Origin of the sequence: Corynebacterium ihumii, from assembly GCF_028609825.1 — a bacterium.
Lineage (GTDB): Bacteria > Actinomycetota > Actinomycetes > Mycobacteriales > Mycobacteriaceae > Corynebacterium > Corynebacterium afermentans.
Window position 1 is genome coordinate 1,008,110 of sequence record NZ_CP063190.1, and the last position, 57,671, is coordinate 1,065,780.

Sequence of the window (57,671 nt, forward strand, 5' to 3'; positions counted from 1 at the left end):
AGGTGATCCTGCCCGGCGGGCCGGAGAACGACACTCCGCGGCCCACGTTTTACCTGCTGATGGGGGCGGACGGTGCCGCCAACGGCTGGTCCTGGCGCAACTCGTCCGATTATCAGGGGTTTTTCCAGGACAAACTGGTCAATGTGGTCACTCCGATCGGCTCAGTCTCTTCAATGCAGGCTGATTGGTACAGCGAGGACGATGCGACGGGGCGCAACAAGTGGCTCACGTACTTCACCAAAGAGCTGCCTCCGCTTATGGACGAGCAGTTCCACGGCACCGGCACCGATGCCATCGCAGGCATTTCCATGTCCGGCGGTCCCGCCCTGAACATTGCGGCGTTGGAACCGGAGCGGTTCGCCGCGGCGGCGTCGTACTCCGGTTGCCCGGCTACCTCCGGTGTCCTCGGCGACACATACGTGCGCCAGGCATTGAAGCTCAACGGGGCGGATCCCCACAAGATGTGGGGCATGTCCTCCAACCCGGCGTGGATGGCGCATTCGCCCGTGCTGCACTTGGACGCGCTGGAAAACACGAAGGTGTTCATCTCCGCCGCGCAGGGAGTGCCCGGCGCTATCGACGACACGAATACGTCCTCCGAGCGCGTTGGCCCGCCCGTGGCGATCGAGGCGGCGTCGTATGCGTGCTCTGAGTACTTCGTGGATAGGGCGCAGCGCGCAGGCCTCGACGTGCAGTGGTACCCGCAGGTGGAGGGCACGCACAGTTGGGGTCTGTTTGAGAAGTCCATGCGCAAAAGCTGGTCGGTGATCGGGCCGGCGCTCGACGTGCAACCCTTCGAGCGGGAGAGCCCGGTGACCAAGGCGCCGGTTCCGGAGGAGACGCCGCAACCCGTCGGTGGGTCCGCAGGGTCGAGTGGGTGATGCGTGTTCGGCTACAGTTTTGGCTGTGAAACAACATTGCCGTCTTGGCGTCGCCCTGTGTGCCGCAGCCACCACACTCAGCCTGTTAGTTGCCCCGCCCGCGCAGGCGGTGGAAAATGGGGACGACCTTGGGCTCGTCGATAGGCAGCATGATGCCCCTGCGCTTAGTTCGGCAATTGCCACGGTCTTCGGCGCCGGCGGGCTCGGATCCTCGCTCGCGGACGGGTTCGGGCAGCTGCGGCCAGGCACCCCGCCACTGGCGGTGCCGATCATCCTGCTCGGCGCGATGATGAGCGGGGCGTTGGGCGACCTCCTGTTCGGCCGGTACCTCTTCGGCAGCAGCTCCGTGGCCGCAGACGCGCTCGGTTCCAGCACCGTAGTTGAGCGAACCTTCCCGGACCCGGGCGCGCCGCCCGCACAATTCCGCAATTTAGAGCACCTGCAGGACAATGTGTGGTTGCTTACTGTGTACTCGCCGTCCATGGGCCGCGAGATTGAAAACGAGCTGATCCTGCCCGCCGGCGGACCAGAAAACATGGCTCCGCGGCCGACGTTCTACCTCCTTGGCGGCGCGGGCGGCGGCGAGAAAACTCCGTGGTGGAAGGACGGCGGCGCCTCCGAGTTCTTCGCGGACAAGCACATCAACGTGGTCACCCCGCGCGGCTCCATCGGCTCGCAACAGGCCGACTGGGCGGAGGAGGACGCCAAGCTCGGTGTGTACAAGTGGACCACGTATCTGACCAAGGAGCTGCCTCCGCTTATCGACGAGCACTTCCACGGCACCGGCCGCGACGCCATCGCGGGGCTATCCATGTCCGGCGGGCCGGCGCTGCACATCGCGGCGATGGAGGACCGTTACGTCGCCGCCGGCACCTACTCATCCTGCCCGTCCACCACGGGACTGGTGGGGCAGGCCTTCGCGTACGGCACCGTCAAACAGTTCAAAGGCGACCCGTCGAAGATGTGGGGGCGAGCATGGGACCGCGCCTGGGCGGCACATTCGCCCGTGCTCAACGTCGAGGCCCTCGAGGGCAAGAACCTGTTTTTGACCGCCTCGCGCGGACTGCCGTCAAAGTGGGACGTGCCGGTGGAAGACTCGCCGGAGCCGCTGCTCATGCCGGATGAGCAGCTGGCCTACACCTGCACGCTGCACTTCCTCTCCGAGGCGCGGCGCAAGGGGCTCAATCCGGACTGGTACGAGTTCGAAGAGGGCACCCACAACTACGGATTGTTCCGGCGGGAACTGGTTGCAAGCTGGGCTACCTTGGGCCCGGCGCTTGGCGTGGAATAAAACAATTTCATCGGCGAGCGGGCACGCAAATCTGGTGTTAAGGTGAGCCAGGTTTTTACCTTGCATAAAGGAGTCGCTCATGAAATTCACAAAGAAGTCCCTTTCAGTTGTTGCAGCAGCAGGCGTTGCAATGCTCGCTCTTGCGGGTTGCTCTGAACCCTCCGAGAACGCTGGCTCCAACACCGCGACGTCCGGTGCAGAAGATGGCGCGACGGACTCTGCCGCCGGTTCTCTGACTCTCTACACCTCGGAGCCGGAGGAGAAGGTCGACGAAATTATCGCAGCGTTTAATGAGGAGCACCCGGATGTAGACGTGCAGGTTTATCGTGCAGGCACCGGTGACCTCAAAGCGCGTATCGAGGCAGAAAAGGCATCTGGCTCCGTGGAGGCCGACCTGATCTGGGCGGCGGACGCACCAACTTTTGAGGCATTCAAGTCCGAAGACCTGCTCGCACAGTTGAATGATGTGGAAACTGGTGAGGTTATCGATGGCGCCGTGGACCCGGAAGGGTACTACGTTGGCACCCGCATCATCTCTACCGTTCTTGCGTACAACACCTCAGTGATCGACGAAGCTGATGCACCACAGTCTTGGACTGATCTGACCGACGCACGGTTCCGCGACAAGATCGTCATGCCGGACCCGGCAGTTTCCGGCGCAGCCGCATACAACGCCACGGTGTGGATGAACAACGACGAGCTCGGTGAGGACTGGCTCACCGCGCTGGGTGAGAACGCACCGATGATTGCTGCATCCAACGGCCCGACCTCGCAGGAGATTGCGGGTGGTGGCCACCCGGTCGGCGTAGTGGTGGACTACCTTGTGCGCGATCTGGCGGCACAGGGATCCCCGGTTAAGGAGGTCTACGCCACCGAAGGCTCGCCGTACATCACCGAGCCGATCGCAGTATTCGCGGATTCGAAGAGCCAGTCTGCGGCGGAGTTGTTTATTAACTTTGTGCTGTCGAAGAAGGGCCAAGAACTAGCAGTCGAGCAGAACTACTTGCCGATCATCGACGGCGTCGGTACGCCGGGTGAAGCCCCGGAGCTTGATGATATTGCGTTGATGGATGCTGATCTGCAGACATTGACGGACGATCGCGCACGTTCCGTAGAGTTCTTCCAGAGCGCGATGAACTAGGTGGCAATGCAACGCGTTTCTTCGCCGGGGCTCAACCTCGCTCGCCTAGGGGTGTGGTTGGTTGCCGCGGCGATTTTTATTGTCCCGCTCGCGCTGGTGGTCTCACTCGCGCTCGGGGGAAATCAGTTTCCGGTACTTGTGGAACAAGGCCTGGCGCGTGCCACTTGGAATTCCGTGATTACCACCGTGCTGTCTTCCATAGGCGCGGTACTCATCGGAGGCACGATTGCGATTGTTTTGGAGCGCACCGATGTTGGTGGAGCAACGGGATTACGCTTATTTCTGCTCTCGCCGCTGTTAGTCCCACCGTTCGTCGGTGCCATTTCCTGGCTGCAGCTGTTTGGCCGAAACCAGGGGCTCAATGCGCTGTTCGACCGGCCGCTGTGGGACCTGTATGGAGCCGACGGCATCGTCTTTCTGATGACGTTGCACTCGTACCCGGTTGTGTACGTCATTGTGGCCGCAGCGTTACGCCAGATCCCGTCTGATCTCGAACTGGCTGCGCGCGTTAGTGGCGCGGGCAGTGGCACGGTGCTGCGCACTGTGACCATCCCGCTGTTGGGGCCAGCATTCTTGAGCGCCTTCACCCTGACGGCAGTGTCGAACCTCGCCGACTTCGGTATTCCATCGATTCTGGGGTCGCCGGTGCGGTTCGAGACGCTGGCGACAATGTGTTACCGGTTTATGGAATCAGGCACGGTAAGCAACCCGCTGCAGGTCGTGTCCACAGTTGGAGCAGTGCTGATGCTACTGGGCATTTTCGCCGTAGTGGCAGATTACGCGGTGTCGCGCCGAACCTCCTCGCAAGTCAGTGGTGCCAGCACGATGAAACTTTCACTCGGTGTGGCGAGAATTCCTGTCACCGTGGTGTCCTGGGTCTTGGCACTCGCGATTACCCTCGGTCCGATCTTGGGGCTCGCTCACCGTGCGCTGCTTCCGGCCCCGGGTGTGCCGTTTACGTTGGAGACCATCTCGCTGTCGAATTTTCAGCGCACCCTGAGCAACCCGCGGGTGGTTGACGGTTTCACTAACTCGGTCGCTCTCGCAGGCGGTGCCGCGCTACTGTGCGGTCTGCTGGGTTGGGCGATCGGCATCTTGGCCACCCGCACCCGCGCGCGTACTAACACGCCGCTATCTCTGGCTACATTGCTTCCGGCCGCACTCCCCGGGCTGATCATTGGCGTCGGATGGCTCATTGTGGGCAGGTACACGGGGCTCTACAACACCCGTTGGGTGATCCTGTTGGCATACGTCTGCGCCTTCACAGCCTTGGTGCTGCAGTCTGTGCGCGCACCGATGAGCAAGATTCCGGTTGCAGTGGAAGAAGCGGCACGAGTCTCTGGCGCGGGTAGGGTGCGCTCAATCGTGGATACTTCGGGGCGAATGGCTGTACCAGCGGCGTTCTCCGGGGCAGTTCTCGTTGCAGTCACCGCGGTGCGTGAGCTCACGGTGTCAATTCTGCTCGTTGCTCCGGGCACCACAACAATTGGTGTGCAACTGTTCAACCTCCAACAGTCCGGAAACTACAACCAAGCTTCAGCGCTTGCATTGATGTTTGCAGTAGTCGGTATTGCCGCCCTGGCACTGACCGTGCGCAACCCTGACAAGGAGTCCTGATGAGTGACATTGCGATTGACGGCCTCAGCGTCGTATTCCCAGACGGTGCCGTTGGGTTGGACGACATCAACCTACGCGTTGGTAGCGGTGAGTTCGTAGCGCTAGTCGGCCCGTCCGGCTCGGGCAAAACCACGCTGCTGCGCGCCCTCGCCGGGTTTGTGCAGCCCTCCACGGGCACGGTCTGCCTCGACGGCACAAACGTGACTCGCACACCGCCAGAAAAGCGGCGGATGGGCATGGTGTTTCAGCAGCACGCAGTCTGGCCACACATGAGTGTTGCAGATAATGTCGCCTACCCGCTCAAACGTGCAGGTACGAGCAAGAAGCAACAACAACAGCTCGTCGAATCGACATTGCGCACCGTTGGGTTGGATAGCTACGGAGACCGGAAACCTTCAACGTTGTCTGGCGGTCAGCGGCAGCGAGTAGCACTCGCGCGCGCGATTGTGGCGAAGCCACAAGTGCTGCTTCTCGACGAAGCTTTGTCGGCCCTCGACGAACCACTGCGAGACAGTCTTCGCCGAGAGCTTGTTGCACTGACTAAGCGGTCTTCCCTAACTACAGTGCACGTGACTCACGACCGCAAGGAAGCGATTGCCATCGCCGATCGCATCGCATTGCTGCGAGACGGCAAGCTCGAGCAGTTTGCCTCGCCGAGGGATATCGTCGCTCAACCAGCTTCGCCGTGGGTGGCCTCCTTTATCGCTGACGCGACGCTGTTAGAGGGACAAATTATCGACGGCCGCGTGGTCGTCACAACGCCTGCCATGGAATGGCCGACTGAGCATGTGGAGATGGTTGGCGCATCAGGCCATAGAGGTGATGTCACCGTTGCGGTGTTGCCTGAGGCGGTAGAAGTGGCAGCGCCAGGGGAGCGGAACGTACTAAACGGCCGGGTCACCTCCTCGCTTTATGAGGTATCCGGCTACTCGCTCACCATCGATGTGGACGGTGTGGAGTTTCGCGCACGCACTTCGGCCCGCACCACCCCAGAAGTTGGCGAAACGGTCGGCGTCAACGTCCACGCCCCGCTGGTCTACACCTCTTAAAAAACGACTCTAACCTGCCGATTTGTTGGTGCGCAATAGTGTCCTTTATTGTTAACAAGTCGCAAGCAAGCGAGCGCGCCCCGTTCGTCTAGCGGCCTAGGACGTCGCCCTCTCACGGCGGTAACACGGGTTCAAATCCCGTACGGGGTACAAAGGAAAACTCCCGATCCGGACTCCGGGTCGGGAGTTTTCGCATTGGTAGCCTTGGCCGGGTGACTTCCCTGGACTTCTTTGAAATCGACGTCTTTGCCGCCGGCGCGTTCACCGGCAACCCGCTCGCCGTCATTTGCGGCGCGGATGATTTAGGCGACGAGAAGATGCAGCGAATTGCGTCGTGGACAAATTTCTCCGAGACAACGTTCCTCATCGAGCCCACCAACCCCGAGGCGGACTACCGCGTACGCATCTTCACGCCGGTGGAGGAGTACGCCTTCGCCGGGCACCCCACCCTCGGTACGGCGCGTGCGTGGCTGGAACTCGGCAACAGGCCGCGCAACCAGGGCCGGGTGATTCAGGAATGCGGCGTTGGCAATGTTGAGGTCCGCATCGAAGGTGACTCGCTTGCGTTTGCCACCCCGCCACTCAGGCGTGACGATCAGCTCTCGCCGGAAGAAAAGGATGAGGTGTGCGAGACCTTTGGCGTCGAAAAGCAATTGCTTGTCGACGCTGCCTTCGGCGACAACGGTCCCGGCTGGAAGCTGGCGTTGCTGGATGGCCTGGAGGCGTTACGGGCGCTGGAAAAGCCGGCAGATTGCGGTCTGAAGGTGGCGTTTGCGGCGCTGACTGGTGGGAAGGATCCGGCCTACGAGCTGCGCGCTTTCACACCGACGTTCGAGGACCCCGTGACCGGCAGTGCGAACGGTGCGATGGCGCAGTGGCTGCGCGGGCGGGGAGACGTGCCGGAGCGCTACACCGTCTCGCAGGGAACCGCGCTGGGGCGCGATGGGCGAGTGGAGATCACCGACGACGGAAGCGACATCTGGGTCGGCGGTCGCGCGCAGGTGCGGGTTCGGGGGACGCTGGACGTTGATTAGTATCGGCGCGCGGCGCATAAGCTGGGGTGCATGGTTAATTCGGCGATGAAAGTAGCGATTATCGGTGCCGGGCCGCGCGGTCTGTGGGCATCGGAAGAGCTGATGGAGCGGGCGCAGGAGCGCGGTGTGGCAATCGACGTGACGGTGTTCGATGCCAAGCCGCTGGAGGAGTCCTCCGCGCCCGGGGCGTTTCGAGATGCGGTGCCGGAGGAATTCATCCTCAACGCACCGAAGTCGATCGTGGAGACGAAGCTCGGGCCGCTCGACCCGAACGATGAGCTTCCGGGCGATTTTCCCAGCCGAAAGCATGTCGGGGAGCACCTGGATAAGTCGTGGCGCGCGCTCGAGGAGAACCTGCCGCCGCGCTGCAGCCTCACCCACCGGGTGGAAAATATCGAGATGGTCGAGCCCACCGAGGGCGGGGTAGACGTGCTCGGCGAGCACTTCGACGAGGTGCTCATGGTCACCGGCCATGCGCACGACTGGCCTGGTTCGCTCGCGCACGCGGACCTCGGCGACCTCAAGGTGGTTGCCCCCGCCTACCCGCCGTCGAACCTGGACGCGGTGGACGCGGACGATGTGGCGTTGGTCCGCGGCGCCGCGCTGACATTCATTGACGTGGTGAAGTACGCGGACGCGAAAGTCTTCTATCCGGTGACACGGTCGGGTCGCTTCATGGAGGTCAAGGCGTATTTCGAGGGAAAGGCGGAAAAAGAGGCGCAGCCGCACCTCGAGGCGGCGTCGCAGAAGATCCTCGAATGCGAAAGCCTCGACGAGCTGGAGGGCATCCTCGCGGACTGCGCCACGGAGCTGCTCCGCATCGCCGGCGGCGAAGGCGGGAAAGACGACATCCGGAACGTGTTGCGCGGCGAAGACTTCACCGGAGACCCAGTGGCGGAGCTTCGCGCATCCGTTGCGGCGGCCCGAGGGGAGCGCCCGTGGACGCCGGCGCTTGCGGTGGCGCTTGCGTTCCGCGACACTTACGACGCTGTGATCGACCGCGCCTCCTACGGCGGCCGCCACACCCTGGGTGGGAAGGACTTCGACGCCTTCGTGTCCACGTTGGAGCGCGTCGGCTTCGGTCCACCGGTGGAGTCTGCGCAGATCATGCTCGAGTTTATCGACGAAGGCCGGATCCGCATCGAGCTCGTCGCCCGCGGTGAGGAGGACCTCCGCGACTTGGCTGAGGAGGTCGGTGCGACCGTCGTCATCGACGCAGTCCAGGCGCCGCCCGGAATTGTCGAAGGCACCCTGGCGGGCAACCTGGTGGAGGCCGGAATCGGACTGCGTTACGCCGACACGAATGCGCTGCACGTGAAGCCGGACGCCACGCTCGTGGGGCAGGAACACCTCGCCGCTGCGGGCCGCATGAACGAAGGCTTGGTGCTCGGCCACGACACGCTGAAGCGCACCAAGCAGCATGGCATTGAACGCTGGGCAGACCGCGTGAGCGCCGCTGCGGCAGAGCACTAGAAGCGGCTGCTGAAAACGCAGAACCCGCCACGGCGATCCGGGTGATCGCGGTGGCGGGTTGAGCGTTTCGCGCTAGATGTTGAACTGCTTGCGGATGTCCTGAATCCACTGCGGGTGGACGTGGGACAGTGCCGCGAAGATCGCGCCCAGGACTGCGATCAGGATCGCTAGCACGGTGAGGATGATGCCGCCGGTGCTGCTGCCGGACACGCTACCCGCTGCGTCCTTGCCTGCGCCCTGATCCTCAGCTGGCTCCTGAGGCTCCGCGTTCTTGGTGATGGTTTTCTTCACCGTGGTCGGCACCTCCTTGGTCTTTTCCACGACCTTGGTTTCCGGCGAGGTTTGCGTGGACGTCTCCGTCACGGTGGCGGTGGCGACGGAAGTCTTAGTGGTGCCCTCCGGCTCAGCGCCCTCGGTGATGGTGGTCGGGACCTCAACCGTCTCGGTCTTCGTCACGCTTTCCTTGACCGTGGTCGGCACCTCCTTGGTCTTTTCCACGACCTTGGTTTCCGGCGAGGTCTGCGTGGACGTCTCCGTCACCGTTGCGGTGCCGACAGAGGTATTCGTGGTGGTGACCAGCTTCTCGGAGGTCTGCGTCGTCGTAATGGTCTCAGGAGCAGGCTTCTGCTCGGTGGTTGCCTGCTCGGTGGTTGCCTGTTCAGAGGTCGGCTTCTGCTCGGTCGTCGGCTTCTCCGCGTCCTTCTTCTGCAGCGTGACCTGGTCCACCACGTACGGGGTGTTGATGTTGTAGGTGGTCAGCTTCAGCTCAGTCGGGGAGACGCTGATGTTGGTGTAGTCCGGGTTGTAATCCTGCCGCCAACGGGCGGTGGAATCGTGTGCCAGGTCGCGGGCGCGCTCCTCGCGGACGTGCGGGTGGGTCTCGCCGGACTCGTCCTGGAAGTCGTAGTACTTGCCGCCGGTTGCGGTGGTGGAGGTGAGGTAGAGCACCTCGCCGTCCTCAGGGATGAGCACGTCGCCAGACTTCGCGGCGCCTTCCGGGATCACCGGATCGAAGCCGTTCATCAGGTGGGTGCGGGTGTAAATGTGATCGTGGCCGCTGAGCACCAAATCCACGCCGGCCTCGGACAGCTTCGGCGTGAGCTGCTCGCGCAGGCGCACCACATCGCTGTCGGTGTAGTGGGTTCCCTGGGAGAACGGTGCCTGGTGGATGCCCACCATCACCCAGTCCGCGTCCGCGCCATGGTCCGCGATTGCGTCGTTGACAAACTTCGCGTGGGCCTCGATGTCTGCTGCGCTTGAGCGGTTGCCGTCGAGGCCGATGAACAGGATGTTGTTGTAGTTGAAGAAGTAGTTTGCGGATGCACCGTCTTCGTTGGGCAGGAAGTAGGTGTCCTGGAAGTGGCGGTCCGACGTGTACGTTTCGTGGTTGCCCTTCAGCACCGCCAGACGGTAGTTCTGCAGCGCTTCCGGGGCGGTGAACTCCTCGAGCTGCTTGACCGGTGCGCCCCAGCCCTCAACCTGGTCGCCGAGGTGCATGAGGAACGCGGAATCCGGGTGCTCGCCGGTGGCGACATTGACTGCTTTGTTCCAGGCGGCGGACTGCTCGTCGATCTTCGCGTCCACGCCGATCTGTGCGTCGGCCATGGCCAGGAAGCTCCAGGAGTCGGAATCCTCGCCCGTAGTGAAGGTGCGCTCCTCGCTCCAGCCGCGGTCGTCGTTGCCCACGCGGTAGACGTACTCCGTGTCCGGCTCAAGGCCGGTCATCTTCGCCTCGTGCGGGTAGAAGACCGCCCCGTTGTACTTGCCGCGCGGGGACTCGACGCTGGTCTTATCGGCCGCGTTGTCCGCCGGCCAGTACTCCAGGTACTGCAGCTCGTTGGACTTGGACTGCCAGGAAACGTTGGCCTCCGTGGCGTCGGAGCCGATACCGAGCACGATGCGGCTGAGCTTGGTGTTTACAGCGTCCGCAGCCACAGCGGTGGTCATCGGCGCGAACAGGGAGACAACGACGGCGGTGGCGATGGTGCCACGGCGCAGGGAACGGTGGGTACGCAGGAGAGTCATGGTTGCCCACTTAAATCACCCGCTTTTAACAGGCGGTTACAAGTAGTAAGACACCTTGGTGAATTGGAAATGAATATCCGGTGACATCGGTCTGCTGTTATTGCACCGTGCTTACGGCTAGTTGAAAGTATGCTCCATGAGCTCAAAGTTCCATGTCAATCGTCGTGTGTTCCTGCAAACTGTCGCAGCGGCCGCTGCCGCAACCGCTATCGGCACCGGTGGCGCTTACGCCGCCCGGCGTGGCACAGTGTCCACCCCTGAAGAACCGACCCCGGCGGGCGAGTGGGACCTGCCGTTCCTCCACGGCGTCGCATCCGGCGACCCGCTGCCGGACCGCGTGGTGCTGTGGACCCGCGTGACCCCGTCGCGCGAGGCGCTGCCGGGCTCTGGCCTGGGTGAGGACGTGGAGCTGGAGTGGCAGATCGATACCTCGGAGGACTTTGGTAACCCGCAGACGGGCACCGTGACCACCTCGGCGGACTCGGACCACACTGTCCACGTCGACCCGGACGGCCTGGAGCCGGCGACGGAGTATTTCTACCGTTTCATCGTGAAAAGCGGGGAGTTCGAGGGCGCAACCTCCCCGGTCGGCCGAGCGCTTACGGCGCCGGAGGCTGACGCGAGTGTGGACAACCTCAACCTGGCCATCGCCTCGTGCGCGAACTGGGAGTCCGGCTTCTTCGCGGCGTATGGCGACATGGCGCAGCGCGCCCGCGGCGGCGAGATCGACCACGTGGTCTTCCTCGGCGACTACATCTACGAGTACCCGACCGGCGAGTACGCAGGTAAAAGCGGTGTCGCGCGCATGCACCACCCGGAGTGGGAGATCACCACGCTGGAGGACTACCGCCAGCGCCACGGTCGCTACCGCACGGATCTCAACCTGCAGGCCGCGCATGCGGCGTGCCCGTGGATTGTCATCTGGGACGACCACGAAACAGCGAACAACAGCTGGTTCGAGGGCGCTGAGAACCACACCGACGGCCGTGTGGAGGGCGAATGGCCGGAACGCTTGAGCGCCGCGAAGCAGGCATACTTTGAGTGGTTGCCGGTGCGCGCGCAGTCCGCGGGCGAGGAGCAGCTGCTGTACCGCAGCTTCACGTTCGGTGACTTGGCGCAGCTGACCATGATGGATCTGCGCACCTACCGCGACGAGGAAACCACCGGTGCGAACTTCGCTAACGACGACCGCACGATGCTGGGGAAGAAGCAGTTTGATTGGGTGGCGCAGCAGTTGCAGGAGTCCACTGCCCGCTGGGATGTGCTGGGCAACTCGGTAATGGTTTCGCCGATGCGCTTTGCCACCATCCCGGACAACGAGAAGGCCAACATCGCTGCCGGTTACATGAAGGAGCGCGCGACGGGCATCGCGGTGAACTCGGATCAGTGGGACGGCTACGCCGCGGAGCGCGACCGCCTGCTCACCATGTTGGACGAGCAGGAGTCGAACGCGCTGTTCCTCACCGGCGATATTCACTCGGAGTGGGCGAACTCGATCGCCTCGCCGTCCGGCTTCGGCGAGATCGGCTGCGAGATGGTCACCACCTCTATCTCTGCCCCCAACGTGGACGAGATCCTCACCAGCGCGTTCGGCACGTACCACAAGGAGGACAACTCCACGTCGTTGCTGGTGGAGCAGACGATCCGGGATGCCAACCCGTGGGTCAGCCACATCGATTTCGACGCGCACGGCTACGGCGTGGCGAGCATCCACCGCGACTTTGTCGACATGCTCTACTACCGCGTCTCGGACGTGGAGGACCCGGACGCTTCCGTCAGCTTGGGCGTGAAGCGTCAGTGGCGCATCGGCGAGGGGTTCGTCGAAGCATAAGCTGCTTATCGACGTCTACAGTTCCCCCTCAAGCTGCTTCCTCGCAGCAAGCAGCTCCTTGCCCCACTTGTCCGCCGGCGAGGGCTTGAGCCGCTCGGCCGGACCGGAGATGGACAGCACGGCCACCAGCGCGCCGTCCGGTTGGAACACCGGCGTGGACACCGACGCGAGCCCGACTTCGCGCTCTGCGACGGACTCGGCGAAGCCGTCGTCACGCACCTGCTTGAGTTCCGCGTCCTTGAAGGGCGCGTCGACAGGGGCGTAGGCGGCGAACACGCGGGCGGCGGAGCCTGCGGTGAGGGTCAGGTGGGAGCCGACCGGGACCACGTTGTGCAGGCCGCTTTCGGGCTCCTCGGCGGCGATGCAGGTGCGCGTGGTGCCGGTGAGCTGGTAGAGCTGGGCGGACTCGCCGGTGGCCTCGACGAGGCTACGAAGCACCGGGGCCGCGGCTGCGAGCAGTCTCGGCGACGGCCCGCCGGTGTAGCTGGGCAGCGCGGGCCCAAGCGACCATTCGCCGCGTTCGTTGCGGGCGAGCACATGGTGCACTTCGAGTGCCGTGGCGATGCGGTGTGCGGTGGCCCGGGGCAGCTCGGCGGCGTCGCTGAGCTCTGCGAGCGATTTGTCGCCGCTGGCTACCGCGGCCACGATTGCCACTGCGCGGTCGAGCACTTTAATGCCGGATCCTTCGTTATACTGTCTCACAGTTCGAATCCTATCATCTCATTATGTGGGAAGGTAGGGGGGAAACGCGAAGGAGTTTGCTATGGCGGAGACACCGTTGACGTTGGCGGAGAAGGTGTGGCGCGACCACGTGGTCAAGCAGGGCGAAAACGGCGAGCCCGACCTCATCTTCATCGATTTCCAGCTCCTGCACGAGGTCACCTCACCGCAGGCGTTTGAGGGGCTGCGCTTGGCAGGCCGCAAGATGCGGCATCCGGAGCTGCACCTGGCCACCGAAGACCACAACGTGCCCACCGAAGGGATCGTCTCCGGCGAGCTGCTCGAAATTTCGGAGCCGACCTCTCGCACCCAGGTGGCCACGCTGCGCAAGAACTGCGAGGAATTCGGCGTGACCCTGCACCCGATGGGCGACGTCAAGCAAGGCATCGTGCACACCGTCGGCCCGCGGCTGGGCATCACCCAGCCGGGCATGACCATCGTGTGCGGCGACTCGCACACCTCCACCCACGGCGCGTTCGGCTCCATTGCCATGGGCATCGGCACCTCCGAGGTGGAGCACGTCATGGCCACCCAGACCCTGCCGCTGAAGCCGTTTAAGACCATGGCCGTCGAGGTCACCGGCGAGCTGCAGGAAGGTGTCACCGCGAAGGATCTGATCCTGGCGATCATCGCCAAGATCGGCACAGGCGGCGGCCAAGGCCACATTATCGAGTACCGCGGCGAGGCCATCGAGAAGATGTCCATGGAAGCGCGCATGACCATCTGCAACATGTCCATCGAGGCAGGTGCGCGAGCCGGCATGGTCGCGCCCGACCAGAAGACCTTCGACTACGTCGAAGGCCGCGAGTACGCCCCGACAGGCGCCGACTGGGACGCCGCAGTGGAGTATTGGAAGACACTGCCCACCGACGAGGGCGCCAAGTTCGACACCGTGGTGGAGATCGACGGCGCAGCACTCACCCCGTTTGTCACCTGGGGCACCAACCCCGGCCAGGGCCTGCCCCTGGGTGAGCGAGTGCCGGATCCAGAGGACTTCACCGACGAGACCTCCAAGCAGGCCGCCGCCAAGGCGCTCAACTACATGGACCTGACCCCGGGCACCCCGCTGCGCGACATCGCCATCGACACCGTGTTCTTAGGCTCGTGCACCAACGCCCGCATCGAGGACCTGCGCGCCGCCGCCGAGGTGGTCAAGGGCCGCTCCATCGCGGGAAACACCCGCATGCTGGTCGTGCCCAGCTCCACGCTGGTCAAACAGCAAGCGGAGCAGGAAGGCTTGGACAAGGTCTTCACGGACTTTGGCGCCGAGTGGCGCACTGCCGGGTGCTCGATGTGCCTGGGCATGAACCCGGATCAGCTGAAACCGGGGGAGCGGAGTGCGTCGACAAGCAACCGCAACTTCGAAGGACGCCAAGGACCCGGCGGGCGCACCCACCTTGTCTCCCCGCTGGTCGCCGCGGCGACCGCTGTCACCGGCCACCTCGCTAGTCCCGCCGACCTGTAAAGGAGCACTCAGATGGAGAAATTCACCACCCACACCGGTGTCGCCGTGCCGCTGACGCGCTCGAACGTGGACACCGACCAGATTATTCCGGCGCGCTACCTCAAGCGCGTGACCCGCACCGGCTTCGAAGACGGCCTGTTTTCCAACTGGCGCGAAAACGAACCCGGATTTGTGCTTAACCAGGACGCGTACAAAACGGATCCGTGCTCTTCGCCGGGCCCGACTTCGGCACCGGCTCCTCGCGCGAGCACGCCGTGTGGGCGCTGATGGACTACGGCTTCCGCGCCGTGTTTAGCCCCCGCTTCGCCGACATCTTCCGCGGCAACTCCGGCAAGGCAGGACTGCTCGCCGCGAACCTGCCCGAAAACGACATCGAACTGATCTGGAAGCACTTAGAGCAGCACCCGGGAGAGGCCGCCACCGTGTCGCTGGAAGACCGCACGGTCACCGTCGGCGACAACACCTTCGTCTTCGAGGTGGACGACTACACCCGCTGGCGCCTGATGGAAGGCCTCGACGATATTGGCCTGACGCTTCGCGGCGAAGACGATATCGAGGCCTTCGAAGCACAACGGCCGGCGTTCAAGCCGGCCGTGCGATAAAAGGGAGAAGCGCTAGTCCTGCGGCGCTTCCTCGTCGAGGCGCTGGGTGACCTCCGGCGCGAACTCCGCGAGGAAGTCACGCGAAGCGGTCACCACGCCCTGGATGCCGGTGAGGATGTGGGACTCGAACTGGGCGTCGGTGTACTCCCAGTGGCCGGGCAGGCTGTAGGCCACGCCCAAGGCGGTGACGCCGCGCTCCTCGTCCTTCAAAGCGGTGACGGTGGGGTATGCCTTGGTGTAGTTGTACTGCTCGGCCCAGTTGCGAATGTCCTCGTAGCGGTCCGCGCCGATGGAATCCACCGCGACCGAGGAAATCACGTTGATGTTCGGGGCGATGTGCGCGATTTCCAAGCCGATGCGGGAAAAGCCGGTGCGGATGGCAAACTCGCTTGCCTCGTCAAACTGCCAGCCCTGCTTGGCAAAGACGTCCTTGACGCGCTGGATGGACAGGGGCTTTAAGGTGTCGTTGCTCATGGGTGTTACGCCTCCTTAGCGCCGTCGTTGAAGGATTCTTCGAGGCCCGGGAAGGTCTCGCGCAGCTGGCCGGCCACGTGGTGGATGGCGGAGAAGAAGTACTCGCACATCTCGCGCAGCTGCGTGTCAGCGAAGCCGTCGCCGGAGAAGAACGGCGCCTCCATGATCGCGATGGCGGTGCCATCCTGGCGCAGCACCGGGTGCACGCGCACCAGCGGCAGGGTGCGGTTCATCACGTTGGCGAACTCGCGAAGCTTCTCGACGTCCTCCGGTTGATCCACAACCGCCATCCACCTGGACGTGGCCTTGAACCCCTCGCGTTCGACCTCGAAGAAGACCACCAGGCCGGGAAAGGCGGTGCGGCACTCGCCGCCGTCTTCGCGGAAGTATTTCAGATCCATCGCCTCCAGGGTGGACGCGATGCGTTCCTGCGTCACTGGCGGGAAGGCGGTGGGGGTGGGGGAAGTCATAAGAAAAATCCGTTCCTTTCTTTTTCGCTACAGCACCGGCAGTGCGGACGGGACGTAATCGGCGCCGGTGAGCTGGCCCTCGTTAAAGCTCAGCACCCACACGGAGCCCTTCTTCGCGCGGATCTCGGTGTCGATGGGCAGGGTGCCCTGCGCGGACAGCCAGGCGATCATGCCCGGGATGACATCGCCCTGAGCACAGACCACGGAGGTGCCGCCCTGCTCAATCACCTCGGTGAAGGCGCGCTGCGCGCCGACCATGTCGGACAGCCAGGCATCGTCGCCGAAGCGCGCATCTACGGCCACGTCGATGCCAAGCTCGTCTGCAAGCGGGGCGACGGTGGTCTGGCAACGCTCCGGTGCCGCGGAGTAGATCCGCTCCGGGGAGAATGCGCTGAGTAGCGGGACCAGCATCTCGGATTGGCGGCGGCCCTTCTTGTCCAACGGGCGCAGGTTGTCGTCGCCGGACCACTTCTCACGCTCGTGCGCGCGGGCGTGGCGCACGTACAGCACGCGCGCGGTGGCCGGGGTGGCGAAGCGCTTCTTTGCCTTTTGCAGCACCTGGCGGTCCAGGTCGTAGGTCATCAGCTCGCAGGCGTCGTCGAGAGGCAGCCAGCGGATCTCGTCCACCTCGTCGTTGGGCTCGAACTCGCCGCCGGTGACCTCGCCGGTCCAGTAGTAGACCACCTTCGTGGTCTTCTTCACCGGGTAGACCGTCTTGCCCAGCAGCTTGCCCAGGCGCACGTCGAAGCCGGTTTCTTCCTTGATCTCGCGCACCGCGGTCTGCACCAGGGACTCGTCCGGGTCCAGCTTGCCCTTGGCCAAAGACCAGTCGTCGTAGTGCGGGCGGTGGATGCACGCCACCTCCAGCGAGTCAGGTTGAGCCAGGTCACCGCGCCACAGCACCGCGCCGGCGGCAAGCGTGGTGCGCTTGAACTCGCTTTGCGGGTTGTTGGGGATTTCCTGCAGGCGCCCGGTGAGGAACATCTCGCCGCGGGTGTCCTTGTCCTGCTCGTGCAGTTGGCGGTCGTCATTTGGCATACATTCCATTGTGACGCAGACTCGGCGGGCGCGCTACGTCCGGGCAGGGTCCGGGCGGGGTGGTACGTTGTAGCGGTTGAAAAACGCTGGGAGGACGCACTGATGGTCAACGTAGCAGTACTGGGCGCCGGTTCCTGGGGGACCACCCTTGCCAAAGTGTTCGCGGACGCGGGCAACCCCGTGAGCCTGTGGGCACGGCGCGAGGAGCTCGCACGCACAATCCAGGACACCCGGGAAAACCCCGACTACCTGCCCGGCATCGAACTCCCGGCGGCGATTCAGGCCACCTCGAAGGCCGCCGAGGCGCTGGAGAACGCGGCGATAGTCGTCTTCGGCGTGCCCAGCCAGACCATGCGAGATAACCTCACCCGCTGGGCGCCGCACTTGCCTAGCGACGCCACGCTGGTCTCCATCTCCAAAGGCGTCGAATCCGGCACACACTTGCGCATGAGCGAAATCATCGCGGAAGTCACCGGGGTAGAAAACGAGCGCATCGCGGTGCTGACCGGGCCGAACCTCTCGCGCGAGGTCGCAGAGGAACAGCCGGCCGCGACCGTGATCGCCTGCGCCGACGAAAACCGCGCCAAGCTGGTCCAGGCCGCGTGCGCCACCAGCTACCTGCGCCCATACACCAACACGGACGTGGTGGGCTGCGAGATCGGCGGCGCCACCAAAAACGTCATCGCGCTCGCCTGCGGCATGGCCGCCGGCCAGGGGTTGGGAGACAACACCCAGGCCACCCTGATCACCCGCGGCCTGGCGGAGATCACCCGACTCGGCGCGGCGCTCGGGGCGGACGCACGAACCTTCGCCGGCCTTGCGGGCATGGGGGATCTGGTGGCCACCTGCGCCTCCCCGCTGTCGCGCAACCGCACGTTCGGCGCCGCGCTGGGAGGAGGCGCCACGATGGACGAGGCCCGCGCCGCCACCAAAGGCCAGGTCGCGGAGGGTGTGGTGTCCTCGCGCAGCATCTTCCAGCTCGCGGAAGAGCACTCCGTGGAGATGCCGATTACCCAGGGCGTGTTTTCGGTGTGCCACGAGGGCATGAAGGTCGCGGACGTCATCGCCGCGCTGATGGGTCGCAGCAAGAAAGCGGAGTAGCGCCCGGTAGGCTAGCTCCCCGTGATCCGCATAGCTGTTTTGTACGGTGGCATGTCCACCGAGCACTCGATTTCCTGCATCTCCGCCGACTCGGTTATGTCGCATATGCCCGCCGAGTACGAGGTGGTTCCCATCGGCATCACGCAGGAAGGTGTCTGGGTTGAGGGTGTGGCGAATCCGGCTCAAGGGGCGGAGCTTCCCGTGGTCAAGCCTGGGCGCGAAGTTGCGCTCTCATTGAACCCGCAGCGCAAGGGATTGCTTTACGACGTCACCTCCGGCGAGACCATCACCACCATCGACGCCGTCTTCCCAGTGCTGCACGGCAAATACGGCGAGGACGGCACAGTCCAAGGCCTGCTCGAGATGGCAGGGGTGCCGTACGTCGGCCCGGGCGTGCTGGCGTCCGCGTGCGGGATGGACAAGGAGTACACGAAGAAGCTCGTTGCCGCGGTTGGCATCCCGGTCACGCGCGAGGTGATCCTGGACGGCGCGCGCGAGCTGACCGAAGCGGAGCGCTCACATCTTGGTCTGCCCGTGTTTGTGAAGCCGGCCAACGGCGGGTCTTCTATCGGCGTGTCCAAGGTGACCAGCTGGGATGCGCTGCCGGACGCGGTGTCGCTTGCGCTCGAGTCCGACGGCAAGGTCATCGTGGAGGCCGAGCTGGTTGGCGACGAGGTGGAAGTTGGCGTGCTTGAGCGCCCCGACGGCACCATCGCCGCATCCGTGCCCGCCAAGCTCAACGGCACCGAGGACTCCGCTGAGGGCTTCTATGGCTTTGAGACGAAGTACCTCGAAGAAGGTGTCACCGCCACCATCCCGGCACCGTATTCCGACGAGTTGATCGCCCAGCTGCAGGACATGGCGGTGACGTGCTTCCACGCGCTGGATTGCAAGTCGCTCGCGCGCGTGGACTTCTTCGTCACCGACAACGGGCCGGTGCTCAACGAGATCAACACCATGCCCGGCTTCACCGCGATTTCCATGTACCCGCAGGTGTGGGCCGCCACGGGTGTGGACTACCCGCAGCTGCTGGACACCCTGATCCGCACCGCGCTGCGCTAGGGGGTGTTTAGGGGCGCCACCTCGCCCGCCAAATCCAGCTACAAGGATCCAGCTATTGGCTTCTCAGGGGCTGCGGACAAAATCTTGGAGTGCGTTTGGGGGACTTTGTCTCGTTGTTATGCACTCAGTGCTTGTCGGTGTTCGGCGATGGTGGTGTACCCGTCGCCGAGTGTCGACTTCAATCGTCTGTGGATGTAGAAGTCGATGTAGGTGTCAATATAGTCGCGCATCTGCGCCACCGTCATCGTTGACACCACAGGTCTGCCTTTGAGCAGTTCCTGTTTCATCGTGCCGAAGAACCCTTCGGTGCGCGCATTGTCGCCGCTGGTGGCTTTGCGTGACAGTGACGGGATGTAGCGCCACCGGTTGTCACACCACGCATCGGCCTGGCAGTCCGGGCAATCCAGGCTGTTGTGGGCGTGGTTGGTAATCAGGCTGACCCAGCGTGGGCTGCGGTAGAGCCCACCGCGGTCGGAATGGATGATTGGTTGCGCACCGTCGGGTTTTAGCTTGTCGATTCGCGCGATCATCTCGGCGACAAGATCGTGATTCGGTGACGTCGACATGGTCACTGCAATCGGCATCCCGTCGTAGAAATCGATCGCTGCCGACAGGAACAACTTCCCGTCTGGGCAGTGGATTTCGGTGACATCAGTGCCGATTTTCTCCCACGGCGCATCCGCGTGGAAATCGTGGGTAAGCCCTTTGGCGTCGGCGTGGTCGGTGAAGTACTGCGACGGTTCGATCACCGGGCGGGCCACATCCGAATCCCGGTCATCGTCGGTGCCGTCGGTTGGGGTGATCAGTAGCAGGTTTGCTGGCTTGTGGTCGGTTTCACCGGTGTAGGAGGAGTACTTGCCCGACGCCTTCGCTGGCGGGCGGCACCCCAGATCCGCCATGAGGGTGCGCACGATCTTTTCCGACACCGTATGCCCCATGATCTTCAACCAGGCGTGGATGCGTCGGTATCCGTAGCTTTGTCCGGATTCGGCCGCTGCCTGCAAGATCAATGGTTTAAGTGCAGCGCGGCGCTGTTCGCGCTGTTGCACCACCTTCGTGTGTTTGTGTCGGTGGTAGTAAAACGTCGACTGCGCAATCCCGACTACCGCGCATGCTTGCGCGATGGAAAACCCGTGGGCGTCCGTGAGGGCAACCACCACAGCGGCTTTCGCCGCGGTGGACAGCTCACCGTCACGGACGTCGTCTTTTCCCCGCGGCTCACCATCGCTCATGAGCACTTGGATAATGGCGTCTTTGACCGTTTCCCGGTCACGCATCTCAACAATGAGCTTTTTCAGCTCGTCCATGTCACTGGGTAAATCAGCGATATCGTCTACCGGACCAGGCCCCGGCAGCCACTCGTTGACTGGCCGTGGTGGTCGTTTCGCATCGGCTGCCTTATCGACTCGCTGCTGCTGATGGTTGCGTTGGACTTTGCGTTGCTTGCTCACGCGTTCCATTGTCGCCGCATAGGCCTCGTCGAATGTCATCGACGCTGCCAAAACGCGTTCGTCATCGTCGGGCCAATACCGCTTCGTCCAGGTCAGCGCCGCGGTGTCGTTGACGTCGAACTCCACAGCGATGTCACGCACCGTCGCCTGTGAGGTCAACCTGCGTGCGACAACTTTTGCGATGGTCTCAGCGTCGTAGGCGCGTCTGGCACCGTCAAAGCTCTGGCCGCGGCGCTTGGCTGCAACCCAGTTGCCGACCGTGTCTACCGACGGTCGGCGACCACACGCGTCTTCAGCCCAGTCGCAGGCCTCACGGGCAGACGACCCAGCCAAAAACCTCTCAACCGCACCATCGCGGATATCAGATGGAAACCCTGCGGGCATCGGAATACCTTCCAGCCCCCAACACTCCAACTTTTTGTCCGCGCTCCCTCAGAGCCGATTAGCTGGGTCCTAGTAGCTGGATCCACGCGATCGGTGGCGCGGAGTTACGCCTGCGCGGTGTGCTCGGCGATGAGGTTGGTCAGGTTCGTGATCGCCTCGTTGCTCTCCGCCTGCGGCAGCGACGCCGCCACCTGCACGTCGCGGCCCATCGCGTACCAGGTGGAGGCGGTGGTGCCGTTGGCCAGCTTCACGTCCTCGAACCACGGCACGCCGTTGATCTGGTCCAGGCGCGCGCCCGGGCCGTAGTTTGCCGGGTCGGCGACTCCGCAGCGCAGCACGATCGAGTCTTGGCCTGCGGCGGACCAGGCCACGGTCTGCTCACTCACGGCGTCGACGCGGGTGTAGCCCTCGGCGATGGATTCGGGGGCCGCGGCGAGCAGGCTGTCGCACTTGCTGGAATCGCCGGCGGCGAGGTCGGCGAGCGGGGCGGGGCGCTGCTCGGGGGCGGGGCCGGTCAGCGCGGCGGTGTCGATGCCGGAGACGGGGGCGGTGCCGTCGCGAAGCTGCTGCGTATCGGCGGTGACGGCGAGGACGGGGGAGCGGTCCACAGTGAACCAGGTGGCCAGGGTGGAGCCCGGGGTGGCGTCGTTGACGCGCAGCCAGCGGGCCCCGTCGATGTCCTCGGTCTGAGCGTACGGGGTGTACTGCGCGGGCGCGTCCACGCCGCAGCGCAGGGTGATGCGCTCGGTGGAGGAGGCCTGCCACGCGGCGGCGCCCTCGGGGGCGGGCTCGGCCAGTTCGGCGCGTTTGAGGTTTGCGAGGGTGGACGGGAGGGCGTCGATAAGCGATGTGCACTCCGCGGAAGACGCCTCGGGCGCAGGCAGCTGCGTCATCGCCACCGGCTGCAACGCAACGCGGTTGAAGAACACGCGCGCGCCGACGAGCACGCCGAGCACCAGCGCCACCGCCAGCCCAAGACTGACGTAGATGGTGGTGCGATTAAATTGAGCATCATGCGCCGTGGAACCCATGGCGGCTGAGTCTAGTGAAAGGGTGCGCGCAGACGTGATCGAGACAGGCTTTCCCACCGGCGGGCCGACACTGGGCGAGCTCGGCGAGCGCGAAGTCATCGCGCTCATCCGCGCCCAGGCACCGTCCCCGCTCAACGGCGACGACGCCGCGGTGCTCACCCAAGCGGCGCCGAACTCCCGCGTGGTGGCCAGCACCGACATGCTTGTGCAGGACCGCCACTTCACCGCGCAGACCACCACGCCCTACCTGCTGGGGCGCAAAGCGGCGCTGCAGAACTTCGCGGACATCGAGGCGATGGGGGCGCGCCCGATCGCGGCGTTGATGGCAGTCTCTGCGCACCCGGATACCCCGGCGAAAGTGCTGGAGGAGCTGGCGCGCGGAGTGGGCGAGATGGCGTCGGACTACGCCTGCGAGCTCGTCGGCGGCGACGTCACGGGCGGCGACTACCTGGTGGTGTCCGTCACCGCCATGGGGGCGCTCGGCGGCAACCGCCCGCCGCTGACCCTGGACGGGGCGCGCCCGGGTCACCGCGTGATCGCACATGGGCGCATCGGCTACTCCGCCGCGGGGCTGGCGCTGCTGCAGGCTGGCGTGGACATCCCGTCCCAGCTAGAGCCGCTGGTCGCCGCGCACCAGGTGCCGGAGCTCACCCCGGGCCGAGGCGTGGTGGCGCGCGCGGCGGGGGCATGCTCCATGACGGATAACTCGGATGGGCTGATCCGGGACATCACCCAGCTTGCGGCCGCGTCGGGTGTGGGCATCGACCTTGCGTCCAACGCGATCGCCCCCGACCAGCTGCTGGTTCAGGCCGGCACGCTGCTCGGCGTGGACCCCTGGGAGTGGGTGCTTGGCGGCGGGGAGGACCACACGCTCATCGGCACCATCGAAGGCTCCGCGCCGGTGGGCTTCCGCTCCATAGGCGCGGTGACCAAGAAGCAAGGCGTGCGTATCGACGGCTCCGCGCCCGCCACCGACACAGGATGGGAGAGCTTTTAATGTTGCCCGTACACGAATCTTGGCAGGCGCCCCTGGCGCCGGTGGAAGATCAGATCCACGCCATGGGCGATTTCCTGCGCGCCGAGGGCAGCTACCTGCCGCGCGGCAACGACATCCTGCGGGCGTTTGCGGACCCGTTCGAGGATGTGCGCGTGCTCATCCTGGGCCAGGACCCGTACCCGACACCGGGGCATCCGATGGGGCTGGCGTTTTCCACCCAGCCCGGGGTGGCCGCGCCGCGCTCGTTGGTGAACATTTACAAGGAGCTGCAGGACGATCTCGGCGTCTCGCCGCGCAAGGACGGGGACTTGAGCTCGTGGTCGAAGCAGGGGATCTTGCTGCTGAACAGGGTGCTTACCGTGCGTCCGGGCACGCCGGCGTCGCACCGCGGCAAGGGCTGGGAGGCCGTGACACAGGCGGCGGTCGAAGCACTGGTGGCCCGCGACACCCCGCTGGTGGCCATCCTGTGGGGCCGCGACGCGCAGACGGCCGCGAAGTTTTTGGGCGACACCCCACGCATCGAGTCGCCGCACCCGTCGCCGCTGTCCGCCTCCCGCGGGTTCTTCGGCTCGCGTCCGTTCTCGCGGGCGAATCAGGCGCTGGAAAAGATGGGTGCTCAGGCGGTCAACTGGGCACTCTAAGCGGAACCTGTAAACTCTCTCAGCATGTCTGCATCTCCGCTTTCCGACGGCGCACGCCTGCTCGCATGGGCCCGCCGCGCCTCCGGCGAGCTGGAGCGCAAGCGCGCGGAGATCAACGAACTCAATGTTTTCCCAGTTCCGGACGGTGATACCGGCTCCAACATGGCGCACACGATGGCTGCGGCGGTCGATGCCGCTGCGGAGCTGCCGGACGGCGCGGGCCTGACCGAGGTCGCTGAGGCGCTGGCCGTCGGCGCGGTGCGCGGGGCGCGCGGCAATTCCGGCGTCGTGCTTTCCCAAACCCTGCGCGGCTTCGCCCAGGCCGCCAGCTACGGGGCGACGGAAGGGGAGATGCTCGCCGTCGCGCTCACCAACGCTGTCGGGTTCGTGGACCGCGCCATCGCGGAACCGGTCGAGGGCACCATCATCACGGTGCTGCGCGCCGCCGCCGACGCCGCGCGCCCCAACGCGCACCTCCCGCTTGTCGACGTCGCTGCCGCCGCCACCGCCGGCGCCCAAGACGCACTGCGGCTGACGCAGACCCAACTGCCAGCACTGCACGAGGCCGGCGTGGTCGACGCCGGAGGGGCGGGCCTGGTGGCGGTGCTGGGCACGCTGACGGTTGAAGGGGAAGGCAAGGGGTCGCCGGAGGACGTCGATAGGCAGACGTCCGAAACCCACGGCACCCAGGGCGAACTGGAGGTGATGTTCAGCTTCCGCGGCGACCTTGATGCGCTGAAAAGCGAGCTTGCGGGGCTGGGCGACAGCCTGATTATCGCGCCGCTGAACGATAGCGAGGCCACGGTGCACATCCACTCCCGCAACGCCGGAAAGGTCATCGAGACTGCCTTTTCCGCAGGTGAGGTGAGTGATCTGCGCTTGGAGGTGCTCACGAGCGCGGTTCCGGCCGGCGCGCCGGAACGGTTGATCATCGCGGTGACCCCGCCAGGGTCCGTGACCAGCCTGTACGCCGCCTCCGGGGCGGCGACCGTGGTACCGGGGCCGAACGTGGCGGCGGACATGCTCGACGCGATCACGCGCTCCGGCAGCAACGAAGTGATCGTCCTGCCGAACGGACAGCTGAGCAACAGCGAGCTCGCGGCGGTGGAAAACGCGGCGCGCGCGGTGGAGCAGTCCATCACCATCCTGCCCACGGTGCGGCTGGTCTCCGGCATCGCTGCGCTGTCCGTGCACGACCCGGCGCAGCCGCTGGCCACCGCCGCCTTCACCATGTCCGAAGCCGCCGGCGAGATGCGCACAGCGCTTGCCTTCCGCGCCGAGAAGGGCGCGCTCACCCTGGGCGGCGCGGTGGCGAAGGGCGATGTGGTAGTCACCTCCCGCGGCGAGCACCTCCTCATCGCCGACGAGCCGATGGAGGCCGTCGAGCGCGCCTGCCGCCGCCTGCTCGAACACGGCGGGGAGCAGGTGAGCGTCCTGTTCGACCCGAGCGAGCTGCGCGCGGACGCGCTGGAGGAGCTCGCGGGCAAACTCGGTGTCGACGTGATGGTTTATCCTGCGGACGGACTGCAAGCCTGCGCGGAGATTGGGGTGGAGTAGATGCTGGGTTTCGAGGACGCGCGCCCGCTCAACCTGGTCATTCCGCTCAAACAGGCCAAGGCGATAGGCAAGCACCTCGATATCCACACCTGCGGCGAGCTGCTGCGGCACTACCCGAGGCGCTACCTGCACTACGGCACCGGTGCCGACCTCGCCGAGGTGCGCCCGGGCGACACGATTAACGTCATCGGCACGGTCGTGGGCACCGAGCAGTTCACCTCCAAGAAGCAGCCGAAGCGGCCCATTTACAAGGTGCACGTGGACGACGGTCGCCAGGTATTTTTGGCCGCCTTCTTCGGCTCCCACTACGCCCAGCGCGTGCTCAAAGAGGGCCGGCGGGTGATGCTCACCGGCAAGTACGACGTTTTCCGCAACCAGCCACAGCTGTCCCACCCGGACTTCGTGCTTTTAGACGGGCCCACGCAGGCCACCGGCGCGCTGCGGCAGCTCGGCCACTTCGGCGACATCGAACAGATCATGAGCGGCCGCGAGTGGCTGCCCATCTACCCGGCAGTGAAAAACGTCAGCACCTGGACCATCATGGGGGCGGTGCATGCGGTGCTCAAGGAGCTTCCGCCTATCGACGAGCCTCTCGGCTTCACCCCCATCGGGTTTTTGCCCCTGAACTCGGCGGTCCACCAGATCCACGAGCCGGGCCCGCCGGGGCCTGCCCGTGCGCTGGAGCGGCTGAAGTACGACGAGGCGCTGTCCGTGGCGTTGGCGATGGGCGTGCGTCGCGCTGACGCGGAGGCCCGCAGCGCGAAGGCATTGCCGCGCGTGAAAGGCCGCGACCAGGACTTGCTGGTGAAGCGCTTGCCGTTCGCGCTGACCGCCGGCCAAAACGAGGTGGTCGCGGAGATCACCCGCGACATGGCGCGCACCGTGCCCATGAGCCGCCTGCTGCAGGGTGAGGTCGGCTCCGGCAAGACCATCGTGGCGCTGATCGCCATGCTCCAGGCCGTGGACAACGGCGCGCAGTGCGCCTTCCTCGCGCCGACGGAGGTGCTGGTGTTGCAGCACGCCCGTTCCATGACGAAGGTGCTCATGAACGCCGGCCTGCCCACCCGCGTGGTGGCCCTGACCGGGTCGATGACGGCGGCGCAGAAGCAAGACGCGCTGCTGAAAATCGTCACCGGCGAGGCCGACATCGTGGTGGGCACCCACGCGCTGATCCAGGACGGCGTGGAGTTTTTTCGCCTCGGGCTTGTGGTGGTGGACGAGCAGCACCGCTTCGGCGTGGAGCAGCGCGACGCGCTGCGCGCCAAGGCGGGGGATGAAACCCCGCATCTGCTGGTGATGACGGCGACGCCGATCCCGCGCACCATCGCCATGACCGTCTTCGGCGATTTGACCGTGTCCACCCTGCGCGAGCTGCCCGGCGGACGCAAACCGATCCAGTCCGCGGTGGTGCCCGAGTTCAAGGCGCGTTGGGTGGCGCGCGCCTGGGAGAAGATCCGCGAGGAAGTCGCCGCCGGGCACCAGGCGTACGTGGTGTGCCCGCGCATCGACGGTGAAGGCGGCGTGCTCGAGGTCTTCGCCGAACTTGCGTCCACGGAGCTCGAGGGCCTGAACGTGGCGTTTCTGCACGGCCGGATGAAGGGCGAGGAGAAAGACACCGTGATGGCGGACTTCGCCGCCGGCGGGGTGGATGTGCTGGTGGCCACCACGGTGATCGAGGTGGGCGTGGACGTGCCCAACGCGACGGTGATGATGGTGCGCGAATCCGAGCACTTCGGCGTGTCCCAGCTGCACCAGTTGCGTGGGCGCGTGGGCCGCGGCGGCAACCAGTCGCTGTGTTTGTTCCACACGCAGGCGGAGGAAGGTACCCCGTCGTTTGAGCGTGTGACCCAAGTTGCGTCCACCACGGACGGCTTCGCGCTGGCGGAGCTGGACCTGCTCAATCGCCGTGAGGGCGACGTGCTGGGCACGCAGCAGTCCGGCATGCACCGCACGTTGAAGTTGCTCAACCTGGTGGAGGACTTCGAGCTGGTGCGCCGTGCGTACGACGACGCCGCGCGTCTGGTGGCGGACAACCTCGAGTTCGCCCGCGCCGCCACTGCGGATTTCATTCCGGAGGACTTCGAGTATTTGGACAAGAGCTAGGGCGTTAGAGTTGTGGCCATGAACCGCATCATTTCCGGCGAGGCCCGCGGCCGCAAGATCAAGGTGCCGCCAGAGGGCACACGTCCCACCTCAGACCGAGCACGCGAGGGCCTGTTTTCCTCCCTGCAGGTCCGATTCGGGTTCGTGGATATGCACGTGCTTGACCTGTTCGCCGGTTCCGGTGCGCTGGGGCTGGAGGCGGCCTCCCGCGGAGCGGCGGAGGTGGTGCTGGTGGAAAACAACCCGGAGGCCGTGCGCGTCATCGAATACAACGCAGGTGTGGTCGGCCACCCGAATGCGACCATCGAGCCAGTGAAGGCATCGACGTATCTCGCCCGCGCGCCGCGCAACCACTTCGACATCGTGCTCGCGGACCCGCCGTACGAGCTCGCGGATGAGGCCGTCGCGGAAATGGTGGAGGCGCTTAAGCCCGTGCTTCACGACGGCGCCGTGGTCGTCGTCGAGCGCCACCGCGAAAGCCCCGAGACGGCCTGGCCGAAGGAGTTCACCCCGACCGGCCAGAAGTTGAAGAAGCGCCTGTACGGCATCGCGCGCATGGACATGGCCGTGTACTCGAATCCGGAAACTGAAGCAGAGGTGGAGGAGTAAATGACTACCGCAGTGTGCCCGGGCTCGTTCGACCCGATCACGAACGGCCATCTGGACATTGTCACCCGCGCTTCGCGGCATTTCGACGAGGTGGTGGTCCTGGTTACCGGTAACCCGACGAAGACCTCGGGACTGTTTTCCATCGACGAGCGCGTCGAGTTGATCCGCGAGGTTATCGCGCACCTGCCCAACGTGCGCGTGGACAGCTGGGGTGGGCTGCTGGTGGACTACACTTCCGCCCACCACATCACCGCCCTGGTCAAGGGCCTGCGTTCCTCGTTGGACTACGAGTACGAGCTGCCGATGGCGCAGATGAACCGACGCCTGACCGGCGTGGATACCTACTTCCTGCTCACGGACGAGAAGTACGGCTACATTTCCTCCTCGCTGACAAAGGAAGTGGCGAAGTTCGGCGGCGACGTCACTGGCCTGGTGCCGGACACCGTGCGCGAGGCGATGGCGGAGAAGTACCGCTAGTGCTCGTCGCGTTGGGCGTCGGCATTGCCGTCGCGGTGGGCGCGTGCATGCAGCGCATCTCCGGCATGGGCGTGGGGCTGATCGCCGCGCCTGTGCTCTCGCTGTTGCTCGGGCCTGTCGACGGCATCCTGCTGGTCAACCTCCTCGCCGTGATCAACGCTGCGACGAACACCTGGGGCATGCGCGCAGACGTGGACTGGAAAAAGTTCGCTCCGATCGCGCTCGCGCTAGTCTTTGGCGTGGTCCCGGGCACCTGGGTGGTGGCGAACGCGCCGACCAACGTGTTGCTCGTGCTGGTCGGCGCTTTGCTGCTGCTGGCTTTGTCTGTGGTCACGCTGGGCAAACGATACGTGCCGCGCGTGGAGGGTGCGGTGCCGGCGGCGCTGTCAGGTGTGATCGGCGGGTTCATGAACACCCTGGCCGGGGTGGCAGGCCCGGCGATCACGGTCTACGCGGAGGCCGCGCGCTGGCCGCAGCGGGTCTACGCCGCCACGCTGCAGCCGATTTTCTTGGTTGCTGGCACGCTGTCGTTCACGGTGAAGGTGGTCGCCGGCGCCGCGGACGTCGCCGGCATCGAGCCTGCGCTGTGGGTCGCCACGCTGGCCGCTTTGGCGGTGGGCATTGGCGCGGGCAAGCGGCTGGCCCCGCGGGTGCCGTCTACAACCGCGCACCGCATAGCGCTGGGTTTAGCTTTCGCCGGCGGGGCCACAGCGCTGGTGCGGGGGCTTATTTAAAACAGGGTGGACACGAACGCCTTGGTGCGCTCGTGCTGCGGGTTGTCCAGGACCTGCTCCGGGGTGCCGTACTCGATGATCCGGCCGCCGTCCATGAACGCGACCTTGTCGGCCACCTCGCGGGCGAACGCCAGCTCGTGGGTGACCACCAGCATGGTCATGCCCTGCTCGGCGAGCTCGTGCATCACGCGCAGCACTTCGCCGACGAGTTCGGGGTCGAGGGCGGACGTGGGTTCGTCGAAAAGCATGAGCTTCGGATCCATCGCCACCGCACGCGCGATGGCCACGCGCTGCTGCTGGCCGCCGGAAAGCTGGATCGGGTAGGCGTCCGCCTTGCTGGCTAGGCCGACCATCTCCAAAAGCTCCATGGCGCGCGCCTTGGCCTCGTCCACTGGCTGGCCCTTGACGTGCACGGGCGCCTCGATGATGTTGTCCAGCACGGTGCGGTGGCCGAAGAGGTTGAAGCTCTGGAACACCATGCCGATGTCGCGGCGCTGCTTGGCGGCGTCCTTCTCGCTCATCTCGTGCAGCACGCCGCCGCGCTCGTTGTAGCCGATGAGCTCGCCGTCGACGTAGAGGCGGCCGGCGTTGACCTTCTCCAGGTGGTTGACGCAGCGCAGCAGGGTGGACTTGCCGGAGCCGGACGGGCCGATCAGGCAGGCGACCTCGCCGGGGTAGACCTCCAGATCGATGCCTTTGAGCACGTCGAGGTTGCCGAAGGACTTCCACACGTCCACGGCCTGGATCATTGGCTTTTGCTTGACGGTCATTAGCGCTGCCCCTTCTTCTGCGGTTCTTCCACGATTTCAACGTTGTTGGGGATGGTGCCCTCGGCGTCGGCCAGGCTGGCCAGTTGGCGGGAGGTGAGCTGGCGGGTGGCACCCCGGTCGAAGTAGCGCTCCAGGTAGTGCTGCGCCACCATGAGCAGCGAGGTGATCACCAGGTACCAGGTGGCGGCGACCAAAAGCATCGGCACCGGCTCAAACAGCGCGGCGGCGATGTCCATGGAACGGCCGTAGAGCTCCAACGAGTAGGGGATAGCGACCACGAGCGAGGAGGTTTTCAGCAGCGAGATGAACTCGTTGCCGGTGGGCGGGATGATGATGCGCATCGCCTGCGGCAACACGGTGCGGCGCATGGTCTGACTCCAGCTCATACCCAGCGCCTTGGATGCCTCCACCTGGCCCTCCGGCACCGCGGAGATGCCGGAGCGGACGATCTCGGCCATGTAGGCGGCCTCGTTTAAGCCCAGGCCCACCACGGCGAGTGCGAACGCCGAGGAGGTGAACGGGTCCAGCGGGATCTCGGTGAAACCGAGGTTGATCGTGTCGTAGATCGCACCGATTAGGCCCCAGAACATCAGCTGGACGTAGACCGGGGTGCCGCGGAAGATCCACAGGAAGATCCAGCCGACGGTTTTGAACACCGGGTTCGGGCTCATGCGCATCACCGCCAGCAGCACGCCGCCGACCACGCCGAGGAGCATGGCCAGCACTGTGATGGCGATGGTGTGCAGCGCCGCGGTGGCGATGCGGGTGTCCAGAAGGTAGGAGAAGTAGGTGTCCCAGCCGTAGGCGTCGTTACGCGCGGCGCCGATGACAAACCAGACCACCAGCACCACGAGCAGAGCGGCGATCGCCCAGCGGCCCGGGTGGCGCAGCGGCTTGGCCTGGATGCGCTCGGGGCGGGTGCGCTCTTTCTGGCTCGCGGCGTACTTGGAATAGGGGGTGCTCATGCTCACTGTCCTCCCAGAGGTTGTTCATTTTTCAGGGCCTGGTCCAAAAGGCCGGTATCGATGTTCCACTGCTCGAGAATCCGCTCGTAGTCGCCAGTGTCGATGAGGTGCTGCATCGCCGCCGCCATCGCGTCGGCGAGCGGCGAGCCTTTCGGCACCGTGAAGCCGTAGGGGGCTGCGTCGAACATCTCGCCGATCATCTCCATCTCGCCGTCGGAGCGCTCCACGGCCCACGCAGAGACAGGGGAGTCGGCGCTGTAGGCGTCTGCGCGGCCCACCAGCGCGGCCAGGGCGGCGTTATCGGCGGTGTCGAACGCGAGCACCGTGATCGGGTCCTTGCCGGCGGCCTCGCATGCCTCAGACTTCGGGCGCACGTCGTCGGTGTCCGACACCGTTGTGCGCTGCACCGACACGGTGAGCCCGCAGGCGTTATCCGGGTCCACGCCCGAGCCCGGCTGGGCGGCCCACTGCACGCCGGCGTAGAGGAAGTTGACAAAGTCGAAGGACTGGCGGCGTTCCTCGTTGTCCGTGAAACCGGACGCGCCGGCATCCAGGCTGCCTGCCGACACGGCGGGCAGGATCATGGCGAAGTCCATGTCGTCGGCCTGGAAATCCATGCCCATGACGCTGGCGACGGCGCGCGCGAGGTCCAGTTCCACGCCGATGAGCTCGCCTTGCGAGTCCTTGAACTGGAAGGGGGCGAACGGCGGGTTCGTGCCCACGTTGAGCACGCCGTCTGCGGCAACCTCTGGCGGCACCATGGCCGCGATTTCGGGCACAGCGTCCGGGACGATTGGTTCCCAGCCGTCGGGGGTGCCGCCCTCCTCGTTGGTCACGCAACCCGCGAGCAGCGCTGTCGCGCCCAGGCACGCGGCAACGCGTAGGAAGGTGGTGTGTTGCATACCGGCTCCAATACACGATGAATATTTACAATGAATCGTATATTACACCCGGATGCAAATGCTTATCGACGGCCCCAAGGTCACCCCTGGGGCCGTCGAAAAGCAAAGGTTTTTGGCTAGCGCTGCGCCATGCGAACGCCGCGCATGACCAGCTCAATCAGCGAGCCGATGACCAGCAGGCCGAGGAATACTGGGATGAGCACCGAGGTGGCCTGGCTGGAACCTGCGGAGGACTGCGCGAAATCGCCGGTGAAGAAACCGGACGACATCATCGCGGAGCCCTGGGCCTCCTGCTTCCACAGCTCCGCAGGGTTGGCGGTGTCCGGGACGGAGGAATTGCGCGCCCATGCTTGGACGAAATCCTTGCCGTCGCCCTCTTCCATGCCGTCGGTCCACTCGAGGAACATGTCGGAGGAGGAGACCTCCTTCAGCGGGTTCTTCTCCGGGTCGAGGTAGAGCGGATCATTCTCCGGATCATGGTCCAGCGCCTCGAGTCCCGGCGACGGGTCGCCCGGCTTCCGCGGGCCCTTCTTCTTGTTGTCGGTCTTAGAGGAGGAGCTTTCCTCGCTGCTCGAGGAGTTGCCCTCGGCCGAAAGCTGTTCAAACGCGTCCGCGGTCTTGCGGAAAACCTCGGCGTCTTCGGTGTTGATGCCGGTGCCTGCTGGCTTCGTCTGCGAGGTGGCAGACGGCGCGTTCAGGCCTGCAAGGACGAGTGCTCCGGCGGTTACGCCGGCGATGAGAGACTTGCGCATGGGGCGTATCTTAACCAATCCGTTAGAGAATGCGATGCAGAGTCTTGCGGCCTGCAAAGAGGATGAGCAGGGACACCACGAGAGAACCTGCGCCGAACCAGTACGGCACGCCGGCACCCAGAGACGCAGCCAGCGGGCCAGAAACGGCCGGCGCCACCGCGCCGCCGAGGAAGCGCATACCCGAATAGCTCGACGACGCCACGTTTCGCGGCATCTCTGTCGCCTCCATGACAGCTTCAGTCAGCACCGTGTTGAAAACGCCGCTGAAGAAACCCGCGAGGATGACCAGGACCACTACGACGCCCAGCCGGTGAGCGCCGAAGCCAAGGCCCGCCAGGACAGCACTGAAGCCGAGGAGCACGGTCACCACCACCGGGATCAGGCCGAAGGCGCGGGTTAGGCGAGGCGCGATGAACACCGAAGAGACGGCCAGTGCTAGGCCCCAGCCGAAGAAGACGTAGCCCAGCTCAGTCGCGCCGAAGTTGCGCCCGCTTAGCGCGGCAGCTTCCTCAATGGGGTAGGGCGAGTAGGCGAGCAGGGTGAAAAATCCGAAGTTGTAGAAAAACGCCACCAAGCCGAGCGTGAGCAGGGCCGGGTCCCTGGCTGCGGCGAGTCCCGCCGTCAGCGCGACGGGCTCCGGTTTGCGCTCCGCCTTGGCCAGCAGCGTCGCAATCGCGATAAAACCGGCCGCCATGAGCACTGCCGTGCCGTAGAAGGGGGCGCTCCAGCTAATCTCGCCCAGCACACCGCCGACGAGGGGGCCGACGGCCATACCGACGCCGATCGCGGCCTCGTACAGGATCACCGCCTGGCCTGCGTGCCCCGCCGCTGCGCCGACGATGGCCGCTAGCGCCGTCGAGATAAACAGTGCATTTCCTAGCCCCCAGCCGGCGCGGAAGCCGATGATTGCGTCGACCGAACCCGCTGCACCAGATAAGGCAGAGAAGGCGACAATCAGGGCCAAACCGATCAGCAGGGTGGTCTTAACACCGATGCGCGAAGAGATAAACGCGCTGAAGAACATCGCCAGCGCGGTAATAAGCAGGTAGCTGGTAAACAGCAGCATCGTTTGCGTCGGGGAGGCGTCAAGCTCCCGGCTAATCGCCGGCAGAATCGGGTCGACCAACCCGATGCCCATGAACGACACCGCGCAGGCAAAGGCCAGGGCCCACACGGCGACGGGCTGTTTAAGGATTGAAGTGTTTTCCGGTGTGTGCGGCGAGTATGTCACGCGCGACCTCCTTTTCGTTGTTTCAACTCTGCGGTCAGCTCCGGCAGAAGCTCTGCCGCGCGCTTGAGCGTCGCGACGTCCTCCGGCTTCAACGGCTCGAACACAGGGGCCACCGCTTCGGCTGCTGCTGTCCTGTAGCTGCGTAGCACCTCGCGGCCGGCGTCGGTGATGGTCAGCGCTGTTGCGCGGGCATCGTCGTCGGCGGTGTGTCTGGCGGCGTAGCCGTCGTCCACAAGCCGCTTCATGGCCTGGCTCATGGAGGGCTGGCGGATGCCTTCCCGTGCTGCAAGCTCTCCAATCCGGAGCCCCGGCTCGCGCTCGAGGGCCGCAAGCGCGCGCATGGAGACGTTTGAAAGCTCCATGCCGGATGCCTGGTATGCGGCGCGGGTGAAGTGGCTTCCGGCCGCGATGAGCTCAACAGCGAGCGCGGCGAGGTCCTCGTTGGAGTGCATAGGGGGACTGTATAGGTTGCCTATGTATGATAAAACCCCGCAGGCCAGCGAGGTGTGCGGGGTGTGCTCGTGGCGGGGGAGGGGCTAGTCCTCGGCCTCTGCGTCGAGGCGGGCCTGGTCCCGCCGGCGGCGCTTCTTGCTGAATTCATGGCTGGTCACTCCGGCCACCACAGCGCCTACGACGGCACCGACGATTGCGCCGGTAGCGCCCGCGCTGTCAAAGCTGCCCGAGGGATCGAAGCCGCCAGTGGCGATGAGTCCCACCAGCCAGACTGCACACAATGCGATGTAGGTGATGAGTACGCCACGGGGAGTATCACGCAGGCGGATGACTGGTGTGGCGACGTAGTTGCGCATCCACTGCGAGCTCGCCGCACTGCTAATGAGCGGGATTAAAAGCACGATGACCGACCACAGTGCCTGACGGCCAGGCAGCACCCAAGCGAGGATTGCCCCCGCGAGCGCCATGCCGAGCAGGGAGGTGTAAAAGCCCACTGAGTTTGCCTTGTGGTACGTCGCGGCCTCGAACTCGTCGGTGGCGGTGCTGTCGACGTAATTGACGATGGAGTCTCCGAAATTCTTGAACATCATTCCTCCTTGGTTTGGCCAAAGATTTCTTCAACTGACTTTTCAAACTGACGGCAGATGTCGAGCGCTAAGTAGACGGAAGGCGAGTAGTTGCCCCGCTCGATGTTGGCGATGGTCTGCCGGGAAACGCCGACGCGGTCAGCGAGCTCCTGCTGTGACAACTCGTGCCAGCGCCGCCATTTGCGAACCGTGTTGGTGTGGTAGCCCATGTGGCCTCCTTCCGTTTACAAAATGTAAAGCGAAGGACACGGACTGTCAAGCAGGCTTTACATGTCGGTAATGGAACTTGATGATTTGAGCTGTTCAACCGCCCGCTAATCTCGGTGTGTGGCGGATAAAAAGCAGACAAAAACCATTGGCGAGCACCATGTGGCCTCGGAGCTGGCACGCCGCGGTTGGGCGCCGGCCCTCACGCGAGACGGTTTGGAGCGAACGGACATCCTCGCGGTCTTCACTACGCCAGAAAAGCGGCGCATGACCGAAGTGCAAGTGAAGACGGCTCGAGAATCGGGTGCTGGACTGGTCAATTGGCCTTTAGGAGCAGAAACGCAAGGACCAAGACAACATGAGCGGGAGTATTTCGTCCTTGTCGCTGTGCCTGATGACCTTGAATTGCCACCACGAAGCTTCGTGGTGCCCCGTTCCCACATCGCCGCGGCTGCCTGGATGGAGCACATGGATTGGCTTACGGACCCCACCATCGAAGTGGGGAAGAGAAATGCGCCCGTTGACCGCGCAAGGGTGAAATTAGCGACGTTTGAAGGCTACGAAAACCGGTGGGATCTGCTTTTAGTTGATGAAGATGAGGCCCCGGTTTTATTGCCAAGTCGATTTCACGATCTGGCGCAGGACAGGCGTGTGGGGCTGCCACCGCAGCACTCGTGGAATGGGAGGTTGCCCTGGTGGTGATGGAAAAACGAAGCAACGCGCGCGACGGTGCCTCGTGAAAATCTAGTGGGTCTCAGATGGGCTTCTAAATTGAAAACTAGTTGCGACCGTGGGAACCAGTCGCGCTGCCAAGGCACCCCGCCAGCAGCATTTATGCCGGTAACGGGGTGCTACAGGGTGGTTCGGAAAACTCTGTGACAACCGCGAACTCACGTCGGTTCCGGACCTAGTTTCACGATCTTCCGTGTTTAGTTCCAAACCCTACTAGGGCCGGTCCGTAAAAAGTACACCACGCAGTGAAAAATGGTTCGCAAGTCGGCCCGTAAAGCCCCCGGCCAGAGTGTCGCCTCCCACACTGCTGGGGCGTTACCTCTTCTGCCGCTCCTGCGCGCGTTCTCTAGGAGATATTTTGCGGGATCTCCCAATCCTCTATGGGAGATCGGCGTGCGCCCCAATAGTCAATTCCCCACTCTTGAGAGGGGGGAATTGACTCAACTCTCCCGCCGTAGATAAATGTCTTGGGCATGTAATCGCTCTGAGGGATCTTCTCCTGATTTACACGCTGCTCGGGGAGCCACTCAAATGCTCCGATTTGATGCCAGATTTTGTACTGTTTGACGAAGGAAGAGAAATCGCTATAGCCGTAAAGATGTACTAACTCATTTACGGTAAATTCTGCAAAACTATCTTTGTCCTCAAAGAAGCGGATTCGTAGCAGAAGATTCCCGATTGAAGTACGCGGTTGTGACTCGACTAGTTCGTCCAGGCGCCAAATAGGCAGTTCACCTACCGCTAAAATAGTCAAGAACGTCTTCCTTTCACGCTGTCGGTTATCTAAAAATCGGACCTTCCCCCAGCTCCCGCAAACCCCGAAGAGCTTGTTCTACGAAGCTCAGCCGCTCCACCCAGCGTCGCGTTCAACCCTAACAGCACCGCACGCCTTGCGCAGCGCAACTCGTGTTCGAACTCCGCACCTGGGCCCAGTGCGAACAGGCTAGGTTTACTTTTGCCCCTGATTGTGGTGAATGTGCTGGTAGGGGCGTTGTGAAAAGTGCTGCGTTTTATATCGAACGTTCGATATGGTGGGGTTATGATTTCTCACGAATTCGAATTGAAGTACGGCTCTCCCGCCGAGCCGTCAACGCTCGACTTGTCCCGCGAGACCCTGCTAAATGACGCGCAGGAAGCGATTGTGCTGATGAAAAGCGCGGCGAGATTCCTTCGCGTACTCGACGCTGCGGACGGCTGGGATGATCACGATTGGCTGGCGGCGGCGGACGCGCTCGACAACGCTGCCGACGATTGCAGCGACGATGCGGACGTGGAGCAGGCCGCATTGGGCAGCGAGCAGGCGTGACGGGCGGGCGCACCGCGACACAGCCGTCAACGTCGCCGCTTTCGTGCCAATAGCGACAGGTCGCGAAGCGCCGAAAATAGACTTTTACCGTTCATTCGGTAAAGCCTGCGCCGCGCCGCAACTGTTCGGAACGGATACGCGTTGGCGGCGGGTGCCGCAGAGAGCATTATAACCAAGGCTGCCAGAGGGCCATTACAAATTTCTTACTGAAACTCATCATGAGACCATGATGTCCCGTTCTGGTTCACACCCCGAGAACTTAACCTAATGTTCACAGCTTTTTCATCCCCCATTCCCATCCCCCACGATCAGCATCAGGAGAGGGGGGAGCGTAGCAATGGGAAATCTTTGAAGCGTGAAAGTAGTCCGTGAACGGCTTTTGCTCAAGATGCACACATTCCTCAGAGTCCCATTCGAACGATGCCAATTCATGCCAGACCTCAAATTGTAGCCGCAAACAATGCAGATCCTTAAGGCCAAAAAAGCTGCATAGCTCTGAAATCGTAAACTCCGCAACGACTTCATCTTTGTACAGCTTAATCCGAACAACATGATGGTCAACGTCTACCGGTTCGCCACTCTCTAGGTTCCAGAGTGGGGTTTTTAACAATTTCATTAGAGCCTCTTTACTTGGACTCCCCTGTAAAGTCTCCCTGGCACCGTTCCAAGTTAAAGGAATGGGGATGGTGGTGCCACGTTCTATCCAGCGCAACCTCTTGTGGCCAACACACTTCACTCACGTTCCCTTTCAATTAGGGTACAGCCAAATGAGACGCGGACAGTAGTGCCCGAGAACGGGTAACACCCCGCCACCTTGGTTTTAGCTGGTGGCGGGGTGTTGCGAAATTGTGCCCCAGGTGAGACTCGAACTCACACTGGACGGGTTTTGAATCCGTTGCCTCTGCCAATTGGGCTACTGGGGCGTCGCCGGAAAGTATAAAGCAGCGTCGCCCCTGAGCGTGAATCGCCCTGTGGAACAAGCCCACAGGCAGCGAAATCAGAACGGAAGCTGGCCGCGGACCTGATTAAGCGCAGACTTTGCGGCTGGCGGCAGCGGCAGAGAGTCCGCGTTGAGAACTGCGAAACCGAGCGCGCCTAGCAGTGCGGCCAGAACGCCGATTGCAACGGCGATAACGCCGCCGGTCGAAGAACCCTGGTTGTCCGTTCCAGACGATGCCGAGCTCGAGTCACTCGGAGTCTCATCCGGCACCGGATCGCACTCGGCGTCGCGTTTAGCCGGGGTACCGTCCTTGGTCAGCAAGATCTCCTGCACGTCGTTGTACACGCGGCGCTCGACCTTGACTAGCTCGTAGTCAGAGTCGAGGACCGGGAACAGGTACACCGGCGAGGTGGTCAGCTTCGCCGCGATGTCGTTGGAGCACTTCAGCGGCTCGAGATCCATCTGCAGGTGTCCGTAGTGCTTGCCACCGTCCTTGAGCTGGCGGACGCCGTTCTCGTCGTCGACCCACATCTCCGGTTCGTCCGCCTGGGCCATCCACTCGCGGTAGGTGTTGAAGTTGATTGGGGAGTAGGTGCCGTCCTCGTTCTTCACCCGGTAGTCGCCACGCAGGCCGTCGGCTGCAACGCCGACGTCGAAGTTATGGAAGCCTACGCCGTCACCGTTGTCGTCGATGAAAGAACGCTCGAACATCTCGTCGTGGCCCGAGATCACGGTAGCTACGCCGTACTTTTCAAACAGCGGGGTGTACACGCGCATCGGCGTGCCCGGCTGTGCATCCGGGTTGGCGGATGCCGTAGCGGTGCCGTGCACTCCGGAGGAGTAGGGGGTGTGGTGGAACTGGACGATGATGAACTGCCCCTTTGCGCGGGCATCAGCTAGCTGCTTTTCCACCCACTTCCATTGCTCCGAGCCCTCGCCGAAGTCGGGCTGGCTGGTGGCCCCGGCTTTGTGCATCCCGTCCAACGTGAACGACGTGTTTGTGTCCGTGCCCCAATCGCCCTTGGTATCGAAGAACTCTTTATCAGTGCCCGGGATCGCCTTTTCCTTCTCCACGGCTGCGTCCTCGTCAGGCAGGCCCTTGGTGGAGTCCAGCGTGAGGATGGTCACCGGCCCGTGATCCACCCGGTAGTACGAATCCTGGTGGTCTGGGTTGTCGGATCCGAAGGTGTCGAAGTAGGTCATGTACGCATTACGACCCTTCGCGGCACCCCATGCGACACCGTCTTCGTCCTGGTAGGAACCGTTGGATGCGCCGAAGGTCTCCCAGTTGCCCAGGGCTGTCAGCATTGGGGTGGAGCCCGCGATGTCGCCGTGCTCGCCGGCGACATAGCCGAAGTATTCGTCCCAGCCCGGTTGGTAGCCGCCGCCCTGGCCGAGATCACCCGCCACAAGGAGCAGGTCCGGGTTTTGCTTCGTAATCTCCCGGATGTTGTGCTTCATCGCTTCGTCCTGGGTGAGCGGGTAACGCGGCTCGAGGACCTCCTGGCGCTTGTTGCTGCCGAACTTCTCAAACCACTTCGAGCCCTCGCCCGGGCGGTCCAGGGAGCCCTCGGCGAACGTTCGGTTGCGCTCCCACTCGCGTGCGCCGTTCTTTTTGGGGCGGCCCGCAGGTTCGGTCTCGGTGTCCGAGAACGCCACGATGCGGATGTTGCCCCAGTCGTCGGCGGTGGGGGCGGTGGTGAAGGAATTCGTTTTCGCTTCACCGTCGAGTGTCGCGGTGTACTTGTACGTCGTTGCGGGCTTCAGGCCAGAGAACGTCACCGAGTACTTGTAGTTGTTGTTGGACTTCAGCCAGGACCCCTGCTCCAGGCCATCGATCTCTTGGGCGCGCTCGCCCTCGGTGTAACGCAGGTTATCTTGCAGCTTGCCTTTGACGGTCTCTTTTGCAAGCTCCTTGCCGGATTCCTCGAGAGTCACTGTCGCGTCGGTGCCCAGTTCGCCGAAGAAGTTCAGAGTCATCTGATTGGCCGCCGGCATTTGCAGATAGGGCAGCACGCGGAACCCCGGCTGCGGTTCCTTCGGGTGTTCATTGATGTCCAGGTAGGTGAAGTTCGGGGCCTCTGCGGCGGTAGCGCCGGGTGTAGTAACCGGAGCGAGAAGCGCCGCGGCCGCGATGACGGTGGCAGGAATGCGGTGGCGGAACATGAAAGGATCCTTTCCTTAACAATGGCTGGGAAACTTCATTGAATCTCAGGGACGTGAACTGCAGGTGATTTCCATGGGAAAAGTAGGTGAACCACGGCCACCTAGATGGTTGCGGAGGGTGGCAGGTAGCTTTGATTCCGTGAGCGATACACCCGAGAACACGAAGCGACTGTTGCTTATCGACGGCCACTCGATGGCCTTCCGCGCCTTTTACGCGCTGCCCGCGGAGAACTTCTCCACCTCGGGCGGCCAGCACACGAACGCGGTCTACGGGTTTCTATCCATGTTCGCCAACATCCTGGCGGACGAGAAGCCGACGCACGCCGCCGTCGTCTTCGATGTGGGCCGTAAGACGTTCCGCACGGAGCGTTTCCCGGAGTACAAGGCGCAGCGCGAGGCCGCGCCGCCGGAGTTCAAAGGCCAGGTGCCGATCATCGAGGACGTGCTGGACGACCTCGGCATCACCACCTTGAGCAAGGAGAACTTCGAGGCGGACGACATCGTCGCCACGCTGGTGACCCAGGCCCGTGCCGAGGGCGACTTCGAGATCGTGCTGGTCAGCGGCGACCGTGACTACATCCAGCTTGTGGACGGCACCACCACGCTGATGTATCCCACCCGCGGCGTGTCCACCATGACCCGGTTTACGCCCGAGGAAGTGGAGAACAAGTACGGGCTGACACCTGCGCAGTACCCGGACTTCGCGGCGCTGCGCGGGGATCCGTCGGACAACCTGCCCAGCGTGCCGAAAGTGGGGGAGAAGACCGCCACCAAGTGGATCACGCAGTACGGCAGCCTGGAAGGGCTCATCGAAAGCGCCGATGAGCTCAAGGGCGTCGCCGCCAACAACTTCCGTGAGCGCATCGACCAGGTGCGCCTCAACCGCGAGCTCACGCAGATGGTTACCGACGTTGAGCTGCCGGTCGCCCCGAACGATCTGGAGCTCAAGCCTGCGGACGTCACCCAAGTCGCCGCCCGCTTCGACGACCTCGAATTCGGCGTTAATCTCCGCGAGCGCGTCCTCGCCGCCGTTCCTACCGACGGCACCGCGCCCGAGACAGAAGCCGTCGAACTTGAAGACGTCACTATCGACGACGAACCGCTGGACACCTGGCTCAGTAGCCGTCAGGACGACGGTCTTGCCGTCTACGTCTCTGGCAATGCCACGCCCGGACAGGGCGATGTGGTGGCGCTGGCGATCGTCGATAAGCAAAGGCACGGTGTGTCCAAGCTCGCCGCAGACTTGAGTGCCGCGGAGGACGCCGCGGTGAAGCAGTGGCTCGAGTCGGACGCGCCGAAGTACATGCACGAGGCGAAGGCCGCCTACCACATGCTGCGCGGCCGCGGCATCGAGCTCGCCGGCATCGCGCACGACACCGCGATTGCCGCCTACCTGCTGCGACCCGGCCAGCGCACCTACGCTCTGGAGGACATCTACCAGCGCCACCTGCAGCGCCAGCTCAACGTCGGCTCGGACCAGATGAGCCTGCTCGGCGATACTGCGGACGTGGATGCGGCCGCTGCGATCCTGGAGCTGTCAGCGGAGCTGACGAAGGAGCTGCGCGAGATCGACTCCTACGAGCTCTACGCGGACCTGGAGCTGCCGCTTGTCACCGTGCTTGCGGAAATGGAGCACACCGGCATCGCGGTGGATCTGGACGTGCTGGAAAACCAGCGCAAGGAGCTCACGCTGAAGGTGGAGCAGATTGAACAGGAGGCGCGCCAGCTTGTGGACGAGCCGTCGCTGAACCTGTCTTCGCCGAAGCAGCTGTCCGCAGTGCTCTTTGACAAACTCGAGCTGCCGAAGACGAAGAAAACCAAGACTGGGTATTCGACGGCCGCGGGTGAAATCGAGGCGCTGGCGGAGAAGAACCCGCACCCGTTTTTGGACCACCTGCTGGCGCACCGCGAGCACCAAAAACTCAAGTCCACCATCGAGGGCCTGATTAAAACGGTGCAGCCGGACGAGCGCATCCACACCACGTTCAACCAGACCGTGGCGTCCACAGGCCGCTTAAGCTCCGCGGAGCCGAACTTGCAGAACATCCCGGTGCGCACTGAAGCCGGCCGCGTCATCCGCTCCGCGTTCGTGGTGGGCGAGGGCTACGAGTGCCTGCTCACGGCGGACTACTCGCAGATTGAGATGCGCGTGATGGCGCACTTAAGCCAGGACGAGGGGCTGATTGAGGCCTACCGCGCAGGGGAGGACCTGCACAACTTTGTGGGCTCGCGCGTTTTCGATGTGCCCATCGACCAGGTCACCCCGGAGCTGCGTCGCCGCGTCAAAGCGATGTCCTACGGGCTGGTCTACGGACTGTCGGCGTACGGGTTGTCCAACCAGTTGTCTATCTCCGCCGGCGAGGCGAAAGACATTATGGCCAGCTACTTCGAGCGCTTCGGTGGAGTGAAGCGCTACCTGGATGAGGTGGTGGAGCAGGCGCGTCGCGACGGCTACACGTCCACCGTGTTCGGCCGCCGCCGCTACCTGCCGGAGCTGAATAGCGATAACCGGGTCGCGCGCGAGAACGCAGAGCGCGCCGCCTTGAACGCGCCGATCCAGGGCACGGCCGCGGACATCATCAAGGTGGCCATGCTGCGTGTGGACGCGGCGTTGGAAGGCAAGAAGTCCCGCGTGCTGCTGCAAGTCCACGACGAGCTTGTTGTCGAGATCGCCCCGGGCGAGCTGGACGAGGTCCGCGAGATCCTCGAGCGGGAGATGGACGGCGCTATCGAGCTGCTCGTTCCGTTGGAGGTCTCCGCTGGCATGGGCGCCAACTGGGACGCGGCCGCGCACTAGGTATTCCGAGGGAGCAACACGAAGGCGGGTAGGAACGCATCGGTTCCTACCCGCCACGCGCACGGCACCCCTCCCACGGCCGTGATCCCCCGTGGAGCCTCCCCCAGCAGCTCCGAGTGTGTATTCAATTGTGGACCTCCCCTTGGGGGAAGGGGCCGCCGGGAGTGGCCGAGACCGGGCTGGGGCTTAGATTTCACCCCTGGCCAGGTCGTCCCCCGAAAGCCAAGCGCGACCTTACCGGCAGGTAAGGAAACGCTCAACGGTTCCACAGGATCTACTCAGTATCGAACGTCCGGTGAACTTGAGCACCTGAATAGTTGGACGGCTGGCCAGCATAAAATAGCGCTCAGTTACGTGGAGTTCACTTCCGCGTAACTGAGCGTTTCGCCCCCGGTTTGTACCCCCGTGGCGCTAAAGCAGGTCGTTGAGTGACCGTCGCCCGTTGTCGTCTTCGGACGACTCGATCTCCTCCTCGAGTGCTTCCTTGAACTCGTCCTCTTCCAGGTTCGATTCGCTGGCGAGATCGTCGACTTCCTTACCGTCCCCGGCCTCGACCGCATCGGCGCGGCGCTCGCCTTCGTCCTTCAACTCACTGCGGTGGCGCAGATAGGTCACCGTCATCACTGCCATCACGAACAAGCCAAGGTAGCCCAGGATCGGATACAAGCTGCTCACCAGCGGCTGGAAGCCGGCGAAGGAAAGGCCGAAGCCGACGATGCAGGCAATGGCGTACACGGGGTAGAAGCGCTCCGGCTTCTTGCGGGTAAGGCGCTTTGCCAACGCGTAGAACATGCCCAGGCAGGTGTTGAAGACCATGAGGAAGATCACCCAGGTCATGATGAAGCCGAGCACCGGATCCACGTTGTCGATCACGGCGAGCAGCGGCATGTCGTTGCCATTGACGGACTCCACTTGGATCAGCAGCGATGCCACCAGGAGGGCCAACATCACCGCGTAAATCACGCCGCCGAGGATGCCGCCGAGACGGGTGCTTTTCGTGTCGAACTCGTCGCCTGCCATCACCAGCGCCATGGATACGCCGCACAGCGCGTTAAGGCCTGTGTGGTTGAGCGCTCCCAGCCACCAGTACGGGGTGCCGTCCGCGCGGGAAACCTCCTGCTGGGCGTAGTTGCCCACCTCGCTCCAGCTCACGTCAATTTGTGTGAACGAGTAGATGGTGCCGATGAGAACAAACACCACAAGCAGCGGAGTGGCCCAGCCGATGACGGAGGAGACCTTGTCCACGTCGAATCGGCCCACGAGAAGCATCAGCGCCAGCATGGCCACCGCGCCGATCCAGATCTGCCAGCCGAACGCCTGGTTCAGGTTGGAACCAGCTCCGGCGAACATGACAAACCCGACGGAGAACATGCACGCCACCGCGGACCAGTCCATGATGAAGGCTGCGGGCTTAGAGGTGACGTTGTAGAAGACCTCGTTGTGCTCACGCGCCAGGAAATATGAGCCGAAGGTCATGAACGCTGTCGCAGCGAACAGCATGGTGACACTAGCTAAAATCACGCCGTAGAACCCGTTGGTGCCGTAGGCGACGAAGTACTGTAGCGCCTCCATGCCGGAGGCGAAGCCGGCACCGACAACGATGCCGACAAATGATGCAGCGACTGCGAGGCTGCGTTTCCACATAAAAACTGCTCCAATTGCGTTATTGATTGCATGTATTGGTGTCTGTTAATGCTAGCGGTCGGGGCAAACCGGAGGGCCGTCGGAAAGCACCTGCGAATTATTTGCTCTAGCTGGGCAAAGTGTCTACACTCGTGCGGGCGTGTCTACGCGCGAGCGATGGCACCCACCGTAATAGGAGGGTGAGGTGGCCGTTGCGGCGCGGGATCGGCGCACGCGAGCCTGCGGTATCTAGCTGCAGGTTTACGTGGCCGAGAGAGACGCTCCTGTCCAATCACGATCTCCTATTTTTTCGGAGCACATAGAACTTATGCGCACTTCCAACGCACCCCAGGTAGCCATCAACGACATCGGTGGCCCTGAGGAATTCCTCGCCGCAGTCGACGAGACCATCAAGTACTTCAACGATGGCGACATCGTCACCGGCACCGTGGTCAAGGTTGACCACGACGAGGTCCTGCTCGACATCGGCTACAAGACCGAGGGCATCATCCTCACCCGCGAGCTTTCCATCAAGCACGACGTCGACCCGGAAGATGTGGTCGAGGTCGGCGATGAGATCGACGCACTTGTCCTGACCAAGGAGGACAAGGAAGGCCGCCTGATGCTGTCCAAGAAGCGCGCTCAGTACGAGCGCGCTTGGGGCACCATCGAGGAGCTGCAGGCCAACGACCAGCCGGTTACCGGTACCGTCATCGAGGTCGTCAAGGGCGGCCTCATCCTCGACATCGGCCTGCGCGGCTTCCTGCCGGCATCGCTGGTGGAGATGCGTCGCGTCCGCGACCTGGATCCGTACATCGGCCAGGAGCTCGAGGCGAAGATCATCGAGCTGGACAAGCACCGCAACAACGTGGTCCTGTCCCGCCGTGCCTACCTGGAGGAGACCCAGTCCGCGGTCCGCTCCGACTTCCTGCACCAGCTGCAGAAGGGCCAGGTCCGCAAGGGCGTCGTGTCCTCCATCGTCAACTTCGGTGCGTTCGTCGATCTCGGCGGTGTCGACGGCCTGGTGCACGTCTCCGAGCTGTCCTGGAAGCACATCGACCACCCGTCCGAGGTTGTCGCCGTGGGCGACGAGGTCACCGTGGAGGTGCTCGACGTCGATCTCGACCGCGAGCGTGTCTCCCTGTCGCTGAAGGCGACCCAGGAGGATCCGTGGCGCGTGTTCGCCCGCACCCACGCTGTGGGCCAGATCGTCCCGGGCAAGGTCACCAAGCTCGTTCCGTTCGGCGCGTTCGTCCGCGTCGAGGAGGGCATTGAGGGCCTCGTCCACATCTCCGAGCTGGCTCAGCGCCACGTGGAGGTCCCGGACCAGGTTGTCAACGTCGGCGAAGAGGTCATGGTCAAGGTCATCGACATCGACCTGGACCGTCGCCGCATCTCCCTGTCCCTCAAGCAGGCTGACGAGGACTACGTCGAAGAGTTCGATCCGTCCCGCTACGGCATGGCCGACTCCTACGACGAGCAGGGCAACTACATCTTCCCGGAGGGCTTCGACCCGGAGACCAACGAGTGGATGGAAGGCTACGACGAGGCTCGTCAGGCATGGGAGGCACGCTACGCCGAGGCAGAGCGTCGCCACCAGGCCCACACCGCTCAGATCGAGCGTCACCGCGCCGCTGCCGCCGAGGCTGCGGAGCAGGAGGGCGAGCAGGCCAACTACTCCTCCGAGTCTGCAGCTGCAGCTCCGGCAGCTGACCAGGCTGAGGAGAACATCGGCTCCCTCGCCTCCGACGAACAGCTCGCGGCTCTGCGTGACAAGCTCGCCGGCAACTAAGCACTCGCAGGCTCGTGCTTAGGAGAAACTCTTAAGCATCTCGCTTAGCGACGAGCGCTCCGCACACCACCTCGGTGGGCGGGGCGCTTTGCTATGTTCGGCCCCATGAAGAAAGTTGGGCTGACAGGCGGTATCGGCAGCGGTAAATCCACGGTGGCGCGAATGCTTGGCGGCGCCGGCTTTGCCGTGGTTGACGCCGACCAAGTCGCGCGCGACATCATGGAACCCGGCTCACCGGTACTGGAGGAGGTCGCCGCTGCGTTCGGCGCGGACCTCATCGGCGACGACGGTGCACTGGACCGAGGAGAGCTCGCGCGACGCGCGTTCGCCACCACGGAGGACACGCAGCGCCTCAACGCTATTACGCACCCTGCTATCCGTGCTGAGTCCGAACGTCGCTTCGCTGCCGCCGAGGAAGCGGGGGAGCAAGCCGTCATCTACGACATGCCACTCCTCGTGGACCTCGGGCTGAATCAGGACATGGATCTCACCGTTGTCGTGGATGTGGACAAGGAGGAGAGGATCCGGAGGCTCGTCGATAAGCGAGGGCTCGACGAGACCGACGCGAGGGCACGCATGGCGCAGCAGATCGACGATGCGACAAGGCTCGCGGCTGCAGACGTCATGATCGACAACAACGGCCCGCTCGACGCGCTCGAACCGCAGGTGGCTGCGCTTACTAAGAAAATCAAAGATTAGTGAATTGTACTGTCGAATTTAACCGTTGTGACACGTTTCATTTACCTTTCTGTCTTAACTTGCTGTGCATGGGAACGTGGAACACGGGGCCGTTCGACAACGACTCTGCCAATGATGCCGTTAACGCACTGGTTAACGGCACGTTCTGCATGGCCCAGTTCCGCTTCGAATGCGGGCTCGGATCCTTAGGCACGGACGAGGCGGAATCCGTGATCGCGCTCGCCGCCCTCATCAACGGCCACCTGCCGGAGGGGTTCGAGGACACGATCGACTACCCGTTTACCTTGGATGACAAACAGTGGATCCGCCGCCGCGCGCAAGCAGTGTCACGGCCCGGCGGATCCGCGTTGTACTCCATGTGGGAAGAGACCGGCGAGCTGCAGGAGTGGCTGGAAACCTCCCGCAAGTACGCCGCCTAGTCCGGGAGCCATTGCCTATCGACGAGCAATGCCTCGACCGACGCACTTGGCGATACACTGACCGCTATGGCTTTTGCTGCTGAACATCCCGTCCTCGCGCAGTCCGAATTCCGCCCAGTGGGGAAGATTGAGCGGCGCGAAAAACCCTTCGAGGTCGTCTCCGAGTTTGAGCCCTCCGGCGACCAGCCCACGGCGATCGCGCAGCTGGACGAGCGGCTCAACCGCAGCGAGCGCGACGTCGTGCTCATGGGCGCGACCGGTACCGGTAAGTCCGCCACCGCCGCGTGGCTCATTGAGAAGCAGCAGCGCCCCACGCTGGTGATGGCGCCGAACAAGACGCTGGCGGCGCAGCTGGCCAACGAGTTGCGCCAGCTGCTGCCGAACAACGCGGTGGAGTACTTCGTGTCGTACTACGACTACTACCAACCGGAGGCCTACATCGCGCAGACGGACACCTACATCGAGAAGGATTCTTCCATCAACGACGATGTGGAACGCCTGCGCCACTCCGCCACTTCCGCGCTGCTGAGCCGGCGCGACGTGGTTGTGGTCTCGTCGGTGTCCTGCATCTACGGCCTCGGCACGCCGCAGTCCTACCTGGACCGCTCCATTGTGCTGCGCGTGGGCGAGGAGGTGGAGCGCGACCGCTTCCTGCGCCTGCTAGTGGACGTGCAGTACGAGCGCAACGACATCGACTTCAAGCGCGGCACCTTCCGCGTCAAGGGCGACACCGTGGACATCATCCCGGCCTACGAAGAGGTGGCGGTGCGCGTGGAGTTCTTCGGTGACGAGGTGGACTCGCTGTACTACATCCACCCGCTCACCGGCGATGTGATCAGCCAGGAAGATGAAGTGCGCATCTTCCCGGCTACGCACTACGTGGCCACGGACGAGCGCATGGAAAAGGCTATCGAGGCCATTAAGGAAGAGCTCGCGGACAGGCTCGAGGAGCTGGAGAACAAGGGCAAGCTGCTCGAGGCGCAGCGCCTGCGCATGCGCACTGAGTACGACCTGGAGATGATCCAGCAGGTCGGGTTCTGCTCCGGCATCGAGAACTACTCGCGGCACATGGACGGCCGCCCGGCAGGGTCCGCGCCGGCGACGTTGATCGACTACTTCCCGGAGGACTTCCTGACCATCATCGACGAGTCCCACGTCACCGTGCCGCAGATCGGCGGCATGTTTGAAGGCGATATGTCGCGAAAGCGCAACCTGGTGGAATTCGGCTTCCGCCTGCCGTCCGCGGTGGACAACCGCCCGCTGACCTTCGACGAGTTCGAGGCCCGCGTGGGGCAGACCGTGTACATGTCCGCCACTCCCGGCGACTACGAGCTCGAGGCCGCCCAGGGCGAGTTTGTGGAGCAGGTGATTCGCCCGACCGGCCTGGTGGACCCGAAGGTCACCGTCAAACCCACGAAGGGCCAGATCGACGACTTGATCGACGAGATCCGCACCCGCACCGCCAAGGACGAGCGTGTCCTAGTGACCACCCTGACCAAGCGCATGGCCGAGGACCTCACGGACTACCTGCTGGACAACGGCATCAAGGTGCGTTACCTGCACTCGGACATCGACACCCTGCAGCGCGTGGAGCTGCTGCGCCAGCTGCGCCTGGGCGAGTACGACGTGCTCGTGGGCATCAACCTGCTGCGCGAGGGACTGGACCTGCCAGAGGTCTCCCTGGTTGCGATCCTGGATGCGGACAAGGAGGGCTTCTTGCGCTCGACCAAGTCGCTGATTCAGACGATCGGCCGCGCGGCGCGAAACGTCTCCGGTGAGGTGATCATGTACGCCGACCAGGTCACCGAGTCCATGCAGGAGGCCATCGACGAAACCGAGCGCCGCCGCGAGAAGCAGATCGCCTACAACGAAGAACACGGCATTGACCCGCAGCCGCTGCGCAAGGCGATCGCGGACATTTTGGACCAGGTGTACGAAGATGCGGACGCGGATGCGTCGGCAAGCTTGAGCTCCGATACGGCCGTTGCGGAGCGCGCGGACGTGTCCAACATGGCCTCCGACGAGGTGCAAAAGCTTATCGACGACCTGACGGTCCAAATGCGCGACGCCGCCGGCGAACTCAAATTTGAGCTTGCCGGAAGACTTAGGGACGAGATTGCGGATCTCAAACGAGAGCTGCGTGGTATTAAAGACACAGGCAATTAGCGAAAGGAACCTGCTTTGCACACCTACAAGTCGATCGCTGTCGGCACCGACGGCTCCGCCACCTCCATGGTCGCAGTGCGCGCCGCAGCCAGCCTCGCCCGCGTTTACGGCGCTGAGCTGACCATCATCTGCGCCCACTACACCGCGTCCGGCTCGATGCTGAACTCCACCAACGCGGAATTGTCCCGCGTGGACATCGTCACCGCCACCAACGCGCGCGACATTCTGCGCAAGGCGGACGAGATTGCCAAGCAGGAGCAGGCCGAAAAAATCAACCTTGTGTCCAAGGGAGGACAGCCCGCAAACGTACTGGTGGAGGCCGTCGGCGAGTACGGCGTCGACCTGCTCGTGGTGGGCAACAAGGGCATGCGCTCGATGGCCGGCCGCATCTTCGGCAACATCCCCGGCAACGTGGCCAAGAAGGCCCCGGTGGACGTCATGCTCGTGGATACCCGGGCAGAGGGACACGACTAAACCGCCAAGGGGTACACTAACCACGCTAACCGCGTCGCATTTTTGAAAGGTGATTTCACATGGCCGATAACTACAAGACCATCGTCGTCGGCTCCGACGGTTCCAAGTCCTCTCTGCTGGCCGTTGAGCGCGCCGCGAAGATTGCCGCAGCGTTCGGTTCCACCCTCGTCATCGGCACCGCCTACTACGAGAACGAAGAAGAGGCCGCGAAGACGCTGCGCCAGGATTCCGTGACCATTCTGGGCGACGACAAGGCGCTGGAGAACCTCGAGGGCGCAGCTGAGCACGCCCGCGCAGCAGGTGCGCCGGACGTGCAGACCGCAACCCGCCCGGGCACCCCGGTGCAGGCCCTGATGGCCATCGTCAACGACAACAAGGCTGACCTGCTCGTGGTGGGCAACCGCGGCATCAACTCCCTGACCGGCCGCCTGCTGGGCTCCGTGCCGGCGGACGTCGCGCGTCAGTCCGACTGCGACGTCATGATCGTTCACACCGTGAACTAGCAGTTATTCGCCGACCACCGTCAGCGTCTGCGTAGCGCGAGTGACGGCGACGTAGAGGTCTTGCCACCCTTGTGGCGAGGCCTCTTTAATTTTGCTCGGCTCCACCACCACGACGTTGTCGAACTCCAGGCCCTTCATCTCGCCGACGTTGTCCGCATCAATGACGGCGGTCAAGCCGTCGCGCTTTTCGACGTCCTCCGGTCTGCCCACAAACTGCACCGGCACACCGGATTCGCGGATCGCCTCCGGGACAGCGGCGTCCGGGTCGATCTCGGCCAAGAGCTCGGCGGCGTAGTCCGCGATCTCCTTCGGCGTGCGGTAGTTCACCGTGAGCTCGTGGAGGCGGAAGCGCTGGCCCACGAAGGGCGCTAGCGCACTCGTCCAATCGTCCACGCCGGCGGGGGAGGACGTCTGGGCAGTATCGCCCACGAGCGTCATCCACCGTGACGGGCATCGGCGGAACACCATGCGCCACTCCATTGGCGATAACTCCTGCGCTTCGTCGACGATGACGTGCCCGTACGCCCACGTCTGATCCGCCCGCGCGCGCTGTGCGGTTGAGCGGGTGTCAGTCTCGCGCTGGCGGCTGGCGAGTGTCTCCGCATCGATGACATCCGCGGCGGAGAGGATCTCGGCCTCGAACTGGTCGTCGTCATTGTCCGTGGATTCAGAGGAGGACAGCACGTCGAGCGCGCCCTCAGCCTCGGCGACGAGCTCGCGCCATTCCTCTTCTTCCTTCCGGCGCTGCTCTTCGGGGTCGACGGTGCCGATGAGCACGGCCAACTCGTCCACAAGCGCGGTGTCCGCGCGGGTAAACGGGGAGCCGGGCGCGCGGTACAAGGCGTCGCGGGTGTAGTCGTCGTAGTCGTGCGCTACCTCGGCGATGGCGTCCTTGTCGGTCAGCAGCGCGCCCAGCACCTCGACGGGGTCTAGCTCCGGGAAGTGCGTGTCGATGAGTTGCTCTACCTGGGGGTCGTCCGCGAGGTCGTCGTGAAGCTGGTCCACATCCGCGTCCGAGAGCAGGTTCGCACCGCCGAGTGGGTCCTCGCCGATGCGCTTCGCCAGCGCCTCCGCGAGTAGTTGCGTTAAGCGCTCCGCGAAGTAGGCGCGCGCCTGGTTATGCGGGCGGCGGGAGCGCCGCGCCCGCGTGCGGGCGGCCTTGACCATCTGCGGGGTGGCATCCACCGGCACCGAATCGAAGGTGAGGCGCACCGGCTCCTCCGGCACCGTCTCGTAGGCCTGTACAGCTCGCTTCAGGATGGTCACCATCTCCTCGGAGCCCTTCACCTCACGCGCGGCGATGGAGTCCTCGCCGGTGGGGGCAAAACCCGGCACGAGCTGCTCGGCGGTGGCCAGCACCATGCCCGTCTCGCCGAGCTCCGGCAGCACGCGGGAGATGTACTCGAGGAACGTCGGGTTCGGGCCGACCACCAGGACACCAGTGCGGGTGAGCTGCTCGCGCCATGTGTAGAGCAAATACGCGATCCGGTGCAGCGCCACCGCCGTCTTTCCGGTGCCCGGTCCGCCCTGGACCACCATGACGCCGCGGGTGGTGTCGCGGATGATCTCGTCCTGCTCGCGCTGGATCGTTTCCACGATGGAGCGCATGTGGCCGGTGCGGGCCTCGTTCATTGCTCGGCGCAGCGCCGCCTCGGAGCCGACGCCGGCGTTGGAGGTTTCCGCGCCGTCGCCGGAGAGCGCCTCGTCATCAACCGCCGTGACTGTGCGCCCCCGCATGCGGATGTTGCGGCGCGTTTCCACGCCCTCCGGGTTCGCGGTGGTCGCCAGGTAGAACGGGCGGGCGAGGGGAGCGCGCCAGTCCAGCAGGAGGGTGCGGTAATTGTCCTGCCTGTCATCGATGCCCATGCGGCCGATGTAGCGCCGCTCCAGATCCGGCCGGCCCGGCACCGGGTTCTCCGGGTCGTCGTCGGCGACGTCGATACGGCCGAAGACTAAGCCGGTCTCGGCCACGTTAAGCGCATCCAGCTTCGCATTGAGCCCGTGGTACTCCGTTTCGCGGCGCACCAGCGCGTCCGAATCCGGGTTGTCCGGGTCCACGTCGCGCTGTACTTCTTCAAGGCGCGCTTGAGCTCGCGCCACCCCGCCATCCAGGTGCGCGAAAAGCTGATCCACGTACGTCTGTTCTGTTTCCTGCATCCTCACAACAAACGGCCCCGGGACTGGGAATATTCCCAGCCGCAGGGCCGCCAAGTAGTTGAAGTAGTTACGGGTCTTAGGCGAACTTCTTCTGCGCCTTCTTCACCAGCTTCTGCGCCTTCTTCTCGGCCTTCTTCGCCTTGCGCTTCCACTTGAGCTTGGTAATCCAGGACGGGTTAGCGTCCAGCTTGTCCCAAGCGTTCTGTAGGGCATCGACCGCGTTCTGCGCCTTGTCCTGGGCCTTGGCGGAAGCCTTGTTCACCTTGCGCTTCGCCTTGAATTTGTCGAGGGCGGACGGCTGCAGGTCGTCCAGCTGGTCCTGCAGGTCGCCGACGACGCTGTTGACTTTGCGCTTCGCCTTGAACTGCTGGATCTTGGACGGCTTGATGTCGCCGTACGCGTCTTCGGCCTTGTCGGTGGCCTTCTCAGCAGCGTCGTCCAGCCAATCGCCCGCGTCGGACAGGAAGCTGGACGCCTGCTTCTTGGCGTCGCCGAGCCAGTCGTTGGCAGCGTCGCCCGCCTTGGATGCCTTCTTCTTCCAGTCGCCCTTGTTATCGTCGACGTAGTCGGTGACCTGGTCGGTCGCGTCGGAGAACCAGTCGGACGCCTTGTCCCACGCCTTCTCGGTCTCAGACTTGGTCGGCAGCGCCTGCTTGACGTTCTTCTGCGCGGCCTCAGCAGCGTGCTGCGCGCGCCACTTCAGGTCCGGCTTGCCGTTGTTGTCCACGGTGGCCAGCAGCACACCGCCAGCAAGCCCAAGGTCTGTCAGGGCACCGGTGCGGAGGCGTGCCTTCTCGTCATCGTCCTCAGCCTCCCAGAATGCGTGGCGGCCCATAACGGTCGGCAGCGCAGTGGCGGCGAGCAGGGTGGCGGACAGGCGCGGGAACTTGCCGATGGCGAAGGACGCGCCAGCGCCAACCTTGGTAGCGCCGATGATCTGCGTGGCAGTCTCCGGGCTCTTCGGCAGGAAACCGCGGTACTCCCGCGGGGTCAGGGCGCGCAGCTTCTTCAATACCCTGTCCGCGCTGTCCTTGTGGCCAGCCGGGTTCAGCAGGGTCTCGACACCGTCGATCACGTAGACCGAAGCCAGCATCGGGCGTGCGATTTTCCGGATCATACTTTTACCCAATCCTTACTTTTTGTAGCTGAATGTGCTCCCGTCGAGTGTAGCGATTTTGTGCCACCCCGGTAGCGGGTTTTGTCCTTACCAGCGGCGATCCCACCAGTCATCCAGGTGCGGACGCTCTTCGCCGAGCGTGGTGGGTTTACCGTGGCCCGGCCAAACGATGGCCTCGTCCGGGTAGACGTCGAAGACCTTCTCTTTGACGTCGTTGAACAGGCGGACAAAGTCGCCCTCGGACTGGGTTTTGCCCAGCCCGCCTGGAAACAGCGAGTCGCCGACGAACAGGTTGACGGTGCCGTCGATCTCTGCCGCCACGCAGGCACCGCCCGGGGTGTGACCACGCAGGATGGTCACGGGGAGGCGGTGGCCGGCGAACTCGATCCTGTCGCCGTCGTTGAGCTCCACATCCGCCGGGGCAGGAATTGCCGGGGCGTCCAAAAAAGGCGCGTAGTGGGTCGCGCCAGTGGCCTCGAGCACGTCCTTGAGGGCCCGGGTGTGGTCGTAGTGCCGGTGCGTGGTCAGCACCGCGGTGATCTTCACGCCGGCGTCGTCGGCCATGGCCAGAAGCTCGGGGGCGTTCGCAGCTGCGTCGATAAGCAACCCTTGCCCCTCGCTGCAGAGGAGGTAGCAGTTGTTGTCCATGTCGGAGACAGAAATATGGCGAAGAGAAAGCATGCGGCCAAGACTAGTGAGGAATGTTTAATCGCACCGGTGCGTTGGTAGCGTCTTGGGAGTACTAATCGACGAAAGCGAGAGTGACGTGGCCGAAAAGCTGACAGTGCGCGGCGCGCGCGAACACAACCTCAAGGGCGTGGATATTGAGCTGCCCCGCGACAAGATGGCGGTGTTTACCGGCCTGTCCGGCTCCGGCAAGTCCTCGCTCGCCTTCGACACAATCTTCGCCGAAGGGCAGCGCCGCTACGTGGAATCGCTGTCCTCCTATGCCCGCATGTTCTTAGGCCAGATGGACAAGCCGGACGTGGACTACATCGACGGGTTGAGCCCGGCGGTGTCTATCGACCAGAAGTCCACCAACCGCAACCCGCGCTCCACCGTGGGCACCATCACGGAAATCTACGACTACCTGCGCCTTTTGTACTCGCGCGCCGGCACCCCGCACTGCCCGGTGTGTGACGCGGTGATTGAGCGCCAGACCCCGCAGCAAATTGTCGACCGTGTGCTCGAGTTGGAAGAGCGCACCAAGTTCCAGGTACTCGCGCCGATTGTGCGCAAGCGCAAGGGCGAGTTTCAGGACCTTTTCGCCGACCTGTCGTCGCAGGGTTACTCGCGCGTGAACGTGGACGGGGAGACCTACCAGCTTTCGGACCCGCCGAAGCTGGAAAAGCAGATCAAGCACAACATCGACGTGGTGGTGGACCGCCTCACCGTCAAGGCCAGCCAGAAGCAGCGTCTGACCGATTCCGTGGAAACGGCGCTCAAGCTTGCCGACGGCCTAGTCGGCTTCGACTTTGTCGAACTGGAGGCCAACGACCCGGAGCGCGTGCAGATCTTCTCTGAGAAGATGGCCTGCCCGAACGGCCACAAGCTCAACGTGGAGGAGTACGAGCCGCGCGCGTTTTCCTTCAACTCGCCGTTCGGCGCTTGCCCGGCCTGCGACGGCCTGGGCGTGCGCAAGGAGATCGACGTGGACCTGGTCATCCCGGATCCGGACGCACCTGCGGTGGATGCGTTCCAGCCGTGGAACTCCAGCCCGAACAAGAAGTACTTCACCAAACTCATTGAGGCGCTGGCGAAAGAAGAGAACTTTGACGCCAATGCGCCGTTGAGCTCGCTGACCAAGACGCAGCAGAAGCACCTGATCCACGGCTCGTCCACGAAGGTGAACGTGCGCTACAAGAACCGCTACGGGCGCCAGCGCTCCTACACGGCGGCCTACGAGGGCATCGTGGGCTACCTGGAGCGCAAACTGGAGCAGACCGAGTCCGAAACGCAGAAGGAACGCCTGCTCGCCTACACCCGCGAGGTGCCATGCCCGACCTGTAACGGCGCGCGCTTGAAGCCGGAGATCCTGGCGGTGCGCCTGGCATCGACCACGCACGGGGAGCGCTCCATCGCAGGCCTGACTGAACTGTCGATCGAGGACGCCTCCGAATACCTGGACAACCTGGTGCTGGGGTACCGCGAAGAAATGATCGCCGGTGCCGTGCTGCGCGAGATCCAGGCACGCCTGCACTTCCTTTTGGACGTGGGGCTGAACTACCTCACCCTGGCCCGCTCCGCCGGCACGCTGTCCGGCGGCGAGGCGCAGCGCATCCGCCTGGCCACCCAGATCGGCTCCGGCCTGGCTGGTGTGCTCTACGTGCTGGACGAGCCGTCCATCGGCCTGCACCAGCGCGACAACCAGCGCTTGATCACCACCTTGAAGAAGCTGCGCGACCTGGGCAACACTCTGGTCGTGGTGGAGCACGACGAGGACACCATCCGCGAGGCCGACTGGCTCATCGACATCGGCCCGCGCGCCGGCGAGTACGGCGGGGAAGTGGTCTACCAGGGCAAGCCGGAAGGCATCCTCAAGTCCAAGGACTCCATCACGGGCGACTACCTGTCCGGCCGCAAGGTTATTGAGGTGCCGGAGCACCGGAGGGACGTCGATAAGCAAAAGCAACTGAAGATTATCGGCGCGCGGGAAAACAACCTCGACAACGTCAGCGTGGACATTCCGCTCCGCGTACTCGTGGCTGTCACCGGCGTTTCCGGCTCCGGCAAGTCCACGCTGGTGAACCAGATTCTGGCGAAGACGCTGCAGAATCAGCTCAACGGCGCGCGCCAGGTTCCCGGCCGTGTGAAGAAGGTCGAGGGGCTGGAGCACCTGGACAAACTCGTGCAGGTGGACCAAAGCCCGATCGGGCGCACCCCGCGCTCCAACCCGGCGACGTACACCGGCGTGTTCGACAAGATCCGCAACCTGTTCGCCGAGACCCAGGAGGCAAAAGTGCGCGGCTACAAGGCCGGGCGCTTCTCCTTCAACGTCAAGGGCGGGCGCTGCGAAGCCTGCCACGGCGACGGCACCATCAAAATTGAGATGAACTTCCTGCCGGACGTGTACGTGCCGTGCGAGGTGTGCGAAGGCGCGCGCTACAACCGCGAGACGCTCGAAGTGCTCTACAAGGGCAAGAACATCGCTGAGGTGCTGGAGATGCCCATCTCGGAGGCCGCTGAGTTCTTCGAGCCGATCAACTCCATCCACCGCTACCTGCAGACGCTTGTAGACGTCGGGCTGGGCTACGTCCGCCTCGGCCAGAGCGCTACCACGCTGTCCGGCGGCGAGGCGCAGCGCGTGAAGCTCGCCGCGGAGCTGCAGAAGCGCTCCAACGGACGCACGATCTACATCTTGGACGAGCCGACGACGGGCCTGCACTTCGAGGACATCCGCAAGCTCATGCTGGTGCTCAACGGCCTGGTGGAGAAGGGCAATACCGTGCTGGTGATCGAGCACAACCTGGACGTGATCAAGTCCGCGGACTGGATCGTGGACATGGGGCCCGAGGGCGGCTCGGGCGGCGGCACTGTGGTCGCACAGGGCACACCGGAGGACGTCGCAAAGGTGCAAGGCTCCTTCACTGGACAGTTCCTGCAGGACGTTTTAGCGAAGGGGTAGCGCGCCCGATTTGGTTTGTGCAGGCATGAG

50 protein-coding genes, 2 tRNA genes and 1 pseudogene (1 of these 53 cut by a window edge) are annotated in these 57,671 nt (G+C 63.9%); 30 read left to right on the plus strand and 23 right to left on the minus strand.

What is annotated here, in order from left to right; all coding sequences use genetic code 11:
• The 8 genes from CIHUM_RS05030 to CIHUM_RS05065 form a co-directional block, all read left to right on the plus strand.
• Positions 1–881 carry the 3' portion of an alpha/beta hydrolase gene (locus CIHUM_RS05030; RefSeq protein WP_081634470.1) on the plus strand. 352 nt of this gene lie to the left of the window's left edge, so only the last 881 of its 1,233 coding nucleotides appear in the window; the start codon falls outside the window, past its left edge; its stop codon occupies positions 879–881.
• A 25-nt stretch (positions 882–906) separates the two neighbouring features.
• Complete coding sequence (locus tag CIHUM_RS05035) at positions 907–2,172, plus strand: alpha/beta hydrolase (protein WP_243427177.1); 1,266 nt, start codon at positions 907–909, stop codon at positions 2,170–2,172.
• Positions 2,173–2,251: 79 nt separating this feature from the next.
• On the plus strand, positions 2,252–3,313 hold the full coding sequence (locus tag CIHUM_RS05040; RefSeq protein WP_034999878.1) for an ABC transporter substrate-binding protein: 1,062 nt from the start codon (positions 2,252–2,254) through the stop codon (positions 3,311–3,313).
• 6 nt (positions 3,314–3,319) lie between these two features.
• A complete protein-coding gene (locus CIHUM_RS05045) occupies positions 3,320–4,930 on the plus strand; it encodes an ABC transporter permease (RefSeq protein WP_034999879.1) in 1,611 nt (536 codons plus the stop codon).
• Positions 4,930–5,979: an ABC transporter ATP-binding protein gene (locus CIHUM_RS05050; protein WP_034999880.1), complete on the plus strand. Its 1,050-nt coding sequence runs from the start codon at positions 4,930–4,932 to the stop codon at positions 5,977–5,979. Before CIHUM_RS05045 ends, CIHUM_RS05050 begins: the two co-directional genes overlap by 1 nt.
• 77 nt (positions 5,980–6,056) lie before the next feature.
• Positions 6,057–6,129, plus strand: a tRNA-Glu gene (locus CIHUM_RS05055).
• Between the two features lie 62 nt (positions 6,130–6,191).
• Positions 6,192–7,013, plus strand: a complete 822-nt coding sequence (locus tag CIHUM_RS05060) for a PhzF family phenazine biosynthesis protein (protein WP_187370396.1) — start codon at positions 6,192–6,194, stop codon at positions 7,011–7,013.
• Positions 7,014–7,043: 30 nt separating this feature from the next.
• On the plus strand, positions 7,044–8,486 hold the full coding sequence (locus CIHUM_RS05065) for an FAD/NAD(P)-binding protein (RefSeq protein ID WP_081634471.1): 1,443 nt from the start codon (positions 7,044–7,046) through the stop codon (positions 8,484–8,486).
• A gap of 72 nt (positions 8,487–8,558) precedes the next feature.
• Here the strand turns inward: CIHUM_RS05065 and CIHUM_RS05070 are convergent, their stop codons facing one another.
• Positions 8,559–10,511 carry a fibronectin type III domain-containing protein gene (locus CIHUM_RS05070; RefSeq protein ID WP_051106480.1) on the minus strand — a complete coding sequence of 651 codons (1,953 nt, stop codon included), beginning with the start codon at positions 10,509–10,511 and terminating at the stop codon, positions 8,559–8,561.
• A gap of 136 nt (positions 10,512–10,647) precedes the next feature.
• Between CIHUM_RS05070 and CIHUM_RS05075 the strand changes: the two genes are divergently transcribed.
• A complete protein-coding gene (locus CIHUM_RS05075; RefSeq protein WP_034999881.1) occupies positions 10,648–12,342 on the plus strand; it encodes an alkaline phosphatase D family protein in 1,695 nt (564 codons plus the stop codon).
• A 15-nt stretch (positions 12,343–12,357) separates the two neighbouring features.
• Here the strand turns inward: CIHUM_RS05075 and CIHUM_RS05080 are convergent, their stop codons facing one another.
• Positions 12,358–13,044, minus strand: coding sequence for an IclR family transcriptional regulator (locus CIHUM_RS05080; protein ID WP_034999882.1), 687 nt, complete (start codon positions 13,042–13,044; stop codon positions 12,358–12,360).
• Positions 13,045–13,105: 61 nt separating this feature from the next.
• On the opposite strand from CIHUM_RS05080, the gene leuC reads away from it, so the two are divergent.
• Together leuC and leuD are read left to right on the plus strand one after the other, a co-directional pair.
• The gene (gene leuC, locus CIHUM_RS05085; protein WP_034999883.1) at positions 13,106–14,527 is read left to right on the plus strand and encodes a 3-isopropylmalate dehydratase large subunit; all 1,422 of its coding nucleotides are present in this window, start codon (positions 13,106–13,108) and stop codon (positions 14,525–14,527) included.
• A gap of 12 nt (positions 14,528–14,539) precedes the next feature.
• Positions 14,540–15,129: pseudogene (gene leuD / locus CIHUM_RS05090) on the plus strand (3-isopropylmalate dehydratase small subunit).
• Between the two features lie 12 nt (positions 15,130–15,141).
• Here the strand turns inward: leuD and CIHUM_RS05095 are convergent.
• From CIHUM_RS05095 to CIHUM_RS05105, 3 genes are read right to left on the minus strand one after another with little or no spacing between them, the layout of a single operon-like run.
• The gene (locus tag CIHUM_RS05095) at positions 15,142–15,603 is read right to left on the minus strand and encodes a hypothetical protein (RefSeq protein WP_034999884.1); all 462 of its coding nucleotides are present in this window, start codon (positions 15,601–15,603) and stop codon (positions 15,142–15,144) included.
• Between the two features lie 5 nt (positions 15,604–15,608).
• Complete coding sequence (locus CIHUM_RS05100) at positions 15,609–16,073, minus strand: YbjN domain-containing protein (protein ID WP_034999885.1); 465 nt, start codon at positions 16,071–16,073, stop codon at positions 15,609–15,611.
• 27 nt (positions 16,074–16,100) lie between these two features.
• Complete coding sequence (locus tag CIHUM_RS05105) at positions 16,101–17,111, minus strand: NUDIX hydrolase (RefSeq protein WP_034999886.1); 1,011 nt, start codon at positions 17,109–17,111, stop codon at positions 16,101–16,103.
• Between the two features lie 102 nt (positions 17,112–17,213).
• On the opposite strand from CIHUM_RS05105, the gene CIHUM_RS05110 reads away from it, so the two are divergent.
• Entirely contained in the window at positions 17,214–18,212 is a 999-nt protein-coding gene (locus CIHUM_RS05110; protein ID WP_034999887.1) for an NAD(P)H-dependent glycerol-3-phosphate dehydrogenase, read from the plus strand.
• 21 nt (positions 18,213–18,233) lie between these two features.
• Positions 18,234–19,274, plus strand: coding sequence for a D-alanine--D-alanine ligase family protein (locus tag CIHUM_RS05115; RefSeq protein ID WP_034999888.1), 1,041 nt, complete (start codon positions 18,234–18,236; stop codon positions 19,272–19,274).
• 116 nt (positions 19,275–19,390) lie between these two features.
• Here the strand turns inward: CIHUM_RS05115 and CIHUM_RS05120 are convergent, their stop codons facing one another.
• Entirely contained in the window at positions 19,391–21,109 is a 1,719-nt protein-coding gene (locus tag CIHUM_RS05120; RefSeq protein WP_273680163.1) for an IS3 family transposase, read from the minus strand.
• Between the two features lie 104 nt (positions 21,110–21,213).
• Positions 21,214–22,140 (minus strand): DUF3515 domain-containing protein, encoded by a 927-nt coding sequence (locus tag CIHUM_RS05125; protein ID WP_034999889.1) that lies wholly within the window; start codon positions 22,138–22,140, stop codon positions 21,214–21,216.
• A gap of 34 nt (positions 22,141–22,174) precedes the next feature.
• Between CIHUM_RS05125 and CIHUM_RS05130 the strand changes: the two genes are divergently transcribed.
• Genes CIHUM_RS05130 through CIHUM_RS05160 form a run of 7 tightly spaced genes read left to right on the plus strand, consistent with a single transcriptional unit; the run spans position 22,175 to position 29,258 of the window.
• Positions 22,175–23,137 carry a thiamine-phosphate kinase gene (locus CIHUM_RS05130; RefSeq protein WP_035000007.1) on the plus strand — a complete coding sequence of 321 codons (963 nt, stop codon included), beginning with the start codon at positions 22,175–22,177 and terminating at the stop codon, positions 23,135–23,137.
• Complete coding sequence (locus CIHUM_RS05135) at positions 23,137–23,778, plus strand: uracil-DNA glycosylase (protein ID WP_243427178.1); 642 nt, start codon at positions 23,137–23,139, stop codon at positions 23,776–23,778. The genes CIHUM_RS05130 and CIHUM_RS05135 overlap by 1 nt, the downstream gene beginning before the upstream one ends.
• Positions 23,779–23,802: 24 nt before the next feature.
• On the plus strand, positions 23,803–25,335 hold the full coding sequence (locus CIHUM_RS05140; protein WP_034999891.1) for a DAK2 domain-containing protein: 1,533 nt from the start codon (positions 23,803–23,805) through the stop codon (positions 25,333–25,335).
• Positions 25,336–27,438: an ATP-dependent DNA helicase RecG gene (locus CIHUM_RS05145; RefSeq protein ID WP_034999892.1), complete on the plus strand. Its 2,103-nt coding sequence runs from the start codon at positions 25,336–25,338 to the stop codon at positions 27,436–27,438.
• A gap of 18 nt (positions 27,439–27,456) precedes the next feature.
• Positions 27,457–28,047, plus strand: a complete 591-nt coding sequence (gene rsmD / locus CIHUM_RS05150) for a 16S rRNA (guanine(966)-N(2))-methyltransferase RsmD (protein WP_035000008.1) — start codon at positions 27,457–27,459, stop codon at positions 28,045–28,047.
• Positions 28,048–28,524 carry a pantetheine-phosphate adenylyltransferase gene (gene coaD, locus CIHUM_RS05155; RefSeq protein WP_034999893.1) on the plus strand — a complete coding sequence of 159 codons (477 nt, stop codon included), beginning with the start codon at positions 28,048–28,050 and terminating at the stop codon, positions 28,522–28,524. It begins immediately after the preceding gene.
• Positions 28,524–29,258, plus strand: a complete 735-nt coding sequence (locus tag CIHUM_RS05160; RefSeq protein ID WP_034999894.1) for a sulfite exporter TauE/SafE family protein — start codon at positions 28,524–28,526, stop codon at positions 29,256–29,258. The genes coaD and CIHUM_RS05160 overlap by 1 nt, the downstream gene beginning before the upstream one ends.
• Here the strand turns inward: CIHUM_RS05160 and CIHUM_RS05165 are convergent.
• From CIHUM_RS05165 to CIHUM_RS05200, 8 genes are all read right to left on the minus strand, one after another.
• Positions 29,255–30,028 carry an amino acid ABC transporter ATP-binding protein gene (locus CIHUM_RS05165; RefSeq protein ID WP_034999895.1) on the minus strand — a complete coding sequence of 258 codons (774 nt, stop codon included), beginning with the start codon at positions 30,026–30,028 and terminating at the stop codon, positions 29,255–29,257. The two genes, CIHUM_RS05160 and CIHUM_RS05165, sit on opposite strands and share 4 nt — an antisense overlap.
• Positions 30,028–30,993 (minus strand): amino acid ABC transporter permease, encoded by a 966-nt coding sequence (locus CIHUM_RS05170; protein WP_051106483.1) that lies wholly within the window; start codon positions 30,991–30,993, stop codon positions 30,028–30,030. Before CIHUM_RS05170 ends, CIHUM_RS05165 begins: the two co-directional genes overlap by 1 nt.
• Before the next feature lie 2 nt (positions 30,994–30,995).
• Positions 30,996–31,895: an ABC transporter substrate-binding protein gene (locus CIHUM_RS05175; protein WP_034999896.1), complete on the minus strand. Its 900-nt coding sequence runs from the start codon at positions 31,893–31,895 to the stop codon at positions 30,996–30,998.
• 116 nt (positions 31,896–32,011) lie between these two features.
• The gene (locus CIHUM_RS05180; RefSeq protein ID WP_034999897.1) at positions 32,012–32,647 is read right to left on the minus strand and encodes a hypothetical protein; all 636 of its coding nucleotides are present in this window, start codon (positions 32,645–32,647) and stop codon (positions 32,012–32,014) included.
• Positions 32,648–32,669: 22 nt separating this feature from the next.
• The gene (locus CIHUM_RS05185) at positions 32,670–33,878 is read right to left on the minus strand and encodes an MFS transporter (RefSeq protein ID WP_148363856.1); all 1,209 of its coding nucleotides are present in this window, start codon (positions 33,876–33,878) and stop codon (positions 32,670–32,672) included.
• A complete protein-coding gene (locus CIHUM_RS05190) occupies positions 33,875–34,330 on the minus strand; it encodes a MarR family winged helix-turn-helix transcriptional regulator (RefSeq protein ID WP_051106484.1) in 456 nt (151 codons plus the stop codon). Before CIHUM_RS05190 ends, CIHUM_RS05185 begins: the two co-directional genes overlap by 4 nt.
• Positions 34,331–34,414: 84 nt before the next feature.
• On the minus strand, positions 34,415–34,921 hold the full coding sequence (locus CIHUM_RS05195; protein WP_222859742.1) for a hypothetical protein: 507 nt from the start codon (positions 34,919–34,921) through the stop codon (positions 34,415–34,417).
• Complete coding sequence (locus CIHUM_RS05200) at positions 34,918–35,127, minus strand: helix-turn-helix transcriptional regulator (protein ID WP_034999899.1); 210 nt, start codon at positions 35,125–35,127, stop codon at positions 34,918–34,920. Before CIHUM_RS05200 ends, CIHUM_RS05195 begins: the two co-directional genes overlap by 4 nt.
• A gap of 118 nt (positions 35,128–35,245) precedes the next feature.
• Here CIHUM_RS05200 and CIHUM_RS05205 point away from each other — a divergent pair, with 118 nt between their 5' ends.
• Entirely contained in the window at positions 35,246–35,827 is a 582-nt protein-coding gene (locus CIHUM_RS05205) for a hypothetical protein (protein WP_074432053.1), read from the plus strand.
• A 376-nt stretch (positions 35,828–36,203) separates the two neighbouring features.
• On the opposite strand, the gene CIHUM_RS05210 is transcribed toward CIHUM_RS05205, so the two are convergent.
• Positions 36,204–36,611, minus strand: coding sequence for a hypothetical protein (locus CIHUM_RS05210; RefSeq protein WP_034999900.1), 408 nt, complete (start codon positions 36,609–36,611; stop codon positions 36,204–36,206).
• Between the two features lie 285 nt (positions 36,612–36,896).
• On the opposite strand from CIHUM_RS05210, the gene CIHUM_RS05215 reads away from it, so the two are divergent.
• Positions 36,897–37,163, plus strand: a complete 267-nt coding sequence (locus CIHUM_RS05215; RefSeq protein ID WP_034999901.1) for a hypothetical protein — start codon at positions 36,897–36,899, stop codon at positions 37,161–37,163.
• Positions 37,164–37,434: 271 nt separating this feature from the next.
• On the opposite strand, the gene CIHUM_RS05220 is transcribed toward CIHUM_RS05215, so the two are convergent.
• The 3 genes from CIHUM_RS05220 to CIHUM_RS05230 form a co-directional block, all read right to left on the minus strand.
• Entirely contained in the window at positions 37,435–37,779 is a 345-nt protein-coding gene (locus CIHUM_RS05220) for a hypothetical protein (RefSeq protein WP_148363857.1), read from the minus strand.
• Positions 37,780–38,012: 233 nt separating this feature from the next.
• Positions 38,013–38,086 (minus strand) — tRNA-Leu (locus tag CIHUM_RS05225).
• A 74-nt stretch (positions 38,087–38,160) separates the two neighbouring features.
• Complete coding sequence (locus CIHUM_RS05230; protein ID WP_051106485.1) at positions 38,161–40,269, minus strand: metallophosphoesterase family protein; 2,109 nt, start codon at positions 40,267–40,269, stop codon at positions 38,161–38,163.
• 193 nt (positions 40,270–40,462) lie between these two features.
• Between CIHUM_RS05230 and polA the strand changes: the two genes are divergently transcribed.
• On the plus strand, positions 40,463–43,066 hold the full coding sequence (gene polA, locus CIHUM_RS05235; protein WP_051106502.1) for a DNA polymerase I: 2,604 nt from the start codon (positions 40,463–40,465) through the stop codon (positions 43,064–43,066).
• 411 nt (positions 43,067–43,477) lie between these two features.
• Here the strand turns inward: polA and CIHUM_RS05240 are convergent, their stop codons facing one another.
• Positions 43,478–44,710, minus strand: coding sequence for a YkvI family membrane protein (locus tag CIHUM_RS05240; RefSeq protein ID WP_051106486.1), 1,233 nt, complete (start codon positions 44,708–44,710; stop codon positions 43,478–43,480).
• A gap of 307 nt (positions 44,711–45,017) precedes the next feature.
• Between CIHUM_RS05240 and rpsA the strand changes: the two genes are divergently transcribed.
• The 6 genes from rpsA (at position 45,018) to CIHUM_RS05270 (ending at position 50,742) form a co-directional block, all read left to right on the plus strand.
• Entirely contained in the window at positions 45,018–46,481 is a 1,464-nt protein-coding gene (gene rpsA / locus CIHUM_RS05245; protein WP_034999903.1) for a 30S ribosomal protein S1, read from the plus strand.
• Between the two features lie 105 nt (positions 46,482–46,586).
• Positions 46,587–47,180: a dephospho-CoA kinase gene (coaE, locus tag CIHUM_RS05250; protein ID WP_035000014.1), complete on the plus strand. Its 594-nt coding sequence runs from the start codon at positions 46,587–46,589 to the stop codon at positions 47,178–47,180.
• 68 nt (positions 47,181–47,248) lie between these two features.
• On the plus strand, positions 47,249–47,599 hold the full coding sequence (locus tag CIHUM_RS05255) for a DUF4259 domain-containing protein (RefSeq protein WP_034999904.1): 351 nt from the start codon (positions 47,249–47,251) through the stop codon (positions 47,597–47,599).
• 66 nt (positions 47,600–47,665) lie between these two features.
• Positions 47,666–49,765 carry an excinuclease ABC subunit UvrB gene (gene uvrB, locus CIHUM_RS05260; protein WP_034999905.1) on the plus strand — a complete coding sequence of 700 codons (2,100 nt, stop codon included), beginning with the start codon at positions 47,666–47,668 and terminating at the stop codon, positions 49,763–49,765.
• 15 nt (positions 49,766–49,780) lie between these two features.
• Positions 49,781–50,239 (plus strand): universal stress protein, encoded by a 459-nt coding sequence (locus CIHUM_RS05265; RefSeq protein ID WP_034999906.1) that lies wholly within the window; start codon positions 49,781–49,783, stop codon positions 50,237–50,239.
• A gap of 59 nt (positions 50,240–50,298) precedes the next feature.
• A complete protein-coding gene (locus CIHUM_RS05270) occupies positions 50,299–50,742 on the plus strand; it encodes a universal stress protein (protein ID WP_034999907.1) in 444 nt (147 codons plus the stop codon).
• A 3-nt stretch (positions 50,743–50,745) separates the two neighbouring features.
• On the opposite strand, the gene CIHUM_RS05275 is transcribed toward CIHUM_RS05270, so the two are convergent.
• The 3 genes from CIHUM_RS05275 to CIHUM_RS05285 form a co-directional block, all read right to left on the minus strand.
• Positions 50,746–52,899 (minus strand): HelD family protein, encoded by a 2,154-nt coding sequence (locus CIHUM_RS05275; RefSeq protein ID WP_034999908.1) that lies wholly within the window; start codon positions 52,897–52,899, stop codon positions 50,746–50,748.
• A 76-nt stretch (positions 52,900–52,975) separates the two neighbouring features.
• Positions 52,976–54,016 carry a DoxX family protein gene (locus tag CIHUM_RS05280; RefSeq protein WP_034999909.1) on the minus strand — a complete coding sequence of 347 codons (1,041 nt, stop codon included), beginning with the start codon at positions 54,014–54,016 and terminating at the stop codon, positions 52,976–52,978.
• An 87-nt stretch (positions 54,017–54,103) separates the two neighbouring features.
• Positions 54,104–54,697, minus strand: coding sequence for an MBL fold metallo-hydrolase (locus CIHUM_RS05285; protein ID WP_034999910.1), 594 nt, complete (start codon positions 54,695–54,697; stop codon positions 54,104–54,106).
• 85 nt (positions 54,698–54,782) lie between these two features.
• On the opposite strand from CIHUM_RS05285, the gene uvrA reads away from it, so the two are divergent.
• Complete coding sequence (gene uvrA / locus CIHUM_RS05290; protein WP_034999911.1) at positions 54,783–57,641, plus strand: excinuclease ABC subunit UvrA; 2,859 nt, start codon at positions 54,783–54,785, stop codon at positions 57,639–57,641.
• The last annotated feature ends 30 nt before the right edge of the window (positions 57,642–57,671 follow it).

Bases quoted from the DNA above. Each gene is read 5' to 3' on its own strand.
- CIHUM_RS05040 (WP_034999878.1), top strand. From the start codon at position 2,252: ATGAAATTCACAAAGAAGTCCCTTTCAGTTGTTGCAGCAGCAGGCGTT.
- CIHUM_RS05045 (WP_034999879.1), top strand. From the start codon at position 3,320: ATGCAACGCGTTTCTTCGCCGGGGCTCAACCTCGCTCGCCTAGGGGTG.
- CIHUM_RS05050 (WP_034999880.1), top strand. From the start codon at position 4,930: ATGAGTGACATTGCGATTGACGGCCTCAGCGTCGTATTCCCAGACGGT.
- CIHUM_RS05065 (WP_081634471.1), top strand. From the start codon at position 7,044: ATGGTTAATTCGGCGATGAAAGTAGCGATTATCGGTGCCGGGCCGCGC.
- CIHUM_RS05070 (WP_051106480.1), bottom strand. From the start codon at position 10,511: ATGACTCTCCTGCGTACCCACCGTTCCCTGCGCCGTGGCACCATCGCC.
- CIHUM_RS05075 (WP_034999881.1), top strand. From the start codon at position 10,648: ATGAGCTCAAAGTTCCATGTCAATCGTCGTGTGTTCCTGCAAACTGTC.
- leuC (WP_034999883.1), top strand. From the start codon at position 13,106: ATGGCGGAGACACCGTTGACGTTGGCGGAGAAGGTGTGGCGCGACCAC.
- CIHUM_RS05095 (WP_034999884.1), bottom strand. From the start codon at position 15,603: ATGAGCAACGACACCTTAAAGCCCCTGTCCATCCAGCGCGTCAAGGAC.
- CIHUM_RS05100 (WP_034999885.1), bottom strand. From the start codon at position 16,073: ATGACTTCCCCCACCCCCACCGCCTTCCCGCCAGTGACGCAGGAACGC.
- CIHUM_RS05105 (WP_034999886.1), bottom strand. From the start codon at position 17,111: ATGCCAAATGACGACCGCCAACTGCACGAGCAGGACAAGGACACCCGC.
- CIHUM_RS05110 (WP_034999887.1), top strand. From the start codon at position 17,214: ATGGTCAACGTAGCAGTACTGGGCGCCGGTTCCTGGGGGACCACCCTT.
- CIHUM_RS05120 (WP_273680163.1), bottom strand. From the start codon at position 21,109: ATGCCCGCAGGGTTTCCATCTGATATCCGCGATGGTGCGGTTGAGAGG.
- CIHUM_RS05125 (WP_034999889.1), bottom strand. From the start codon at position 22,140: ATGGGTTCCACGGCGCATGATGCTCAATTTAATCGCACCACCATCTAC.
- CIHUM_RS05135 (WP_243427178.1), top strand. From the start codon at position 23,137: ATGTTGCCCGTACACGAATCTTGGCAGGCGCCCCTGGCGCCGGTGGAA.
- CIHUM_RS05140 (WP_034999891.1), top strand. From the start codon at position 23,803: ATGTCTGCATCTCCGCTTTCCGACGGCGCACGCCTGCTCGCATGGGCC.
- CIHUM_RS05145 (WP_034999892.1), top strand. From the start codon at position 25,336: ATGCTGGGTTTCGAGGACGCGCGCCCGCTCAACCTGGTCATTCCGCTC.
- rsmD (WP_035000008.1), top strand. From the start codon at position 27,457: ATGAACCGCATCATTTCCGGCGAGGCCCGCGGCCGCAAGATCAAGGTG.
- coaD (WP_034999893.1), top strand. From the start codon at position 28,048: ATGACTACCGCAGTGTGCCCGGGCTCGTTCGACCCGATCACGAACGGC.
- CIHUM_RS05165 (WP_034999895.1), bottom strand. From the start codon at position 30,028: ATGACCGTCAAGCAAAAGCCAATGATCCAGGCCGTGGACGTGTGGAAG.
- CIHUM_RS05170 (WP_051106483.1), bottom strand. From the start codon at position 30,993: ATGAGCACCCCCTATTCCAAGTACGCCGCGAGCCAGAAAGAGCGCACC.
- CIHUM_RS05175 (WP_034999896.1), bottom strand. From the start codon at position 31,895: ATGCAACACACCACCTTCCTACGCGTTGCCGCGTGCCTGGGCGCGACA.
- CIHUM_RS05180 (WP_034999897.1), bottom strand. From the start codon at position 32,647: ATGCGCAAGTCTCTCATCGCCGGCGTAACCGCCGGAGCACTCGTCCTT.
- CIHUM_RS05190 (WP_051106484.1), bottom strand. From the start codon at position 34,330: ATGCACTCCAACGAGGACCTCGCCGCGCTCGCTGTTGAGCTCATCGCG.
- CIHUM_RS05195 (WP_222859742.1), bottom strand. From the start codon at position 34,921: ATGATGTTCAAGAATTTCGGAGACTCCATCGTCAATTACGTCGACAGC.
- CIHUM_RS05200 (WP_034999899.1), bottom strand. From the start codon at position 35,127: ATGGGCTACCACACCAACACGGTTCGCAAATGGCGGCGCTGGCACGAG.
- CIHUM_RS05215 (WP_034999901.1), top strand. From the start codon at position 36,897: ATGATTTCTCACGAATTCGAATTGAAGTACGGCTCTCCCGCCGAGCCG.
- CIHUM_RS05220 (WP_148363857.1), bottom strand. From the start codon at position 37,779: ATGAAATTGTTAAAAACCCCACTCTGGAACCTAGAGAGTGGCGAACCG.
- CIHUM_RS05230 (WP_051106485.1), bottom strand. From the start codon at position 40,269: ATGTTCCGCCACCGCATTCCTGCCACCGTCATCGCGGCCGCGGCGCTT.
- polA (WP_051106502.1), top strand. From the start codon at position 40,463: ATGGCCTTCCGCGCCTTTTACGCGCTGCCCGCGGAGAACTTCTCCACC.
- CIHUM_RS05240 (WP_051106486.1), bottom strand. From the start codon at position 44,710: ATGTGGAAACGCAGCCTCGCAGTCGCTGCATCATTTGTCGGCATCGTT.
- rpsA (WP_034999903.1), top strand. From the start codon at position 45,018: ATGCGCACTTCCAACGCACCCCAGGTAGCCATCAACGACATCGGTGGC.
- coaE (WP_035000014.1), top strand. From the start codon at position 46,587: ATGAAGAAAGTTGGGCTGACAGGCGGTATCGGCAGCGGTAAATCCACG.
- CIHUM_RS05255 (WP_034999904.1), top strand. From the start codon at position 47,249: ATGGGAACGTGGAACACGGGGCCGTTCGACAACGACTCTGCCAATGAT.
- uvrB (WP_034999905.1), top strand. From the start codon at position 47,666: ATGGCTTTTGCTGCTGAACATCCCGTCCTCGCGCAGTCCGAATTCCGC.
- CIHUM_RS05270 (WP_034999907.1), top strand. From the start codon at position 50,299: ATGGCCGATAACTACAAGACCATCGTCGTCGGCTCCGACGGTTCCAAG.
- CIHUM_RS05275 (WP_034999908.1), bottom strand. From the start codon at position 52,899: ATGCAGGAAACAGAACAGACGTACGTGGATCAGCTTTTCGCGCACCTG.
- CIHUM_RS05280 (WP_034999909.1), bottom strand. From the start codon at position 54,016: ATGATCCGGAAAATCGCACGCCCGATGCTGGCTTCGGTCTACGTGATC.
- CIHUM_RS05285 (WP_034999910.1), bottom strand. From the start codon at position 54,697: ATGCTTTCTCTTCGCCATATTTCTGTCTCCGACATGGACAACAACTGC.